The organism is Faunimonas pinastri (genome assembly GCF_900110915.1).
Classification (GTDB): Bacteria; Pseudomonadota; Alphaproteobacteria; order Rhizobiales; family Afifellaceae; genus Faunimonas; species Faunimonas pinastri.
In genome coordinates, this window is the sequence record NZ_FOFG01000013.1 from 1 (window position 1) to 53446 (window position 53446).

At 65.7% G+C, this 53446-nt stretch carries 67 protein-coding genes (1 of these 67 cut by a window edge); 18 read left to right on the plus strand and 49 right to left on the minus strand.

Annotation, left to right across the window (positions count from 1 at the left end):
* The 16 genes from BMY25_RS15385 to BMY25_RS15460 all read right to left on the minus strand — a co-directional run.
* The coding region (locus BMY25_RS15385; RefSeq protein ID WP_143061992.1) for a DUF2163 domain-containing protein at positions 1–476 on the minus strand (476 nt) is incomplete at its 3' end.
* Positions 473–1105: a DUF2460 domain-containing protein gene (locus BMY25_RS15390; protein WP_092498145.1), complete on the minus strand. Its 633-nt coding sequence runs from the start codon at positions 1103–1105 to the stop codon at positions 473–475. The genes BMY25_RS15390 and BMY25_RS15385, both read right to left, overlap by 4 nt.
* A gap of 3 nt (positions 1106–1108) precedes the next feature.
* Positions 1109–1675, minus strand: a complete 567-nt coding sequence (locus tag BMY25_RS15395; protein WP_092498147.1) for a phage tail tape measure protein — start codon at positions 1673–1675, stop codon at positions 1109–1111.
* Positions 1665–1889, minus strand: coding sequence for a rcc01693 family protein (locus BMY25_RS15400; RefSeq protein WP_346432154.1), 225 nt, complete (start codon positions 1887–1889; stop codon positions 1665–1667). The genes BMY25_RS15395 and BMY25_RS15400 overlap by 11 nt, the downstream gene beginning before the upstream one ends.
* On the minus strand, positions 1883–2251 hold the full coding sequence (locus tag BMY25_RS15405) for a gene transfer agent family protein (protein WP_092498151.1): 369 nt from the start codon (positions 2249–2251) through the stop codon (positions 1883–1885). The genes BMY25_RS15400 and BMY25_RS15405 overlap by 7 nt, the downstream gene beginning before the upstream one ends.
* Positions 2251–2664 (minus strand): phage major tail protein, TP901-1 family, encoded by a 414-nt coding sequence (locus BMY25_RS15410; protein ID WP_092498153.1) that lies wholly within the window; start codon positions 2662–2664, stop codon positions 2251–2253. The genes BMY25_RS15405 and BMY25_RS15410 overlap by 1 nt, the downstream gene beginning before the upstream one ends.
* Before the next feature lie 8 nt (positions 2665–2672).
* Positions 2673–3089 (minus strand): DUF3168 domain-containing protein, encoded by a 417-nt coding sequence (locus BMY25_RS15415; protein WP_092498155.1) that lies wholly within the window; start codon positions 3087–3089, stop codon positions 2673–2675.
* Positions 3086–3436 (minus strand): phage head closure protein, encoded by a 351-nt coding sequence (locus BMY25_RS15420; protein ID WP_177176887.1) that lies wholly within the window; start codon positions 3434–3436, stop codon positions 3086–3088. The genes BMY25_RS15415 and BMY25_RS15420 overlap by 4 nt, the downstream gene beginning before the upstream one ends.
* Positions 3430–3984: a head-tail connector protein gene (locus tag BMY25_RS15425; RefSeq protein WP_092498157.1), complete on the minus strand. Its 555-nt coding sequence runs from the start codon at positions 3982–3984 to the stop codon at positions 3430–3432. The genes BMY25_RS15420 and BMY25_RS15425 overlap by 7 nt, the downstream gene beginning before the upstream one ends.
* 108 nt (positions 3985–4092) lie before the next feature.
* Entirely contained in the window at positions 4093–5358 is a 1266-nt protein-coding gene (locus BMY25_RS15430; RefSeq protein ID WP_092498159.1) for a phage major capsid protein, read from the minus strand.
* Positions 5359–5370: 12 nt separating this feature from the next.
* Positions 5371–5922 carry an HK97 family phage prohead protease gene (locus tag BMY25_RS15435; RefSeq protein ID WP_092498161.1) on the minus strand — a complete coding sequence of 184 codons (552 nt, stop codon included), beginning with the start codon at positions 5920–5922 and terminating at the stop codon, positions 5371–5373.
* A 168-nt stretch (positions 5923–6090) separates the two neighbouring features.
* Entirely contained in the window at positions 6091–6279 is a 189-nt protein-coding gene (locus BMY25_RS15440) for a hypothetical protein (RefSeq protein WP_092498163.1), read from the minus strand.
* A 22-nt stretch (positions 6280–6301) separates the two neighbouring features.
* Positions 6302–7543 carry a phage portal protein gene (locus BMY25_RS15445; protein ID WP_092498393.1) on the minus strand — a complete coding sequence of 414 codons (1242 nt, stop codon included), beginning with the start codon at positions 7541–7543 and terminating at the stop codon, positions 6302–6304.
* A gap of 68 nt (positions 7544–7611) precedes the next feature.
* Positions 7612–8913 carry a DNA-packaging protein gene (locus BMY25_RS15450; protein ID WP_428976976.1) on the minus strand — a complete coding sequence of 434 codons (1302 nt, stop codon included), beginning with the start codon at positions 8911–8913 and terminating at the stop codon, positions 7612–7614.
* A complete protein-coding gene (locus tag BMY25_RS15455; RefSeq protein ID WP_092498167.1) occupies positions 8858–9367 on the minus strand; it encodes a hypothetical protein in 510 nt (169 codons plus the stop codon). The genes BMY25_RS15450 and BMY25_RS15455 overlap by 56 nt, the downstream gene beginning before the upstream one ends.
* 181 nt (positions 9368–9548) lie before the next feature.
* A complete protein-coding gene (locus tag BMY25_RS15460) occupies positions 9549–10052 on the minus strand; it encodes a YcgN family cysteine cluster protein (RefSeq protein WP_092498169.1) in 504 nt (167 codons plus the stop codon).
* Between the two features lie 120 nt (positions 10053–10172).
* Here BMY25_RS15460 and BMY25_RS15465 point away from each other — a divergent pair, with 120 nt between their 5' ends.
* From BMY25_RS15465 to BMY25_RS15475, 3 genes are read left to right on the plus strand one after another with little or no spacing between them, the layout of a single operon-like run.
* A complete protein-coding gene (locus tag BMY25_RS15465; RefSeq protein ID WP_092498171.1) occupies positions 10173–12314 on the plus strand; it encodes a transglycosylase domain-containing protein in 2142 nt (713 codons plus the stop codon).
* A 13-nt stretch (positions 12315–12327) separates the two neighbouring features.
* Positions 12328–12909 (plus strand): DUF1214 domain-containing protein, encoded by a 582-nt coding sequence (locus tag BMY25_RS15470; RefSeq protein ID WP_092498173.1) that lies wholly within the window; start codon positions 12328–12330, stop codon positions 12907–12909.
* Complete coding sequence (locus tag BMY25_RS15475; protein ID WP_092498175.1) at positions 12903–13718, plus strand: DUF1254 domain-containing protein; 816 nt, start codon at positions 12903–12905, stop codon at positions 13716–13718. Before BMY25_RS15470 ends, BMY25_RS15475 begins: the two co-directional genes overlap by 7 nt.
* A gap of 249 nt (positions 13719–13967) precedes the next feature.
* Here the strand turns inward: BMY25_RS15475 and BMY25_RS15480 are convergent, their stop codons facing one another.
* From BMY25_RS15480 to BMY25_RS15490, 3 genes are all read right to left on the minus strand, one after another.
* Positions 13968–14357 (minus strand): DUF1491 family protein, encoded by a 390-nt coding sequence (locus tag BMY25_RS15480; RefSeq protein ID WP_255365509.1) that lies wholly within the window; start codon positions 14355–14357, stop codon positions 13968–13970.
* Positions 14314–15006 (minus strand): peptidoglycan-binding domain-containing protein, encoded by a 693-nt coding sequence (locus tag BMY25_RS15485; protein ID WP_177176888.1) that lies wholly within the window; start codon positions 15004–15006, stop codon positions 14314–14316. Before BMY25_RS15485 ends, BMY25_RS15480 begins: the two co-directional genes overlap by 44 nt.
* 76 nt (positions 15007–15082) lie before the next feature.
* Complete coding sequence (locus tag BMY25_RS15490; RefSeq protein ID WP_177176889.1) at positions 15083–16267, minus strand: sensor histidine kinase; 1185 nt, start codon at positions 16265–16267, stop codon at positions 15083–15085.
* A 285-nt stretch (positions 16268–16552) separates the two neighbouring features.
* On the opposite strand from BMY25_RS15490, the gene BMY25_RS15495 reads away from it, so the two are divergent.
* Together BMY25_RS15495 and BMY25_RS15500 are read left to right on the plus strand one after the other, a co-directional pair.
* Complete coding sequence (locus BMY25_RS15495; protein ID WP_092498181.1) at positions 16553–16975, plus strand: DUF5330 domain-containing protein; 423 nt, start codon at positions 16553–16555, stop codon at positions 16973–16975.
* A gap of 109 nt (positions 16976–17084) precedes the next feature.
* The gene (locus BMY25_RS15500; RefSeq protein WP_092498183.1) at positions 17085–17510 is read left to right on the plus strand and encodes a SufE family protein; all 426 of its coding nucleotides are present in this window, start codon (positions 17085–17087) and stop codon (positions 17508–17510) included.
* A gap of 22 nt (positions 17511–17532) precedes the next feature.
* Here BMY25_RS15500 and BMY25_RS15505 read toward each other — a convergent pair whose 3' ends face one another.
* Both BMY25_RS15505 and BMY25_RS15510 read right to left on the minus strand, forming a co-directional pair.
* Positions 17533–18372, minus strand: a complete 840-nt coding sequence (locus BMY25_RS15505; RefSeq protein WP_092498185.1) for a DUF6456 domain-containing protein — start codon at positions 18370–18372, stop codon at positions 17533–17535.
* Positions 18372–18743: a helix-turn-helix domain-containing protein gene (locus BMY25_RS15510; protein WP_238858375.1), complete on the minus strand. Its 372-nt coding sequence runs from the start codon at positions 18741–18743 to the stop codon at positions 18372–18374. Before BMY25_RS15510 ends, BMY25_RS15505 begins: the two co-directional genes overlap by 1 nt.
* 142 nt (positions 18744–18885) lie before the next feature.
* On the opposite strand from BMY25_RS15510, the gene BMY25_RS15515 reads away from it, so the two are divergent.
* Positions 18886–19266 carry a DUF6477 family protein gene (locus BMY25_RS15515; protein ID WP_092498187.1) on the plus strand — a complete coding sequence of 127 codons (381 nt, stop codon included), beginning with the start codon at positions 18886–18888 and terminating at the stop codon, positions 19264–19266.
* A 13-nt stretch (positions 19267–19279) separates the two neighbouring features.
* Here BMY25_RS15515 and BMY25_RS15520 read toward each other — a convergent pair whose 3' ends face one another.
* Complete coding sequence (locus BMY25_RS15520; RefSeq protein ID WP_092498189.1) at positions 19280–19690, minus strand: Ros/MucR family transcriptional regulator; 411 nt, start codon at positions 19688–19690, stop codon at positions 19280–19282.
* Positions 19691–20057: 367 nt separating this feature from the next.
* Here BMY25_RS15520 and msrB point away from each other — a divergent pair, with 367 nt between their 5' ends.
* The 3 genes from msrB to BMY25_RS15535 all read left to right on the plus strand — a co-directional run bounded on the left by msrB (position 20058) and on the right by BMY25_RS15535 (position 23287).
* The gene (msrB, locus tag BMY25_RS15525) at positions 20058–20465 is read left to right on the plus strand and encodes a peptide-methionine (R)-S-oxide reductase MsrB (protein ID WP_092498191.1); all 408 of its coding nucleotides are present in this window, start codon (positions 20058–20060) and stop codon (positions 20463–20465) included.
* 22 nt (positions 20466–20487) lie between these two features.
* Positions 20488–22566 carry a S9 family peptidase gene (locus tag BMY25_RS15530; protein WP_092498193.1) on the plus strand — a complete coding sequence of 693 codons (2079 nt, stop codon included), beginning with the start codon at positions 20488–20490 and terminating at the stop codon, positions 22564–22566.
* Between the two features lie 121 nt (positions 22567–22687).
* Positions 22688–23287: a superoxide dismutase gene (locus tag BMY25_RS15535; protein ID WP_092498195.1), complete on the plus strand. Its 600-nt coding sequence runs from the start codon at positions 22688–22690 to the stop codon at positions 23285–23287.
* A gap of 70 nt (positions 23288–23357) precedes the next feature.
* Here the strand turns inward: BMY25_RS15535 and BMY25_RS15540 are convergent, their stop codons facing one another.
* A complete protein-coding gene (locus BMY25_RS15540; protein WP_143061995.1) occupies positions 23358–23693 on the minus strand; it encodes a hypothetical protein in 336 nt (111 codons plus the stop codon).
* A 280-nt stretch (positions 23694–23973) separates the two neighbouring features.
* On the opposite strand from BMY25_RS15540, the gene BMY25_RS15545 reads away from it, so the two are divergent.
* The gene (locus BMY25_RS15545; protein WP_092498199.1) at positions 23974–24618 is read left to right on the plus strand and encodes a hypothetical protein; all 645 of its coding nucleotides are present in this window, start codon (positions 23974–23976) and stop codon (positions 24616–24618) included.
* 57 nt (positions 24619–24675) lie between these two features.
* Here BMY25_RS15545 and BMY25_RS15550 read toward each other — a convergent pair whose 3' ends face one another.
* From BMY25_RS15550 to BMY25_RS15570, 5 genes are all read right to left on the minus strand, one after another.
* On the minus strand, positions 24676–25380 hold the full coding sequence (locus BMY25_RS15550) for a glutathione S-transferase N-terminal domain-containing protein (protein WP_092498201.1): 705 nt from the start codon (positions 25378–25380) through the stop codon (positions 24676–24678).
* Between the two features lie 92 nt (positions 25381–25472).
* Positions 25473–26759 (minus strand): RsmB/NOP family class I SAM-dependent RNA methyltransferase, encoded by a 1287-nt coding sequence (locus BMY25_RS15555; RefSeq protein WP_092498203.1) that lies wholly within the window; start codon positions 26757–26759, stop codon positions 25473–25475.
* A gap of 6 nt (positions 26760–26765) precedes the next feature.
* The gene (locus tag BMY25_RS15560) at positions 26766–27194 is read right to left on the minus strand and encodes an MAPEG family protein (protein ID WP_143061996.1); all 429 of its coding nucleotides are present in this window, start codon (positions 27192–27194) and stop codon (positions 26766–26768) included.
* A gap of 112 nt (positions 27195–27306) precedes the next feature.
* Entirely contained in the window at positions 27307–28032 is a 726-nt protein-coding gene (locus tag BMY25_RS15565; protein WP_092498207.1) for an RlmE family RNA methyltransferase, read from the minus strand.
* The gene (locus BMY25_RS15570) at positions 28029–28997 is read right to left on the minus strand and encodes a Ppx/GppA phosphatase family protein (protein ID WP_346432151.1); all 969 of its coding nucleotides are present in this window, start codon (positions 28995–28997) and stop codon (positions 28029–28031) included. Before BMY25_RS15570 ends, BMY25_RS15565 begins: the two co-directional genes overlap by 4 nt.
* A 600-nt stretch (positions 28998–29597) precedes the next feature.
* On the opposite strand from BMY25_RS15570, the gene BMY25_RS15575 reads away from it, so the two are divergent.
* Positions 29598–30320 carry a hypothetical protein gene (locus BMY25_RS15575; RefSeq protein ID WP_143061997.1) on the plus strand — a complete coding sequence of 241 codons (723 nt, stop codon included), beginning with the start codon at positions 29598–29600 and terminating at the stop codon, positions 30318–30320.
* A gap of 88 nt (positions 30321–30408) precedes the next feature.
* On the opposite strand, the gene BMY25_RS15580 is transcribed toward BMY25_RS15575, so the two are convergent.
* From BMY25_RS15580 to BMY25_RS15620, 9 genes are all read right to left on the minus strand, one after another.
* Positions 30409–31188, minus strand: a complete 780-nt coding sequence (locus tag BMY25_RS15580) for a succinate dehydrogenase iron-sulfur subunit (protein ID WP_092498213.1) — start codon at positions 31186–31188, stop codon at positions 30409–30411.
* A gap of 58 nt (positions 31189–31246) precedes the next feature.
* Positions 31247–33082 (minus strand): succinate dehydrogenase flavoprotein subunit, encoded by a 1836-nt coding sequence (sdhA, locus tag BMY25_RS15585; protein ID WP_092498215.1) that lies wholly within the window; start codon positions 33080–33082, stop codon positions 31247–31249.
* Positions 33083–33085: 3 nt separating this feature from the next.
* Complete coding sequence (sdhD, locus tag BMY25_RS15590) at positions 33086–33466, minus strand: succinate dehydrogenase, hydrophobic membrane anchor protein (protein ID WP_092498217.1); 381 nt, start codon at positions 33464–33466, stop codon at positions 33086–33088.
* Between the two features lie 11 nt (positions 33467–33477).
* Positions 33478–33876 (minus strand): succinate dehydrogenase, cytochrome b556 subunit, encoded by a 399-nt coding sequence (sdhC, locus tag BMY25_RS15595; RefSeq protein WP_092498219.1) that lies wholly within the window; start codon positions 33874–33876, stop codon positions 33478–33480.
* Between the two features lie 170 nt (positions 33877–34046).
* Positions 34047–34265 carry a DUF1737 domain-containing protein gene (locus tag BMY25_RS15600; RefSeq protein ID WP_092498221.1) on the minus strand — a complete coding sequence of 73 codons (219 nt, stop codon included), beginning with the start codon at positions 34263–34265 and terminating at the stop codon, positions 34047–34049.
* On the minus strand, positions 34262–35137 hold the full coding sequence (locus tag BMY25_RS15605) for an HpcH/HpaI aldolase/citrate lyase family protein (RefSeq protein WP_092498223.1): 876 nt from the start codon (positions 35135–35137) through the stop codon (positions 34262–34264). The genes BMY25_RS15600 and BMY25_RS15605 overlap by 4 nt, the downstream gene beginning before the upstream one ends.
* Before the next feature lie 148 nt (positions 35138–35285).
* Complete coding sequence (locus BMY25_RS15610) at positions 35286–35540, minus strand: hypothetical protein (RefSeq protein ID WP_092498225.1); 255 nt, start codon at positions 35538–35540, stop codon at positions 35286–35288.
* Between the two features lie 74 nt (positions 35541–35614).
* Positions 35615–35872 (minus strand): hypothetical protein, encoded by a 258-nt coding sequence (locus BMY25_RS15615; protein ID WP_092498227.1) that lies wholly within the window; start codon positions 35870–35872, stop codon positions 35615–35617.
* Positions 35873–36061: 189 nt separating this feature from the next.
* A complete protein-coding gene (locus tag BMY25_RS15620; protein WP_092498229.1) occupies positions 36062–36319 on the minus strand; it encodes a hypothetical protein in 258 nt (85 codons plus the stop codon).
* Positions 36320–36624: 305 nt separating this feature from the next.
* Between BMY25_RS15620 and BMY25_RS15625 the strand changes: the two genes are divergently transcribed.
* The 3 genes from BMY25_RS15625 to BMY25_RS15635 all read left to right on the plus strand — a co-directional run bounded on the left by BMY25_RS15625 (position 36625) and on the right by BMY25_RS15635 (position 39249).
* Positions 36625–37281, plus strand: coding sequence for a carbonic anhydrase (locus BMY25_RS15625; RefSeq protein WP_092498231.1), 657 nt, complete (start codon positions 36625–36627; stop codon positions 37279–37281).
* Positions 37282–37433: 152 nt separating this feature from the next.
* Positions 37434–38792 (plus strand): Nramp family divalent metal transporter, encoded by a 1359-nt coding sequence (locus tag BMY25_RS15630; protein ID WP_092498233.1) that lies wholly within the window; start codon positions 37434–37436, stop codon positions 38790–38792.
* A gap of 61 nt (positions 38793–38853) precedes the next feature.
* Positions 38854–39249: a VOC family protein gene (locus tag BMY25_RS15635; RefSeq protein WP_092498235.1), complete on the plus strand. Its 396-nt coding sequence runs from the start codon at positions 38854–38856 to the stop codon at positions 39247–39249.
* 155 nt (positions 39250–39404) lie between these two features.
* Here BMY25_RS15635 and BMY25_RS15640 read toward each other — a convergent pair whose 3' ends face one another.
* From BMY25_RS15640 to BMY25_RS15665, 6 genes are all read right to left on the minus strand, one after another.
* Positions 39405–40436 (minus strand): aspartate-semialdehyde dehydrogenase, encoded by a 1032-nt coding sequence (locus BMY25_RS15640; protein ID WP_092498237.1) that lies wholly within the window; start codon positions 40434–40436, stop codon positions 39405–39407.
* Positions 40437–40610: 174 nt separating this feature from the next.
* Entirely contained in the window at positions 40611–41045 is a 435-nt protein-coding gene (locus BMY25_RS15645; RefSeq protein ID WP_092498239.1) for a DUF4174 domain-containing protein, read from the minus strand.
* Positions 41046–41098: 53 nt separating this feature from the next.
* Positions 41099–42202 (minus strand): 3-isopropylmalate dehydrogenase, encoded by a 1104-nt coding sequence (leuB, locus tag BMY25_RS15650; RefSeq protein ID WP_092498241.1) that lies wholly within the window; start codon positions 42200–42202, stop codon positions 41099–41101.
* Positions 42203–42247: 45 nt separating this feature from the next.
* Entirely contained in the window at positions 42248–42637 is a 390-nt protein-coding gene (locus tag BMY25_RS15655) for a RidA family protein (RefSeq protein WP_092498243.1), read from the minus strand.
* Positions 42638–42641: 4 nt separating this feature from the next.
* Positions 42642–43247 carry a 3-isopropylmalate dehydratase small subunit gene (gene leuD / locus BMY25_RS15660; protein ID WP_092498245.1) on the minus strand — a complete coding sequence of 202 codons (606 nt, stop codon included), beginning with the start codon at positions 43245–43247 and terminating at the stop codon, positions 42642–42644.
* A gap of 42 nt (positions 43248–43289) precedes the next feature.
* A complete protein-coding gene (locus tag BMY25_RS15665) occupies positions 43290–43709 on the minus strand; it encodes a metallopeptidase family protein (RefSeq protein ID WP_092498247.1) in 420 nt (139 codons plus the stop codon).
* Between the two features lie 103 nt (positions 43710–43812).
* Here BMY25_RS15665 and BMY25_RS15670 point away from each other — a divergent pair, with 103 nt between their 5' ends.
* Entirely contained in the window at positions 43813–44088 is a 276-nt protein-coding gene (locus BMY25_RS15670) for a hypothetical protein (protein WP_092498249.1), read from the plus strand.
* Between the two features lie 84 nt (positions 44089–44172).
* Here BMY25_RS15670 and leuC read toward each other — a convergent pair whose 3' ends face one another.
* A complete protein-coding gene (gene leuC, locus BMY25_RS15675; protein ID WP_092498251.1) occupies positions 44173–45579 on the minus strand; it encodes a 3-isopropylmalate dehydratase large subunit in 1407 nt (468 codons plus the stop codon).
* Positions 45580–45980: 401 nt separating this feature from the next.
* Between leuC and BMY25_RS15680 the strand changes: the two genes are divergently transcribed.
* Positions 45981–46889: a LysR family transcriptional regulator gene (locus tag BMY25_RS15680; RefSeq protein ID WP_092498253.1), complete on the plus strand. Its 909-nt coding sequence runs from the start codon at positions 45981–45983 to the stop codon at positions 46887–46889.
* A 47-nt stretch (positions 46890–46936) separates the two neighbouring features.
* Here the strand turns inward: BMY25_RS15680 and rplS are convergent, their stop codons facing one another.
* The 5 genes from rplS to ffh form a co-directional block, all read right to left on the minus strand.
* Positions 46937–47380, minus strand: coding sequence for a 50S ribosomal protein L19 (gene rplS / locus BMY25_RS15685; protein WP_092498255.1), 444 nt, complete (start codon positions 47378–47380; stop codon positions 46937–46939).
* 148 nt (positions 47381–47528) lie between these two features.
* The gene (gene trmD, locus BMY25_RS15690; RefSeq protein WP_255365510.1) at positions 47529–48275 is read right to left on the minus strand and encodes a tRNA (guanosine(37)-N1)-methyltransferase TrmD; all 747 of its coding nucleotides are present in this window, start codon (positions 48273–48275) and stop codon (positions 47529–47531) included.
* Positions 48272–48835, minus strand: a complete 564-nt coding sequence (gene rimM / locus BMY25_RS15695) for a ribosome maturation factor RimM (RefSeq protein WP_092498257.1) — start codon at positions 48833–48835, stop codon at positions 48272–48274. The genes trmD and rimM overlap by 4 nt, the downstream gene beginning before the upstream one ends.
* A gap of 26 nt (positions 48836–48861) precedes the next feature.
* A complete protein-coding gene (gene rpsP / locus BMY25_RS15700) occupies positions 48862–49227 on the minus strand; it encodes a 30S ribosomal protein S16 (RefSeq protein WP_092498259.1) in 366 nt (121 codons plus the stop codon).
* A gap of 97 nt (positions 49228–49324) precedes the next feature.
* A complete protein-coding gene (gene ffh / locus BMY25_RS15705) occupies positions 49325–50866 on the minus strand; it encodes a signal recognition particle protein (RefSeq protein WP_092498261.1) in 1542 nt (513 codons plus the stop codon).
* Positions 50867–51242: 376 nt separating this feature from the next.
* Between ffh and BMY25_RS15710 the strand changes: the two genes are divergently transcribed.
* Both BMY25_RS15710 and dapF read left to right on the plus strand, forming a co-directional pair.
* Entirely contained in the window at positions 51243–52748 is a 1506-nt protein-coding gene (locus tag BMY25_RS15710) for a sensor histidine kinase (RefSeq protein ID WP_238858376.1), read from the plus strand.
* Between the two features lie 98 nt (positions 52749–52846).
* Positions 52847–53446, plus strand: the 5' portion of a protein-coding gene (gene dapF / locus BMY25_RS15715; RefSeq protein WP_238858377.1) for a diaminopimelate epimerase. It continues 279 nt past the right edge of the window; 600 of the gene's 879 nt are visible here — the first part of the coding sequence; its start codon is at positions 52847–52849; its stop codon lies off the right edge, out of view.

Sequence of the window (53446 nt, forward strand, 5' to 3'; positions counted from 1 at the left end):
CGCGCATCGCCCAGATTGGCGTCGCAGGAATAGGAGAAGACGCGGCCGATCTCCTGCCCCAGTTCATGCGCCATGCCGCGAAGCTCGGCGGTGAAGGCCAGCGAGCCCCGCCGGACCTCGCCGACATTGCCGGTCCGCATGATCACCGCCTGCCCCGGATCGGCCCAGTTGACGCGGCGAAGCTCGATCGCCGCATTGTCCCAGAGGCCCGCCAGCAGGTCCGCTTCCGTCAGGCTGTCGGAGGAGAGCGCGCCGTCGACCTCCAGATCGTCGACGGAGAGCCCCAGCGAACTCTTCGCCTCGGAAGCCGTGAAGCCGCTCGCCGCCGCGTACGTCACCCCCTCCACCGTGAGATCGCGGTCGTGGTCGGTGAAGCCCAGCACCACCCCATCGGTGCGCACCAGCTTCCAGCACCAGCACAGCGTCGTCGCACCGCCGTCCAGATGCGCCTGCAGGCCCAAAGGCAGCGTCTTCATAACCGGATCTCCACAATGGGAACGCTCGGAGCCTCGCCGGCGGCGAAGCTGGAGAGGTCGATGGACAGGCTGTCGGTGTCGAAGCGGACGGGCACGTCGAAAAGGAAGCCGGCCGTGATCGCGACGCCGTTCGCGGGAGCCGCATCGAAGCTGACGAGGCCGGTGGTCGTCTCGACGGACCAGCCCGCGACCTGTTCGACCCCGCCCAACGCCACGCGGACCGACCCGTCGACCGGCTTGGCGATCGCCCGCATCCAGGGCGCGAAGCTCGCGCCGTAGACCTTGGCGAGCCGGAAGCTCTTCGTCGCTCCATCGCCTGTGCCAAGCGTCTGGTCCGTCGGCTGTGGCTCCTTGTCCGGTGCACAGGACTTCCAGTCCGTCCGGTCGCGCCATCGGAAACCATAAAGCCGACCCCGCCGCTCCTCGAAAAAGGCGGACAGCGTATGCAGGTCGGCCAGCGCATGGACGCCGGTGCCCGCATTGTAGCGGCGGCGGGAATCCGCCCAGCGCGCGTTCCGCTCCTCATAGCCGGAATTCAGCGTGACGATTTCCGTCTGTCGCTCCGGCCCCCCGGTCGAGCCGAAGGCGATCGCCAGGGGGAAGCGTATCTCGTGAAAGTTCGCAGCCATGCCTCAGAGCCCCCGCTGACCGCGCTTCATCGTGCGCACCAGCATGGCCGAGAGATCGGTCTGCGAGCGGCGGAAGCTGTCGGCATCCCTGGTGGTTACGTTGAAGGTGACGTTGGATCCCGTTCCCCCGCCGGCGGTGCGAACGCCGAGGCTGCCATCGGAGCCGCGCGTCAGCGGCATGATCGCTTCCGATCCCGCCTCCCCCATCAGGCCTACGCCAGATCCCATCGGAAAAACCGTGGGCGAGGACACGACGCCGCCCGAGGCGAACTTGCTGACGACACCGCCCTTCGCGAAGGCCGTCCCGGTGATGCCGCCGAGAATGCTCGTGACCGCCGTACTGATGCCGCTGGAAATTGGCTGAAGGGCGGAGGTCAATGCCTTGGAGGAAAGCCGCTCGCCGACCGACTTGACGACGTCGTCGAGCTTCTTGCCTTCGGTGACGGACTGGCTGAACGCCTTCGTCATCGACTTGCCGAACGTATCGGCGACGCCCTGCAACCCGGAAAGCGAGTCCTGCAGCGACTTGGTGTCGACATTCACGCCGACATCGACGCTGTCATCGGCCATGGTTCGTGTCCTTTCGATCAGGGAAGCGCGCGAGAAGCTGGTTCAGTCCCGCCCGTGTGAAGGAGGTGCCCGCAGCGGCCGCATAGGGCCGGACGACGGCCTCGATCTCGCGCGGGGTCATGCTCCAGAAGTCGCTCGGGGCAAGCCGCAGCACCGCGAAGCCCAGCGTCATCAGCTCCTTCCAGGGAAGCAGCTGAGGGGGAGCTTCTAGTATGCGGCCTGCGGCGGCTGAGGGTTTGCGCCGGCCCCGCCCGCCTCCGGGTTGCCGGGATCGGAGAACGTCACGTCGATCAGATCCGCCACGATCCGGGCAAAGCCCGCCGCACCGCCGTCGACGCGCATCGCCGCGACCTCGTCATCGGAGACGGGCTCGCCGGCCCCGCGCAGGGCAGAGCCGATGATGCGGATCATGTCGCGCGCGGAAAGCCGGCCTTCGCCAAAGCGCTGCGCCAGGCCAACGAGGTCGCCGGCGCCGAAGCTCGCCTCCAGTTCAGCCAGCGCGCCCAAGGTCAGGCAGAGCGTACGGCGTTGACCGTCGAGGACGGCATCGATCTCACCGCGTTGCCGGTTCGCCATCAGGCAGCCTCGAAGGCGATCGCACCGGCGGATTCCAGCGCGAGGTCGTAGGTGACTTCGCCGTCATGCTCGCCGGCATATTCCACGCTGGTGAGCTGGAACGGACCGGATACGGTGCCGAAATCCGGGATGACGATCTGCCAGGTGCGGATCGCGCCATCGAAGAAGAGTTCGCGAACGCTCGCATCGGACGAGGCGTCCTTGAAGAGCCCCGAGCCCGATACGCTGGCGCGGCGAACGCCGGCCCCGTCGAGGAGTTCGCGCCAGCGGCCGGCGCTGTCGGAATTGGTGATATCGACCGTCTCGGCATTGAAGGTCAGCTTGCGCGAGCGGATGCCCGCGACGGTATTGAAGGTGCCGTCCTGCTCGAAATCGAGCTTCAGCAGCAGGTCCTTGCCTCTTTGCGCGCCCATGGTTGCTCCTAGGTCTGCGGTTCGGTCACGGCGCGAAAGCGCACCAGCGTGCGCCGTCCCGCCGGCTTTTCCGCCCGCGATGTTTCGGTCTTCGTGTGACGGAGATTGACGAGCCGATGCCCGTCGAGCGGGAGATCCGCCTCGTGCAACAGCTCTACCAGCCGCTCGGCGATGGCGAGGCCGGAGCTGCGGCCGGGATCGCGGGTCCACACGGCGTGCGCGAAGGCGATCTCCGCCCCCTCCTCCGTGCTCGTCGACCAGTCGCTGGCGGTCATTTCGCCCAGATGGACGTAAGGCGCCGCGGCATTGCGCGGGACCTCGTCATAGATCCGGCTGCCGCCGAGCAGCGTCACGAGGAGAGCGTCGCTGGAGAGAGCGGCATAGACGGCCTTCTGCAACGCCAGGCCTGCGAAGGTTCCGCTCATGGCGCGATCCCCCGTTCTTCCCGCGCGAGGCAGACGATGAAGCGCCCGTCCTCGGCCGGATCGGTGATCGCCTCGATCCAGAACAGGCGCTGGCCGAGCCTCAACCGGTCGCCGGCAGCAAGCCGCTGGCCGCCACGCAGCGTGATCTTGTGCGTGATGACGCTGGATGTGCCCTCCCCGACCGCCTGCTCGTCGGAGCCGGTCGGCACGACCTCCGCCCAGAGCTTCGCGACGGTCTTCCAGCTGGACGACCGACCGCCCGCGCCATCGGATACGCCGGATGCTCTTTCAAGGGTGACGCGATGACCGAGCCGCCCCGGCGCGCTTGCGCCCGCCCGGCTCAGCACAGCGCCATCCGGCGATAGGGCGCGACCAGCGGACGGTAGCCTTCCGGCGTGGAAGCCACGCTGTCGCCCAGGATGGTCGCGGAGCGATGCTCGTACCAGTGCGTCACAAGCATTCGCATGGCCTGCCGCAAGGGTTGCGGCACATCGAGCCCGGAGCGGCCGTAGCCGGCGGTGTAGTCGATCTCGAAGCCGCGGCCGTTCAGCGCGATGTCGCCGGGCAGCACGATGCCGGCACTTTCGTCCACTTCGAAGCTCGCCGGATCGAACGCGGTCGTCGTGCCGTCGAATCCGATCTGCCGGACCGCGTCGACCGAGAGCAGCGGCGGCACCGGCAAGAGGATGCCGTGGCGCGGCCAGTGCTCGAAGGCGATCCGCCATCGCTGCGAGATCAGCACGCGGCGGATCTCCGTTTCCACCGCCACGCGGGCGGCGGCGATCAGCGCGCCGACCAGGTCGTCCTCGTCATGGCCGTCGAGGCGGAGATGCGCGTTCATCTCCGGCACCAGCAGCGGCTCGGTCACGGGACCGGACAGGAGCATGCGTTTCATTGTTTCTCTCCGGAAAAGGAGCGGCCCGCCGAAGGGGATCGGCGGGCCGCGTTCAGCACGGTTCACCCCCGGTGGACGAAGGGCGACCGGAGGGAGGAGCGGGAGGGGTCAGACCGTGCCGAAGCGGATGAGCTTGATCGCGTCGAAGTCGAGCACGCCGCCGCCCACGCGCTTGGTCGTGTAGAAAAGGACGTAGGGCTTCTGGCTGTAGGGATCGCGGAGCACCCGCACGCCCAGCCGGTCGACGATCAGGTAGCCGCGGCTGAAGTCGCCGAACGCCACCGACGAACTTCCGGCAGCGAGGTCCGGCATGTCCTCCGCTTCCACGATCGGGAAGTTCATCAGCGTGGCGCGGGCATCGGCGGTGGAGGGCGGCGACCAGAGATAGTTGCCGTCGGCGTCCTTGAGCTTGCGGATCTCCGCCTGCACCTTGCGGTTCATCACCCAATTGGCATTCTGGCGATAACCGGCCTTCAGCGCGTAGATCGCGTCGACCAGCACGTCGGAAGCATTCGACGCGGCGAACTCGCCGGCCGCTCCGGTGGAGATCGTGCCGAGCGAACCCCAGGCCCAGGCGCTTTCGTCCACGGTCGGATAGCTCAGGAAGCCCTTCGGCTTCTTGTTGCCGTCACCGCTGACGAACGCCGCGCCTTCCTGCTCGGCGAAGGCGACATCCACCTCGCTCGCCAGCCACTGGTCGAGATCCACGGCGGAATCGTCGAGCAGCGTCTGGGTCGCCGCCGGCATGGCGTAGAGCTCCATCACCGGGAATTCGAGATCCACCAGCGTCGGAGTGTCGGTCTGCGGGCGGCTTTCCGTCTCGCCGACCCAGCCGACCACCGTGCCGGAGGTGGCGAAGGGCTTGCGGTAAAGATTGGTGGAAACCTGCCGGACCTGCGCGATGGAGCGGATCGGCGAGATCGCGGCCAGCCGGCTGTCGATCTCGCTCGCCGTTTCCACCGGCACGAGATAGCCGCCGTCGGCATCGGCGCTGGCCGACATCGCCTTGGCTTCCAGCCGCTTCAGGCCGGCCATGTCGCCATGGCGGACATAGGCCTCGAAGGCCGCCTTGTGCTCGGACACGTCGACGGCGGAGCGGCCGGCACCGCCCAAGGCGGGGCGGCGGTTCTTCAGGACGAGGCGATCCAGCGTTTCCTTCTGCCGGTCGAGCGCCAGGCTGATGCGGGCGACCTTCTCCTCGGTAACCACATCGGTGCCGCCGATGCGGCGCTCGATCTGGCCGAGGCGCTCGTCGTTGGAATCCTTGAAGCTCTCGAAGGCCGACATGAACTCGTCGAAAGCGTTCACGACATCCAGAGAGGTCGGCGGCTCGGCGGCCTTGGTTTCGGGAGCGATGCTGTTGGCAAGGTTCATTCGTGTCTCCGTTCAGGATTGCATCAGGCGGGCGGCACGGCGGATCGTTGCCGCGAGCCGGGCTGATTGGGGGAACACCGCCTTGACGGCGGAGATGCGGGCCGAGGGCTGCATGGGGAACGTCACGACGGAGATCTCCCAGAGATCGACCTCCAGCAGGCGGCGAACACCGGACTTGGCGTCGGCGCGACTGCGGATCGTGCGGAAGCCGATGGAGAGCCCGTCCAGCGCGCCGGCCCGCATCAGCGACAGCACCTCGCGCGCCTTGGCGGCTTCCACGGTGAGGCGTCCGCGCACGAAGAGGCCACGGGCATCCTCGCGGATCTCGTCCCAGACACCGATCGGCTCGTTCGGATCGTGCTGAAACAGCATGCGGACGCCGGAAGCACCGCGCGCCGACAGCGACTTGGTGAACGCGCCGGGCATCACGACGTCGCGGCCGAGGTCCTCCTCGCCGAAGAGGCTGGCATAGCCGGAGAAGGTGCCATCCTGCTCCACGGCAGTGAGGTCGATCGGCGCGAACTTCACCTCGCGCGCGGATATCTTTCGGGCGCGCCGGGTCATCGGACGATCCGGAAGCGCGGCGGGCGGATTTCGGCCGGCGGTTGCCGCGACATCACGATCCAGGCGAGCCGCAGCGAAAATTCGGCAAAGACGGATGAATGATCGACCGGCTTGCGCCGGAGCGACCTGAAAAACCGCATCATTTGGGATTCCCGGTGTTGGGAGTGGTCAGGAATGGTCCCGGAAGACCTGGTTCAGCCGGGTGATCTCGTTGACGAAATGATCGAACCGGCGATTGGCGGCGGCGAGCTCCTTCAGCGCCCAGACCAGCAGGCCGGACGAACTCGTGGCCCACAGAAAGAGCGCGAGATGGGCAAGGTCTCCCCGGTCGATGAAAGTCTGCGTCACGTCGGGCATGTCAGCCCCTCCCGAGGGTTCCTCAATCCTGCCCGGCCCGGCCGTAGCCCACGGCCTCTCGCTTCTCGTCGCGGCTGAGGAATTCGACCGCCTGCACCCGCGCCCACAACGCGTCCCGCTCGGAGGAGAGCGCCGGGATCTGGTCGGCGTCGTACCAGAGGCGGAGCCCGTCGCCGTAGGCGGGTCCGAGCCAGCCGCCGAGCGCCTGCGACGCACGGCCGACCAGCGGCAGCACCGTCTGGCGCCAGAAGGCGACGTTCGCTTCCTTGTAGTTGGAGTAGGTGTTGTCGCCGGGAATGCCGAGCAGCATGGGCGGGATGCCGAAGGCCAGCGCGATTTCCCGCGCCGCGCCGTTCTTGGCCTCCATGAAGTCCATTTCCTGGGGGCTCAGGCTCATCGCCCGCCATTCCAGCCCGCCTTCCAGGAGCAGCGGACGGCCCGCATTGGCCGCGCCCTGGAAATTGGCTTCCAGCTCGTCGCGCAGACGTTCGAACTGTTCTTCCGAAAGGTTCGCCCCGTCCCGCCCCTCATAGACCAGCGCACCGGACGGGCGCGCCGCGTTGTCCAGGAGCGCCTTGTTCCAGAAGCTTGCCGCGTTGTGGGTATCCAGGCTCGTCTGCGCGGCTTCCAGCGGAGGAAAGCCGTAATGATCGTCGAGCGGATGAAACTGCATCACATGCAGGATCGGCGGGATCGCCCCGTCACCGTCCTGCTCGAAGCGGACGCTCTGGCCGTTGGCGCGGTATTCGAAGGCTGCCGGCCAGCCCTCCCCGTCCGGCACGATGGTCATCCGGTCCGGCCGCAGCGCGTGCAGCTCGCGAACGTCGTCGCCCAGCGTCACCGCTTCGATATAGGCGTTGCCGGAAACGAGCAGGAAGCCGTAGACCGCCTCCAGGAAGTCGTTGCCGGACTGGCGGGTGTTGGGGCGCGAGAGCAGCGAGAGCAGCGGATGTTCGGTGATCTCCCGCCGCCCCTCGTAGAGCAGCCACGGAACAGATGCCGCCGCTTCCGAAATCATCCGCACGGCGCGATGCACCACGGGATTTCGCATGTAGCCAGCGCGGGCGAGCGCCGCGTAGTCGCGCGGCGTCCAGAGCGCCCGGCCCGTGCTGTAGACGGCGATGGCCGGCCCGGCGCGGGAAGCTTTCGCCTCCGTTTGCGGTGACTGCCGCTCCTTTGCTGCCGTCTGCGGCGGTTGCCGCCCAAGCGGCGAAAGGCCGGACGCGCTTGAGCGCGCCGGCCGCGAGGTCAACCAGCGGAGCATGATGTCTCCCATCTCCAGAAACAGAAAAGGCGGCCCGCGGCCGCCGTGTCGAACGTGTCGAAGCAGGTTCAGAGCCGTCGCAAGCGGACCTCCGCCTCGCGGCCGAGCATCAGCGACGTGGTCGCCCAGACCAGCGCGTCGAGCCGGTCCGGCGAGCGGCCAGAGGAGAGACCGCCCAACGAAAAATCACACATCTCGTCCTCCAGCGCGGGGAAAGCGCCGACATGGCGCATCCTGCCCTGTTCGTAGAGCGCGGCGACCGGTTCGGCCCGAAGCCACTTGCCCCTGGTCGCCCGAACCTTGGTGACAGACACGCTCTCGTCGGCCTGGCGGATCAGCGCCTCCACCATGTCGCCGCCCTGGTTCACCTCGGCGACGATGCGATCCGCATCCAGCCGGTGGCAGAGATCCACGGCGCGCCGAGCCCAGCCGGCGGGCGACAAGCCCTGCATGCTGGCATCGGCGAGCACGTAGCCGGTTCCGTCGGCCGCGATCCCGACCGCCACGATCCCGCAGGCGTCCGCCCGTTCCCCCGAGGTGGCGGGCGGATCGACGCCGACCACCACGCGAACGAGATCCGGCGCGCTCTTCACCCGCAGCGCCTCCAGCCGGTCGCGTTGCCAGAGCGCATCCGGCCGGTCGTTGATGATTTCGCCCGCAAGTTCCTGCCGGCCAAGCCGCGTGCCGCCATAGCGCTCGGTAACGGCCGTCAGGAAGGCCGCCGCCAGATGCTCGCGGTTGGCGTCCGTGCCGGCCCGGGAGATCACCGTCGCGGGGTCCTCGATCAGCCGCTTCAGAAGCGGGATGGGCCGCGGCGTCGAGGTCACGACCTGCCGGGGCCGGTCGCCCAGCCGCAAGCCGAACTGCAGCATGTCCCAGGTTTCCTCCGCATAGCGCCATTTCGCCAGCTCGTCGCACCAGGCCGCGCCGAATTGCGGGCCGCGCAGGCTTTCCGGATCTTCCGAGGAGAAGGCCTGCGCGATGGAGCCGTTCGGCCATTCCAGGCGGCGGCGCGACGTGCTCCATTGCGGTCGCTCCCCCGGCGGATGGATGGCCAGGAGGCCGGAGATCCCGTCCACCATCACCTCACGGACGTCGCCCAGCGTCTCGCCCACCAGCGCGATACGACCGACGGGCGCGGCGGAGAACGGCGGCAGGCCGAGCGCCATGCCGCGGATCCATTCCGCCCCGGCCCGCGTCTTGCCGGCGCCGCGCCCGCCGAGCAGCATCCATGTCGTCCAGTCGCCGTCCGGCGGCAGCTGGTCGGACCGGGCCCAGAGAGACCAGCGAAAGAGCCAGTCCTCGATCTCGCCGTCAGTCTTTCCCGCCAGCAGCTCCTGCCAACCGGGCCGCGCCACGAAGGCGCGCAAGTCGACGCTTGAGTTCGTCGCGCATCCAGGCTCGTTCTCCGGCGTCGTTGTCTCCATGCTCAGGCTGCTGTCCCTTTGTCTTCCGGGACGCGCCGGCGCCCTCGCGCGTGGCGGTTTCGAGCTTGCTCATCTGCGCCATGGCCTTGGCGATTTCCGCGACATGCCGCGCGTCGCCTTCGTCGAAACCGACATCGGCCTTCTCCTCCAGTTGTGAAAGCTGAGCTTCCAGCGAACGATAAAGACGCTCGTGGATGTCCTGCGGCGTGGCGGCCGCTTCCGGCGGAACCACGGCCGCCGTCCCGGTCGGCTGCCGCCGCCATTCTTCCCGGGCGCGGCGGTAGCGGAATTGCCCTGCGCTGATGCCGAAGGTGCGGCAAAGTCCGGCGATCGTGCCCTCGCGCGCCTCATAGGCACGGCGAAGCGCCGCCCAGTCGATTGCCTGTGCAGATGCCATGAACGCCAAAAGCGGCCCGTGCCAGAAGCCGGTCCGCTCACCATCCAGAATGTCGGGGAAGCATGTGTCGCCAGACGCAACCGTCTGACCATGACCGAAACCTACAAAACCAGCGTACGCCGGTCAAGGACTTTCTTCCTATCGCTTCAAGAAAAAAGTCCCAGAACTGGATCTCCCCTGCTTAGTCCTTGAGGGTACTCAGTTTTTCCTTCAGATCGGCCAGGCGGGGCCGTGCTTCCGTTTCTTCCGGCCAGGTCACGATCCGCTCTTCCAGCTCTTCGGCGGGGACAAGATCCTCGCTTATCGTGCGCCCGCGCACAGACATGCCGGCCGCGTGCACCGTATCGGCCTCTCCGGAAACCAGCGGGTGCCACCAATAAAGGTCCCGGCCTTCCGCCACGAGGCGGTAGCCGCAGGTGGGCGGCAGCCATGTCAGGCTGCGGACGGTTTCCGGGTTCAGCGGCACGCAGTCGGGAATGGCCTCCAGCCGGTTGTGGTAATCGGAACAGCGGCAGCTCTGGCCATCGAGCAGTCGGCAGGCGACATCCGTCCAGGCGATCTCCCCGGTTTCCCAGTCTTCCAGCTTGTTGAGGCAGCAGCGGCCGCAGCCGTCGCAGAGCGATTCCCACTCGGCGGGCGACATATCCTCAAGAGTCTTGGTTCGCCAGAAGCCTTGTTCAGTCATCTTTCAAACCTGCCATGCCAGTCTGTCGCATCCGTACATTGCTTGCGTTCGACCTATTTATAGTCAAATTCAGGGCCGTGGGCTCGGCCGGCGTCTCCCACCGGCTCCCGGAGTGTCAAGATGCGCGATCTTTTCAGAAGCCGTGGGAAACGACGCTGGTTTCGCGCACTCGAGTTCGACGCCTGGCTGGACTCCACCCTTTATGAAGGAGGCCAGTCGCTCGGCCGCAACTACGAGCGACTGGTTATTTTCATGCGCCGCTTCCGCGTGCACGGATTTTCTCGCGCGCTGGCCGAAATCGCGTCGGAATCGGCAACCCTCGGCGTCGCCGGCCTCCTGGTGCTGCTCGCCTTCGCGCTGCCCGCCTTCGACGCGGTCAAGAAGGACTGGCGCAGTCAGGGCGAGTACGCCGTCACCTTTCTCGACCGCTACGGCAATGTGATCGGTCGCCGCGGCGTGCTGCAGGACAGCACCGTCCAGCTCGCCGATATCCCGGATAATTTCATCAAGGCGCTGCTGTCCACCGAGGACCGGCGCTTCTTCGACCATTTCGGCATCGACATCATCGGCACGCTCCGCGCCATCAGCGAGGATGCGCGCGCGGGCGGCGTGGTGCAGGGCGGCTCCTCGCTGACGCAGCAGCTGGCCAAGAACGTCTTCCTCTCCAACGAACGAACGCTGGAGAGGAAGATCAAGGAAGCCTATCTGGCGCTCTGGCTGGAGGCCAACCTTTCCAAGCGCGAGATCCTGACGCTCTACCTGAACCGGGCCTACATGGGCGGCGGCACCTTCGGCGTCGCGGCAGCGGCCGACTTCTATTTCGGCAAGAAGGTGCAGGACCTGAGCCTTGCCGAATGCGCGATGCTGGCCGGCCTCTTCAAGGCACCGACGAAATACGCCCCGCATATCAACCTGCCGGCCGCCCGCGCGCGCGCCAACGACGTGCTCAGCAACATGGTCCAGGCCGGCTTCATGACGGAAGGACAGGTCATCGGCGCCCGTCTCAACCCTGCGACCCCCGTCCAGCGCACCGAAAGCTCGTCGCCGGACTATTTCCTCGATTGGGCGTTCGACGAGGTGAAGAAGAACGTCACCGGCACGCAGAAGGTGTTGATCGCCCGCACCACCATCGACATGCGCTTGCAGAAGGCGGCGGAAGCGGCGATCGAATCCTCCTTGCGCGAAAAGGGCGAAGCCTACGACGTGAAGCAGGCGGCCATGGTTTCCATGGAGCCGGACGGCAGCGTGCGCGCCATGGTGGGCGGTCGGGACTACGGCGAATCCACCTTCAATCGCGCCGTGAACGCGCTTCGCCAGCCCGGCTCCTCGTTCAAGCCCTATGTCTACGCCACCGCGCTGGAGCAGGGCATGACGCCGGCGACCCCGATCGTCGACGCGCCCATCACCATCGGCAACTGGTCGCCCCAGAATTTCGAACACACCTACATGGGGCACATCAACCTGAAGACCGGCCTCACCCACTCCATCAACACGGTCGCCGTGCGGCTTTCCACCATGACCGGCCGGCAGCCCATCGCCGACCTCGCGAAGAGGATGGGCGTCGCCACGCCGATCCGCGTCACGCGCTCGCTGCCGCTGGGCACCTCGGAGGTTTCCGTCCTCGATCAGGCGACCGGCTATTCCGTCTTCGCCAATGGCGGCTTCCGCATCACGCCCCACGCCCTGATCGATGTCCGCACGCCGGATGGAAAGATCGTCTGGAATGCCGGCAAGGACCTGCCGGCGCCGGTCCGGGTGCTGAAGCCCTCCACCGTGCTCGGCATGGTGGATATGATGCACAATGTCGTGGAAAACGGCACCGCGCGGCGCGCCCACCTGCCCGGCATCAATGCCGCCGGCAAGACCGGCACGGCGCAGGATTATCGCGACGCCTGGTTCTGCGGCTATACCGGCAATTACGTGACCACCGTCTGGTTCGGCAACGACAACTACAAGAAGATGAACCGGATGACCGGCGGCACGCTTCCGGCGGAGACCTGGCAGAAATACATGCGCGTCGCCCATGCCTATGTGGAGATCAAGCCGCTGCCCGGCCTTGCACCGCCATCGGATGCCCGCGAGGACGCGGCAACCGCCAATGCCTCCATGCCGGCGTTGAACGGCGGCGAACAGATCGGCGTCGCGCGCCTGCCCGCACCGCTGGTCGGAACCCTCGGCCAGATGGAGCAGCAGTTCCGTCGTGCCGCCAGGACCCCTCCCCCCCTGAGGGAAGCGGCTCTCCAGCTTCCGACCGCAGACTAGGCCGTTCGTTCTCGTGCGTCTGCGTATCCTGATCCCCTGTATCGCCGCCCTCCTCCTGTCCCTGTTCCTGGGGCTGGGGTCGGCGTGGCTGACCGTCCGCTCGCCGACGCCGATCGATGCCATCAGCATCGGCCCCTGGCAGGCCTGGCCGCGTTCCGGCACCGACGAAGCCGATCCTTATTCCGAGGCGCGCGCCGCCCGCACCGGCGAGGTGCCGCTCGGCCCCGGCGAGGGCCTGTCGCTTCTGGCGCGCACCGACAGTTCCGGCCAGCCGATCGACGGCGCCTGCACCTACCGTGTGCATGGCACCACCCCGCCGGCGCGGCTGTGGACGATGACGGTGGAGAACGAGAACGGCAGTCCGGCCGACGGCTCGTCCGACCTCGTCCACTCCATCGGCAGCGACGCGATCCTGCGCGCGTCCGACGGGTCGTTCAGCATCGCGCTTTCCTCCGCGCCGCAATCCGGCAACTGGCTCTCGACCAGCGGCACCGGACGGATCCGCCTCGTCTTCCGGCTCTACGATACCACCGCCCGCGTGGTGACCGCGCTGACGACCCTTGTCATGCCCGATGTCGAGCGCGTCCATTGCTGAGCCTTGCACAGAACTGGCGCAGCGCCAGCAATCGATCCCGCCGGCTGGAAGCCGCAGCGCGCCGCCTCCCCCGCCCGAGCCTTGCCTCGCGGGTCACCGCTCGCATCGCGGTCTTCACGGTCGCGGTGCTGCTTCTCTCCGGCATCATCCATCTCGCGACGATCTTCCTGATCCCGCCTTATTCACCCGCGGGGGTCTGGGCGCGGCTTGCGGTCTATGCCAAGGCGGGCGGCTTTGCCGAAGTGCCGGAAGCCAAGAACTGGCTGGAGCCGGTTCCGGGGCTGGATCCCCTCTTCGTCTACGGCTCCTGCCGGGTCTCGCTGGCCGCCAGCCCGGTGCATCTCTCGTTCAGGAGCAGCGACCGGTTCTGGTCGGTGGCCTTGCTCCGCAAGAGCGGCAGCGTCTTCTACAGCGTCAACGATCGGACCGCCGTCGGCGGTCAGCTCGACATGACGATCGCCGATCCCGTGCAGAGCGAGCAGATGCGCGCCGCGGCGCCCGACGACCGCAACCGTCTCATCCTGGTACAAAGCCCCGATGAAGACGTGATCGCCCTGCTCCGGCTCTACGCGCCGACGGACGCCGCCCGCACGCAAGCCCGCGATATCCTGAAGACCGCCACCTGCCATCCGATCGAGGTCCCGCCCGCCGCCCGGCCGCAGACCGGCGGCCAGGCAGACGGAACGACGCCTCCCGGTTCGGCACCGGGCACGGACAGCGACAATCCTCTTGGCGCGCCGCAGATGCGCATCCCGACCGCGCGGCCACTTATGCCCGGAAAGCCCGTCAGGCCGCCGGGCCGGGGCTAAGCTGGTTTTCCGGGGCGCCGTTGCGGATACCGTTTCGCGGGTCCGGAGCACGCCAGCCCGGGTGATATTCGACCCGTATGCCGGGGAAGATGATGACTTCGGCGCGGATTTCCCGCGTATCCCGGCTGCGTGGGCGGGGCACCTGAGGCCTGAACGACAAAATCTGAGCCATGACCGGTCCTCCTTGATCGGGCCCGATACTGCACGGCCTAGTTGTCACCGGGGATAGTTAAGCGATTGTAAACGCCGCTAGGCCATCGGGTCCGGGATGACTTCGATGAAGGGTCGCCCTTCGTTGTCGTCGATATCGACCTGCCAGAGATCGCTGTCGAAGCGCGTCTCCGAATCCATTCGATCCGCCACGGCCAGCGCATCGGCGCCCGCCAGCACCGGCATGAAACGGCGCTCGCCGTCATCGTCGAGCATCGCCTGTGGTGCGGGCGCATAGAGGTCGATGGACCGGTCCGGACGGTAGACCGCGACGAAAATCGCCCCGCTTTCCGACGCGCCTTTCCGCGCGATGGTCGCGAAGGCGCCCGCTTGCTGGGCACGGCGGATCAACGCCGCGATCCAGAAATCCGTTCTGAGGCGCAGCTTAGTTCTCGCTGATGGCGTGAGACGTACGGAGGGCGGCCACAAGCCGGTCGTCGATCTCGCCGGTGGCCGGCAGATGCCGGTCCTTCTGGAAGCGGGCGATCGCTTCCCGCGTCTGCGGACCCATCATGCCGTCGGCCGTAAGAGGTCCGTAGGAGGTGTGCGACAGCGCCTGCTGGACGGTGCGGATCAGCGCCGTGTCCGCCGTCGGGGTCGCGGCCGAGGGTTCGGCCCGCGCGCGCGGCAGCGATCCGGTCGCGGCTGGAGCCGGGGCTGTCTGCGCGGTGGTCGGACTTGCCGGCGCGGGAGCGACGGAAGCGATCTGGCCGCGCGCGTTTTGGATCGCCACCAGGAGATCCGGCGTTGCGACGCCCGTCACCACGAAGCCTGACTTCTTCTGGAAGTCGCCTATCGCGGCGCGCGTGGCCGGGCCGTAAAGGCCGTCGGTCGGGCCGGTATAGGCACCGGATTTGGCAAGAGCCCGCTGGACCAGTTCCACCATGGCATCCGGCTGGGCCGGTGCGGTCGTGGCGGGTGCGCTCGTCCTGGCTGGCGCGGACGCAACAGAGGCGGCATGCCCGCCCCCGAACAAAGGCGCGGACCGGCGTCCGCCCTGCATCCACACTGCATTCGTGACGATCGCCAGCGTGATCAGCGACAGGCTGCCCACGGCGGCGGCGCGCCGGGTGGCCATGCGTGCGAGGACGATCAGGGCGACACGCTTGCCGAGCCCTGCTGCCTGCTTCTTCGATGCGTTCTTTCTGGACGACCTAGACGAGGGGGAGCCGGATACTGACGACCAACCCCTTGTCTGCGCCGTTCTTGAGAACGATGCTGCCACCACATTCCTCCACGAGATCATTCACGATGGACAGGCCGAGGCCCGTCCCCGGTTCGTCCGTCGCCCCCCGGTAATAGGGCACCAACACGGTAGCACAGTCTTCGTTGCTGAGCCCCGGACCTTCATCGACCACTTGTACCAGCACTGTGCCTTTCATGCGACGCACGAGGACGTTGACCGTGCTGTCGCGGCCGCCGAACTTGATCGCATTGCCCACGAGATTGAGAAGAATCTGCCGGCAGACCCGCTCGTCGCAGCCGGCATCCACCTGTTCCTCCGCCTGCTGGACGAGGCGGACATTCCGGCTTGCGGCCTCATGCGCCAGCAGGCGAAAGGCGAAATCGACCTGTTCGTTGACATTGCAGCGACCCTGCTCGTCCCGGTCCCCGGGAGCGTTGCCGGGAGCTTCCTCTTCTCGCTCCGGCGTGGCGGGCGCGGCATCGTCCGCGGAACTCTGGGCGATGTCCGAAGCGCCGGTATCAAGACGAGCGGCAATCGCGGGAAGGGAGGTCACCGCCTCGATCCGCAGCGTCACCGCAGGATCCTGGATGGAGCGGATCTCGAGGTCGGGCGGAACGACATCCGGCGCAACCTGATGGGTAAATGACGAGAAGCTTCGATCCACGCCTTTGCTTTCCTCCTGCGATGCGGCGGTTTTCAGGCTTTCGGCGCCGGAGGATGCGGCGCGCACCGGGGCTTGCCCCACATGCAGCAGCAGGGTCGGCAAGGCGGCCAGAAGCAGCGCCATCGCGGTCATGGCGAGGCGCACCGGAACGGGACCGTGCGTGATGGCCATCGAGGCCAACGCCCAGGCGACCAGCAGGGCCGGCACGGCCATGGCGACCAGCCACCCCGCGCTCGCCTGCCCTGCCTTGCGCACGGACGGGAGAAGATAAAAGCAGCCGATCAGGCAGGCGCCAGCGGCCGGCGCCTCGAAGGAAGCGGAGGCGATCAGGCTGAGCGGCAGCGCCAGCAGCGCGGCAAGGCCCGACAGGCGCAGGGCGCGCGCGAGATCGGGCCGGGTTTCGCCGGTAAGGCCATCCGTCAGCCAGGTCACACCCGACGCGTAGGAGCCCTGGAAGGCGGTCCGCTCAAAGCGGCTTTGCAGAGGCATGTCGGCGTTCATCCGACGGTCCCTTGAAGCTCGTTCGTTCGAGCAACAGGAATGCATTCACCTCTTTAATGAACCCTGAAGTAACTCTGGCATGTTGCCGAAATACATCACACCAGAAGGAGAACCCGCCGCCATGGTTAAGAAACGGTATATCCAGAACATGCTTAATTTTTGGAAAGGATAACAGAGACCAACCGGGGTCTATCGATTCGAATTCTTTCGACTTACCGGTTCTTATCGAAACACGGGCTAATATTGATTGTTGTTCATCGTGGATTGGCAACGATGTTTTTTATCGCGCGCTCACTCTTCTGGCTCGGGCTGATCGTCATGATTCTCCCCGCCTCTCCCGACGGCGCCATTCCGGCGCCACGGGTCAGCCTGCTTCGTTCCGCCTTTGCTGCCCGTGACCTGCTGGCGGACGTCACCGATGTGTGCTCCCGCGAGCCGCAGGCTTGCGCGACCAGCCGTGAGACGCTTGTGCTTTTCGGCCGCAAGCTCGGCACCGCCGCTAGCATCGTTTCGGCCGGGCTGAGTACTGCGTCGGACACAGTGGCCGGACATGACGAGGAAACCGCGACCGCCGATGCCGTCGCGGCGAATGCCGCCGGGACGGGTGCTCAGTCCCAGGGCGAACCGGCCTTGCTGGGCACCCTCACCCCCTCGGATCTTGCGCCACGCTGGACGGCATCCGCTCATCGGAGCTGATCGGCACCGGACCGGACGAAAAATTTCCGGCGGCGCGACGATCGCCGGCGCAGCCCTTGGCGGCCCGCGCCCGCGTGCCTATTCTCCGCCCAAACGGACGGACACCATCATGAGCATCGAATCCCTGATCGACGATTTTTCGCTTCTGGACGATTGGGAGGATCGCTACCGCTACGTCATCGAACTCGGCAAGGCACTGCCGCCTTTGCCGGAGGAAGACCGGACCGAGCGCAACAAGGTGCGCGGCTGCGCCAGCCAGGTCTGGCTGGTGCCGGACAGCGAAGCGGACGGCACCCTGCGTTTTCGCGGCGACAGCGACGCCCACATCGTGCGCGGGCTGGTCGCGATCCTTCTCGATCTTTATTCCAACCGTTCCCCGCGCGAGATCCTCGACCTCGATGCGGAGAAGATCTTCGGCGAACTCGGCCTGCGCGAACACCTGACATCGCAGCGCGCCAACGGGCTTTCCTCCATGGTGGAGCGCATCCGCCACGATGCACGCCGGGCGTTTGAAAAGGAGCGCGCGCAGGCCTGAGGCACCTCGGCCGCTCACCCCGTCAGATCAGCGGCCGGTAATCGTCCGTTCCCCAATGCCGCGTCCGACTGTGGCTTCGCCCCTCCGCAAGGGAAGAAAGGCCGTAGTGCCGGGCGAGCGCGTCCAGCGCCATGCGGAGCACGACCTTGGCGGAACGCGCCGGCATCTCGCCATCCTTCTCCACCGCTTCCAGTCCTTTCAGGAAGCAGCAGACATCGACGGCGATATCGACGAAGCCCGGATCGATGGCGTCGAGTGCCCGTTGAAATCGGATGCGGGCCGCCAGCGCCGCGTCCGTCAGGTCTCCGACGCCACCCGCATCGCCGGATCGTCGGCTGGCCTTCGGCGTCGGCGACCAGCTCGCCGTCACGCTCGGCCGCATCTGGCCCCGCTCGAAGTCGGAACGCAACCGCTCCCCCGCCTGCACCGCCGCGGGGGACAGAAACGGCGATCCGTCGCGGTCCTTGCGCCGGGCGAGCGTCGCAACCGGGCTTTCGTCCCGGTCGACCGTCACGGTCGTGAACCGGTCGTCGACCAGTATCCGCTCCCGGCCGAGCGTCACGTGCTGGCTGAGGTAAGCGGAAGCGCCACCCTCGCCCCCCTCCCCGTTGCCGCCCTTTGCGTTGCGCCTCAGCCAACTGATCGCCGAAGCGTCCGCGTTCACCACACCATCAGCGCTCTTTCGTAACAACCCGCGCGACACCAGCCCGTCGACCAGCAAAGCCGGCAATTCCTGCCGGGGCATACCATCGACCATCAGCCGGTAGGCTCCCCCCGCAGTCCGGTGCAGCGATGCCTCTCCTTTTCCGCAAAGAAGCCCGAGCAGGCGGCCGATCGCCGCTTCCACGCTGCGGTCCGCCATCAGCCTGCACTCCCGAGAAAGGTGTCCTGCCAGGTGACGAGCGCCGCCTCCAGACAGTTCAGGATGCGGTCGACCTTGGGATCGTCGCGGCGATCCTCGACGACCGCGCAACCATGCGAGACGGTTGTCCGGTCGCGCCGGAAGAGCTTGCCCACCTCCGTCGGCGAGAGCCCCAGCCCGACATGCGCCAGATACATCGCGCACTGGCGGGCAAAGGCGATTTCAGCACGGCCCCGCGTGCCACCCCGCAAGTCGGAGAGGCTCACCCCAAGCGCCGTTCCGACGAGGCCTTCGATCGCCCGACAGGCGCTCATCGCATCGGCCTTCAGCCGCTCCGGACGGCGCACTTCTCCAGAAATAACCCGCTCCACAACTCGCTCCCAGGTTTAGGAATATGTTCCTAGTTACAACCGAAAGCTGCGAGAGGGGATAAGTTCCGGCAGGACCAGGGGAGCTTCGGCGAAGATATCCCCAACCGCCCGAACGACGCGAGGATCGCTGCATCGAGACCACATGCAGCAGGACACGATGTTTGAAGCGGAAGCTGGGAATGCGCTCGCGAAAGCCGAGCAACGCCTGAAAGAAGAAGCGAAGCGGACCGTGGAGCGCGCCCTCCAGGCGGGGGCGCAGGCCTATGATCGCACCCGCGACCTGCCGGGGCTCATCCGCGCCGAGGCGACGGCTGAGATGCTGGGCAGCGAAGAGGGGGTGGCCGAAATCCTGGCTCGACTGGAGCGGGCGCTCCGCTCGGAAAGGCGCAAGGCACGGGCGGCGCATTGGACATATGACCTGAACCGCCATATCGCGCTGAGGCAGGCCTATCTCGCCGAACAGGAAACGCTGGAGCGGATAAGAAAAAGGCGTCGGCCTTTCAGCCGACGCCTGGAACAGTGATCGTTTGGCTGGATCAGCCGATGCGCTTCTGACCGAGTCCCATATCCTTCGCGAGTTTGGAGCGGGCCTTGGCATAGTTCGGCGCGACCATCGGGTAGTCGGCGGGCAGGCCCCACTTCTCGCGGTACTCTTCCGGCGTGAGATTGTAGTGGGTGCGCAGGTGCCGCTTCAGCGACTTGAACTTCTTGCCATCCTCCAGGCAGATGATGAAATCGGAATTGACCGACTTCTTCACCGGCACGGCGGGACGCTGCGGCTCCGGCTCGGGCTCGAAGGTTCCGCCAGCAGTACGCTGCAGGGCGGCATGGACGTCGTTGATCAGATTGGACAAGTCCGCTGAAGCGATGCTGTTGTTGCTAACATACGCCGACACAATCTCAGCGGTGAGCTCGATCAAATTATCCTGCTCCAAGTTGTCCACCATATTATTCCTCTTTCTAATGCGCGGTGCAGCGCAAATTCATGATCGCCGCGCGGGCGATGATTCATTTAGTGGGAAGGACAGTATTCTGCCAGTGTTTTTTCTGCGACAAACCTGCGAATAAAAAAGGTTTCACGAATTAGTCGCAGGTCGGCAAGACGTTTAGCCAATCAGGAAAGATCTCGCAACATAGACGAGCCTGACCGTGCCCCCGTTTTCCCCGGTTCACAAAATTATGATGCCGGCTGACGTTCATGTTTCCCGCTCCGAGCGAAAAGCTTCCGGGCCGGTTGAATGTCACCGCTTGCGTACGCTGCCCTCCAACCTACTTCTCCGTTGAGGCAAAACACGCAAAAAGGTCGAGAAAAAGATGACGGACAAAATCCAGAAGAGTGAGGCCCAGTGGCAAGAGCAGCTCACGCCTGAGCAGTATCAGGTCACGCGCGGCCACGGCACGGAGCGGCCCTTTACTCATCCGTACAATTCGGTGAAGGGCGAAGGCGTCTTTCATTGCGTCTGCTGCGGCGCCCCGCTCTTCGATGCCGATACCAAATACGAATCGGGCAGCGGCTGGCCGAGTTTCTTCAAGCCGATCTCGCCGGATGCGGTGGACGAGCACACCGACCGCTCGTTGCTGATGACGCGCACCGAGGTGCGCTGCGCCAAGTGCGACGCCCATCTGGGCCATGTCTTCCCGGACGGCCCCGCGCCCACGGGCCTTCGCTATTGCATGAACGGGGTTGCCCTGGATTTCGAGCCGGGTCAGGAACAGGGCTGAGCGAACCAGCCGGGAGTTGAGGATGAAGCCGCCGATCGCCGCGAAGCGGCCGCTGACCGTGACCCGTCACGGGCTTGAGCGGACGGACGATTATGCCTGGCTGCGGGCCGACAACTGGCAGGAGGTGATGCGCAATCCTGCCGTCCTCGCTCCCGATATTCGCGCCTATCTTGAGGCCGAGAACGCATACTTCGCCGCCGGGACGGCGGACGAGGCCGACCTCCGGGAAAAGCTCTTCCGCGAGATGCGCGGCCGCATCAAGGAAGACGATTCCAGCGTTCCTTCCCCCGATGGGCCGTATACCTACGCTGTCCGCACGATCGAAGGCGGGCAGCATCCGCTCTACGCCCGCGCGCCACGCGACGGCGGGGCTGAGGAAATCATGCTCGACGGCAATGCGCTGGCCGAGGGCAAGGCGTACTTCAAGATCGGCGGCGCCGCGCATTCCCCGGATCACCGGCTGCTCGCCTGGTCCTATGACGATGCGGGTTCCGAATTCCACACCATCTCCATCCGCGACCTCGCCAGCGGCACCGATTCGGCGGAGTTGATCCCGGATACCACGGGCGCCGCGGTCTGGACCGAGGACTGCGCGCACGTCTTCTATACGCGCCTTGACGAAAACCACCGGTCGTCCAGAACCTTCCGCCACCGCCTCGGCACGCCGGGAAGCGAGGACGTGCTGGTCTATGACGAGCCCGACCAGGGCTTCTTCACCGGCGTCGGCGAAACCCAGTCCAAGCGGTTCGTCGTCATCGATTCGCACGACCATGAAACGTCCGAGATCCGGCTGATCCCGGCCGATGCGCCCGGTGCCGAGCCGATCCTCGTGGCCGTGCGCGAAACCGGCGTGGAATACGAGATCGATGAGGCGCATGGCACGCTCTACATCCTGACCAATGCCGGTGGCGCCAAGGACTTCAAGATCGTCACGGCCCCGGCGGAGCGTCCGGGTCGCGAGAACTGGACAGACCTCGTGCCGCACGAGCCCGGCCGGCTGATCCTTTCCCACTCCGTCACCGCCCGCCATCTCGTCCGGCTGGAGCGGTTCGAGGGTCTTCCCCGCATCGTGATCCGCCGCCTCGCGGACGGCGCGGAACATGTGATCGCCTTCGACGAGGAAGCCTATTCGCTGAGCCTTCAGGGCGGCTACGAGTTCGACACGGACAGTCTCCGCTTCGCTTATTCCTCCATGACGACGCCCTCGCGGGTCTACGATTACGACATGGAGACGCGGGAGCGGGTGCTTCGCAAGGAGCAGGAAGTCCCTTCCGGCCACGATCCGGAAGCCTATGAGACGCGCCGCGTCATGGCGCCCGCCCCCGATGGCGAACTGGTGCCGGTCTCGCTGCTCTACCGCAAGGACACTCCGCTGGACGGCACCGCGCCGTGCCTGCTCTACGGCTACGGCTCCTACGGCATCACCATCCCCGCATCGTTCAGCGTGACCCGGCTCTCGCTCGTGGATCGCGGCTTCGTCTACGCCATCGCCCATATTCGCGGCGGCAAGGACAAGGGTTATTCCTGGTACGAGGACGGCAAGCGGGAGAAGAAGCCCAACACCTTCACCGATTTCATCGCAGCCGGCGAGCATCTCGTGGGCGAAGGCTTCACCTCGCGCGGCCGCATCGTCGCGGAAGGCGGCTCCGCCGGCGGCATGCTGATGGGCGCGGTCGCCAACATGGCGCCGGACCTCTTTTCCGGCATCATCGCGGTCGTGCCCTTCGTCGACGTGCTGAACACGATGCTGGACGACACGCTGCCGCTGACCCCGCCGGAATGGCCGGAATGGGGCAACCCTATCGCGCGCGAGAAGGACTACAGGACGATCCTCGCCTACTCTCCCTATGACAATGTCAGCGCGCAGGACTATCCCGCGATGCTGGTCATGGCTGGCCTCACCGATCCCCGCGTGACCTACTGGGAGCCGGCGAAGTGGGTGGCCCGCCTCCGTGCCACCAGAACCGATGACAAACTGCTCCTGTTGCGCACCAACATGGATGCCGGCCACGCCGGAGCCGCCGGTCGTTTCGATGCCCTGAAGGAAACGGCGATCGAGCTCGCCTTCGCCCTTCGCGTCAGCGGACGGACACAGGCCTGACCCGATTAACGGAAGCAATCGCCCATTCGGCGGTTGCTCCCTGCCGATGCTTCGCTAGATAGGGAAAGGAACCGGCGCGCAGGCGCGCTGTTCCCCATGGGATCCAATCAGGAGCTATCAGATGGCCTTTTCCTTGCCGGAACTCCCCTATGCCTACGATGCGCTCAATCCGCACATGTCCGCGGAGACGCTCGAATTCCATCACGACAAGCATCACAAGGCGTATCTCGACGCCATGACGCCGATGATCGAAGGCACTGAATATGCCTCGATGCCCATCGAAGAGATCGTAAAGAAGAGCTACTCGGACAATCCCAAACTCTTCAACCAGGCGGGGCAGTACTACAACCACCTGCACTTCTGGAACTGGATGAAGCCGAATGGCGGCGGCCGCAGCCTGCCGGGCCAGCTTGAGCAGCAGATCAATTCCGATCTCGGCTCCTTCGACGAATTCCGCACAAAGTTCATCGATGCCGGCAAGACGCAGTTCGGCTCCGGCTGGGCGTGGCTCGCACTGAAGGACGGCAAGCTCGTCGTCATGAACTCGCCGAACGGCGAAAACCCGCTGGTCCATGGCGGCGTGCCGCTGCTCGGCGTCGACGTGTGGGAGCATTCCTACTACATCGACTACCGCAATCTCCGGCCGAAGTACCTGGAGACCTGGTTCGATAATCTCATCAACTGGGATTACGTCGCCGAGCTCTACGAGAAGGCCCGCTAAGCGGCCCTCGTCGTTTCTCCGAAAGCGAAGCCCCGGCAGGACCGGGGCTTTTCTTTGCGCTATGGCTGGCTCAGCGTGCGCCGCCGACCAGCTTGCAACTCATCAGGCCCGGCAGTTCCGCCACGCTCTGCGTCTCGTTAAGCCAGCGCCGGCAATCGAATTCGTTGGTGAAGCACGCCTTCTCGTAGACCGGTTCGAGCCGCTCGTTGAAGAACGTTTCCCGCCGGCCGGAGAATTCGCCGCGCCAGACCGGCCGCCCCTGCGCCTGTGTCATGATGGATTTACAATCCGGCGCGGCGGGCAGCGGGTAATTGTTGGCCGCTTCGGCGAACTGGGTAAGTGCCCCAAGCGCCAGTCCCGCCGCCAACACCCGCGCCGCCAGTAATCGAATCATCGTTCGTGACATCTTGTCTTTCCCTGATGCGTCCGCTTCCCACCAACGGACGGAAACGGACCGGCCGGGGTTTGGTTCTGATCGAAGGCGGTGGAGCGGGTTTAATCGCGCTCATCCCGGTCAAGGGCCCGAGATCGCGAGAAACCTGGCGCGGTCGACAGCCCTCCCCGAGGTCACAAAGCCTATCGGTTAAAGGTAAGGCCGCCAATCTGTCTCCTTGACAACCTCACGGTAAAACCTGAAACGCAGCGTCAGAATAGCGCATCTTCGCGTATGCAGTCGTGAGTGAATCATGTCCCGCCAAACCTTGCCGATGCTGGCCATGGATGTCGCCGTGGGGCTTCTGCTGCTCGTCGTCGCCGCCGCCCCGTTCCTCCTCTGGAGCGACGTCTCCAATTTTCGCGAGAACGGACCGGCCGAGGGACCGCAGAGCATCTTCCTGCTCTGCGCCACCGTGTTCTTCCTGTTCACGCTGGCGCGCTCGCACCGACTGACACGGCTTGAGATCGCCGGCATCTCGCTGTTCTGCTTCAACCTTTTTATTCGGGAAACCGACATCCGGCACACCTGGGCCGAGCCGATCCTGGGCAGCCACTTCACCAAGCAGGCCTTTGTCGTGCTGGCGGTGGCCTGGCTCGTCGTGGTCGGGTTTTCCCTGCTCCGCTTCAAGCAGACCGCCACCGATCTCCTGCGCTGGCTGATCTCGCCCGCCGGCATCCTGATGATCGCGGGCCTGCTTCTTTATCTGTCCGGCGACCGTGCGGAAAAGCACGGCTTCTTCCCCGATGCGGACCGTAGCGAATCGCTGGAGGAATCGCTGGAGCTCTACGGCTCATTCGTCATCTTCCTGTCCGGCTATGTCTGGTTCCGTCTTTCGGCCCCCGCCGCCAGGACCGCGGCCGTCACCGGCGATCTTCGAACCGCCGGGCAACACTGACAAAAAGGGGCGGCCATTGGCCGCCCCTTTTCGCTTGGCTCAACCGGTTTCCGGCGCTCACCGCGCCCGCTGGTTGAAGAGCATCTTCTGCGCGTCCTTGTCCTCGGCGAGGTTCATCGTCTCGGGGGCTTTCAGCTCGAACGCCTTCTGCACGGCCGGACGCGCCATCAGCCCGTCCATCCAGCGCTTCACGTTGGGGAATTCGACGAGGTCCATGCCCTGCCGTTCCCAGCCTCGCGCCCAGCCGAGGCTCGCCATGTCCGCGATGGAATAGTCGCCGCAGATGAACTCACGGCCTTCCAGGCGCTTGTTCAGGACGCCGTAAAGGCGGTGCGTCTCGTCCCGGTAACGCTTGATCGCGTAGGGCAGCTTTTCCGGCGCATAGATCGCGAAGTGGTGATTCTGGCCGAGCATCGGGCCGAAACCGCCCATCTGCCACATCACCCATTCCTCCACCTCGACGCGCTTGCGCTCCTCGGTCGGGTAGAACTTGCCGAACTTGCGGCCCAAATAGAGCAGGATCGCACCGGACTCGAAGACGGAGATCGGCTGTCCGCCCGGCCCTTCGGGATCGACGATCGCCGGCATCTTGTTGTTCGGCGAGATCTCCAGGAACTCCGGCTTGAACTGGTCGCCCTTGCCGATGTTCACGAACTTCACGTCGTAGGGGACGCCCGCTTCCTCCAGGAACATGCTGATCTTGAAGCCATTGGGGGTCGGCCAGAAATAAAGCTCGATAGGCTTGGTCTGCGTGGCGCTCATGATGCCTCCGGAAGGTGCTCAGGTTCGCCTTGCAAACTAGGGCGTCAGCCGAACCTGAGCAACCAGTCGAGACCGTCAGGAGTAATCGTGCCTCACACCTTCCGGCGAAGCAGCGCCAGGAAGAACCCGTCCGTCCCGCTGCGATGCGGCGACAGAAGCAGGTTTCCGCCCGGAAAGGCGGGAGCAGCAACCCCGGGCAGCGCCTTGGCCCAGGCTTCCGCCATGGAGGCCGGCTCGAAATCGGGATGGGCCATCAGGAACGCCTCGACCCGCTCGCCGTCCTCGGCGGCAAACAAGGAGCAGGTGGCATAGGCAAGCAGGCCGCCCGGGCGCACGAAGCGGGACGCATCGCGCAGCACCGTATCCTGCTCTTCCAGCCGGCGGGCGAGGGAGTCGGCCGTCAGCTTCCATTTCGCGTCCGGCCGCCGTCGCCACGTGCCGGAGCCGCTGCAGGGAGCATCGACGAGGACGCGGTCCATCCGCTCGACAATATCCTCCAGCGCATCGGGAGCGGGCGAACGGACCTGGACGTTGCGTACGTCGGCCCGCTTCAGCCGGTCGTAAATCGGAGCCAGGCGGCTCCGGTCGGAATCATAGGCGAAGATCTGGCCGCGATTTCCCATCGCGGCCGCCAGAGCCAGGGTCTTGCCGCCGGCCCCGGCGCAGAAATCCAGCACCTGCTCGCCCGGTTCGGCGCCCACCAGGAGCGCGCAGAGCTGGCTGCCTTCGTCCTGGATCTCGATCCGTCCGCGCTGGAAGGCCTCTTCCACCTGCACGTTGGGATGGCGACGTCCCGCCTCGGCCGGCGGAATGCGCAGCCCCACCGGCGAAAGCGGGGTCGGTTCCACGCCCAGCCGCGCCAGTTGCGAAACGGCCTTGGCGCGCCCGCCCTTGAGTGTGTTCACCCGGATATCGAGCGGCGGCCTTCCGCCGAGCGCGGCGGCCTCCTCCACCCAGCTGTCGCCGAAAACGTCGCGGAGATTGGCGACGCACCATTCCGGCACATCGGCCCGGACATGATCCGGCGCCTCGGCCAGAGTGTCCTCGCCGAGCCTGAGGATCGTCTCCTCCGAAATCGCAGCCGGGCCATGCCGGTCCTCGGCGAAGGCCGCGTTCAGCGCGGCCGGCTCCTCGCCCCATTCCAGCACGGCGGCGCCTACGGCCAGGCCCCAGGAGCTTTCCACACCCATGCGCCAGCCGAGCGACAGCTTGCGACGGAGCGCGTCATAGACGAGGTTGCCGATCGCCGCGCGGTCGCCCGCCCCGGCGAAGCGGTGCGACAGGCCCCAGTCGCGCAATGCTTCCGACACCGGGCGGTGGCGCGCTTGGATATCGTCGAGAATTTCGATCGCGGCGGCGATCCGTCCGGGCAGGCGCATGTCGTTCTAGATTCCGTAAGCGGCGAGACGCAGCACGATCACGATCCACATCGCGATCAGGCAGAGCAGACCCACGAAGTAGGCCCCGAAGCGCGGGCGCAGGTCGTTGCTGGTCAGGTGGACGCCCGCATGAACGAGGCGTGTCAGCACATAGATCCAGGCCAGCGCCTGCATGACGATGTTGGTCGCGTTGATATGCCAGGCGATGAGGCACAGCACATAAAAGAGGACCGGCGTCTCGAACTGGTTGGAGAAGTTGTTGGACGCCTGCCGCGCGCGGTCGGGCCAGGCATCGCCGGAAAGGCGGGCGCGGTCGAGCGGCACCTCGCCCCGGCCATAAGCGGCAAAGCGGAGACGGCCCATGACGAAGCAGACCACGAAGGTGATCAGGATCTGCGCCAGCATGGGCCAGGCAAGAGCGGTGGTCGCGTGCACGGGAAGCTCCTCGGGTCAGGATGCCGGCTGACGGACCGGGAGGAACGTCATTGCCACGGCCCCGCCGCGGCGGCAAGAGAGCAGAGTTGCCGCGCCAAGGGCGCGGCCTCCCTTATTCCTCGTCGTCCCTCTGCACCGGGGTCCGTCGGCCGCGAAAATCCATCGCCAGCAGATAGAGCTCGGAGCTGTCGGGCCGGCTCGCCGGCGGCTTGACGTGGTGGACGCGGGCAAAGTCGCGCTTGAGATCGGCGAGCAGGGCATTCTCCGCCCCACCCCGAAACACCTTGCACAGGAAGTGGCCACCCGGCACCAGTACGGAGCGGGCGAACTCGACCGCCACTTCGCAAAGCCCGATGATCCGCAGGTGATCCGTCGCCTTGTGCCCGGTTGTGGGTGCCGCCATGTCGGAAAGCACGATGTTGGCGCGATGACCGCCCAGCGCCGCATCCAGCGCGGCCGGCGAGTCCTCGTCGAGGAAGTCCTTTTCCAGCACGGTCACGCCGGCCAGCGGATCCACGCCGAGATAATCGATGCCGACGACACGGATGTCCGCATCGGTGGAACCGACCTTCTTGGCCGCCACCTGCAGCCAGCCGCCGGGGGCCGCGCCGAGATCCACGACCCGCATCCCCTTCTTCAGCAGGTGGTAGCGCTCGTCGATCTCCATGAGCTTGTAGGCCGCGCGCGAGCGATAGCCCTCCTGCTTGGAGCGGGCGACATAGGGATCGTTCAGCTGGCGCGCGAGCCAGCGCTGCGACGAAACCTTCAGTTTGCGCGCCTTCTTGACGCGCTCGTGCATGCCGCGATGGCCCGAGCCACCGCCGGGGGACGGGCTCATGCTCGCGTCCGCACGGTTCGTGAATTGCTGGGCTGGCTGCGGTGACGCAGATGCCCGTCGGAGCGCATGAGTTGCAGCAGGATCCCTTCCCTCAGGCCACGGTCGGCGACGCGCAGGCGCGGGCACGCCCACTCCCGGCGAATCGCCTCGAAGATCGCGCAGCCGGCCAGCACCAGATCGGCGCGTTCCCGCCCGATGCAAGGGTTGGCGACGCGCGCCGGATAATCCATGGACCTGATCTTCCTCATCATCAAATCGATATCGTCCTGCTCCATCCAGAGCCCGTCGACATAGCGACGGTCGTAGCGCCCCAGTCCGAGATGGACGCCTGCCAGCGTCGTAACCGTTCCCGAGGTGCCGAGAAAGTGGAACGAGCGGTGTTTCAGCGCTTCCTTGAGCGCGTCGCGCGCATTGAAGCGAACGAACTCGGCCCGCACGTCGGCGACCATCGCCTCGAAAACCTCGTCCGTGACGTCGACACCGCCATGCCGCTCAGCCAGGGTCACCACGCCCACGGGAAGCGAGACCCAGGCCCGCATCAGCCCGTTCCGCTTGCGCGAGCGCTTGCGGTCCAGCCAGACGATCTCGGAGGAGCCGCCGCCGATATCGAACAGCACCGCGCCGTCGGACTTCGGATCGAGAAGCGAGAAGCAACCGGCGACCGCCAGCGAGGCCTCGGTGCGCCGGTCGATGATCTCGAAATTGAGCCCGAGTTCGTGGCGGACGCGATCCATGAAAGCCGCGCCGTTCAGCGCTCGACGGCACGCTTCCGTGGCGATCAGGCGCGTTCCCGCGAGCCGCCTCTCCGCCAGCTTCTGCCGGCAGATGCGCAACGCGCCGAAGGCCCGCTCCATGGCGTCGTGGTTCAGGAGCCCGCTCTGCGCGACGCCCTCTCCCAGCCGTACGATCCGCGAAAACGAATCGACGATATGGAAACTCTCCCCCCGCGGCTCCGCGATCAGCAACCGGCAGTTATTGGTGCCGAGATCGATCGCTGCGTAGAATGGCCCGCGCTCATGCGCGCGGGAGCGGCTGCGTCCGGCCCTGTGCCGTTCAGTCGCGTGATCCCGTTTCGATGCCTCGGCACCGGGGGTCGCGGGAACGGTTTTAGGCGGGTCCGAAGATTTCGACGCCGGTGTGAATTGCTCTTTTCGCGCCTCTGTCGAACTTCCATCCGCCGAACCGAGCACAGACGCAGGACAGATGTCGTCCGCGACCTTGCTCATCTTGATCTCACTTCACCGGGTGCTCGTCACACCCGCTCAGTTCATGTTGGTGGCAGGATAGCAGCAGCCAAGGTCATTTGGGAAGTGAGCCTTGCGACATAAAGCGCAGCAATTCATCCCGCGCGATATTCAGGCATTCCGGACACCTCTGGCGCAGGTGTGATCGACGCGGCGGCCCGAGACTCTTTTCCTCATGCTGCAGCGCACTATCATGAGGATTCGGGCCGACGCGCCTGACCCATCATCCGGCGCCCTTCGCGCGCCGTGCCCCTCGGGGTTTCACCGAAGCCATGCCCCGCTTTGCCGGGGTTGCCAAGAGAAGACCGATCGAGTTTGCGCATGAGCTTCCGCCCATTGCTTCGCAGCAGCCTGACCTGGCCAGCCCTCGCCACCCTTCTCGTAACGGCTGGCTGCGTCCCCAATCCGGTCAGCCCGGTCGAGGATGCGAGGACACAGCTGATCGGCCTGCGCCAGAACGACATCCGGATGTGCGCGGGCTTCCCGACCAAGGTCTTCACCGAAGGCGACGTCGATATCTGGAGCTACGAGAAGTCGCAGCCCTCGTCCGCCGGCGTCAGCGTGCCCGTGCTGCCGAACCTCGTGGGCGCTTCGGTAAGCCTGAACGGCGGGGGCGATTGTCGCCTTCAGGTGCGCTTCGACAAGGGACGCGTGACGCGGATCGCCTATGCGGGCGACAGCAACGCCGTCTCCGGCCGCAATGCCGTCTGCACGCCGCTGATCGCCGGCTGCGTCCGCTTTGCTCGCGGCGATCTCGGCCAGGCGGCGAAAACCGCGCCCATCCACCACGCCCCGCCGCCGGAAATGCCGGTGCCGCCTGCCCCTGCTCCCATTACGAAAACGCCGGAGAAGCCGTCCGCCGCGCCGGCCGAGGCGAAGCCGCAAACCTCGGCGGCCGCGCCCGCGCCTGCCGCTGCCGCACCGACGCAGTCCGACACGGCGGGCGACAAGGCCCCCCCTTCAGCCGCAAGTGCCCCGGCTTCTGCGGCCAGCGAACAGGCCACGCCCGCCAAGATCCCGGCGCAGACCGCGCAGACGCCATAGAGCGCTCTCGTTCACTGGACCCGCGCCCCAAACGAAAAGGCTCCCCTGCCATCGCAGAGGAGCCCTTCATGTGCAGGAACCGTGAGCGTCAGAGGCGCCGTTCGACCATCATCTTCTTGATCTCGGCGATCGCCTTGGCGGGGTTCAGTCCCTTGGGGCAGGTCTGCGCGCAGTTCATGATGGTGTGGCAACGGTAAAGCCGGAACGGATCGTCGAGATCGTTCAGCCGCTCGCCCGTCGCCTCGTCGCGGCTGTCGATCAGCCAGCGATAGGCCTGCAGCAGTGCCGCGGGGCCGAGATACTTGTCGCCGTTCCACCAGTAGCTCGGGCAGGACGTGGTGCAGCAGGCGCAGAGGATGCACTCGTAGAGGCCGTCGAGTTTCTCGCGATCGGCACGCGACTGCAGCCATTCCTTCTGCGGCGTCGGCGAAACCGTATGCAGCCACGGCTCGATGAAGGCATGCTGGGCATAGAAGCCGGTGAGGTCCGGCACCAGGTCCTTGACGACGGGCATGTGCGGCAGCGGGTAGATCTTCACCGCGCCCTTCACCTCGTCGTAGCCCTTGGTGCAGGCCAGCGTATTCATGCCATCGATGTTCATCGCGCAGGAGCCGCAGATGCCTTCGCGGCAGGAGCGGCGGAGCGTCAGCGTCGCGTCGACCTTGTTCTTGATCCACAAGAGCGCATCGAGAACCATCGGCCCGCAATCCTCGGTGTCGACGTAGAACGTGTCCATCCGAGGATTGCCGCCCGCTTCCGGATCCCAGCGATAGATCCGGAATTCCCGGAGCGCGGACGCGCTGTCGGGCTTCGGCCAGACCTTGCCTTCGGTAATTCTGGAGTTCTTGGGAAGGGTCAGTTGAACCATCTGTTTCGTCCCTAGGTCCCGGCGGCGGCACGGGACCGGAAGTGATCGGGCAGTATCCTCAGTAAACGCGCTTGCGGGGCTCGATGTACTGGATGTCGTTCGACATCGTATAGGTATGCACTGGACGGTAATCGATCGAGACCGACTGGTTTTCCACGTCGGCGAAAGCCAGTGTGTGCTTCATCCAGTTCTGGTCGTCGCGATCCGGGAAATCCTCGCGGGCGTGCGCCCCACGGCTTTCCTTCCGGTTGGCGGCCGATTCCATCGTGACGACCGCCTGCGAGATCAGGTTCTGGTACTCCAGCGTCTCAATGAGGTCGGAGTTCCAGATGAGCCCGCGGTCGGAAACCTGGATGTCGTCGGAGCCGCGCCACACATCGTGGATCAGGCCCTGGCCCTCCTCCAGCACTTCACCGGTGCGGAACACCGCGCAATTGTTCTGCATCACGCGCTGCATGTTGCCGCGCAACTCCGCCGTACGGGTGGAACCCTTGGCGTAGCGGGCGCGGTCGAGGCGGGAAATCGCCATCTCGTCGGCCGACTTCGGCAGATCGGGGTGACGCTCGCCCGGCTCCACCGTCTCGGCGCAGCGCCGGCCGGCGGCGCGGCCGAAGACCACGAGGTCGACCAGCGAATTGGAACCGAGGCGATTGGCGCCGTGCACGGACACGCAGGCCGCCTCGCCGACAGCCATCAGGCCGGGCACCACCGAGTCCGGATCGCCGTCGAGCTTGGTCACGACCTCGCCGTGGAAGTTCGTCGGGATGCCGCCCATGTTGTAGTGCACGGTGGGCAGGATCGGGATCGGCTCGCGCGTGACGTCCACGCCGGCGAAGATCTTCGCCGTTTCCGAGATACCGGGAAGGCGCTCGTGCAGGACGGCGGGATCCAGATGCTCCAGGTGGAGGTGGATGTGATCCTTGCCCTTGCCGACGCCACGGCCCTCGCGGATCTCCATGGTGGAGGCGCGGGAGACGACATCGCGCGACGCGAGATCCTTGGCCGAGGGGGCGTAACGCTCCATGAAGCGCTCACCCTCGGAATTGGTGAGATAACCGCCCTCGCCGCGCGCGCCTTCGGTGATCAGGCAGCCCGACCCGTAGATGCCGGTCGGGTGGAACTGGACGAACTCCATGTCCTGCAGCGGCAGGCCGGCGCGCAGCACCATGGCGTTGCCGTCACCGGTGCAGGTATGCGCGGAGGTGCAGGAGAAGTAGGCGCGGCCATACCCGCCGGTCGCCAGGATGGTCTTGTGGGCGCGGAAACGGTGGATCGAGCCGTCATCCATGGAAATCGCGATCACGCCACGGCAGGCGCCATCTTCCATGATCAGGTCGATCGCGAAATATTCCACGAAGAAGGTCGCGGAATGCTTCAGCGACTGGCCGTACATGGTGTGCAGCATCGCGTGGCCGGTGCGGTCGGCCGCCGCGCAGGTGCGCTGCGCCGTGCCCTGGCCGAAATGCGTGGTCATGCCGCCGAAGGGACGCTGGTAGATGCGTCCTTCCTCCGTGCGGGAGAACGGCACGCCCCAATGCTCCAGTTCGTAGACCACTTCCGGCGCGTTGCGCACGAGGTACTCGATCGCATCCTGGTCGCCCAGCCAGTCCGACCCCTTGACGGTGTCGTACATGTGCCAGCGCCAGTCGTCCTCGCTCATGTTGCCGAGCGAGGCGGCGATGCCGCCCTGCGCCGCGACCGTGTGGGAGCGCGTCGGGAACACCTTGGTGATGCAGGCGGTCTTCAGTCCCGATTCGCTGGCGCCCAGCGTGGCGCGAAGGCCGGCGCCGCCGGCGCCGACCACGACGACGTCATACGTATGGTCGATGATTTCGTAGGCGCGACCGCCTGCTGCCGGCGACGCTGCCGCCCCGTTGCTTGCCTGTGCGGCCATGGCTCAGCCTCCGAACGCAATCTTGAGAATAGCGAAAATGCACACGATCCCGATCGCCGCCGCGTAGAGGTTGTTCAGCGCGATGGCGATGATCTTGGACAGATCGCCATGGATGTAGTCTTCGAGGACGACCTGCATGCCGAGGCGCATATGGTTCGCGACGGAGAGCATGAGGGCGAGAATGATCAGCGCCGGCAGGGGCGAAGCCAGCGTGGCGCGCACTTCGACGTAGGGCTTGCCGGTGAGGCTCACGATCAGCACGATAAAGGCGATCACCAGGAACACGTTGGCGATCGCGGTGAAGCGCTGCACCATGAAGTGGGCGGTGCCCTGTCCGGCCGTGCCGCGGCCGCGCACCTGGCCGAGAGATGTCCGCATCGTCATATCAGACCTCCTCAACGAACCAGGATGCCGACGATCCACACGATGATCGTCAGGGAAATGGAGCCGATCAGCGTAGCCCAGGCGAGGGCGTTGCGACTGGCGCGATCAAAGCCGGCGCCCGTGTCCCAATACAGGTGGCGGATGCCGCCGAGCATGTGGTGCAGCAGGATCCAGGTGTAGACGAACAGGAAGAGCACGCCGATCCAGGAAGAGAAGAACCAGCTGGCATAGAAGAACGCGTCCGGCCCCGCCGCGATAGCCAGCAGCCACCAGGCAAGGATCAGCGTGCCGAAATAAAGTCCGCAGCCGGTGATTCGATGAACGATGGACATCACCATCGTCATCAGCGGTCGGAAAACGGAAAGATGAGGCGAGAGCGGCCTTGCGGCCCTTATGTCTGCCTGCGCCATGCCTGGGGACTCCTGCCGGCGGGTCAATGATCACCCCGTCCATAGCAGCGAACCTGACATGATTTCAAACAGGTTCGCAGCCGCAGGGCAGAGTTTCCGCCCCGCGACATTTTCGCTTCACCTGCAATGCGATGGCAGCGGCGGCAGATCCGGCGCTTCGAGCCGGGTCCTCAGACCTTGCCGAGCTTGAAATCTTCCGAAAGCATCTCTTCCGTCCACTCGCCCTCGACTTCCTTCACCACGGCCTGACCGCAGCTTAGCCGGGCATTGGCCATGTCGTAGCCGAGACTGGGCGAGCCATGGAGGGTCCAGCCCTTGTTAAGGGCCTCCGTTACCCGCTTGCAGAACGAGGCGTCGTCCGGCCCGGTGATAAAACGATATGCTTTCAACGCCTGTCCTTTCGCTCGCACGCCTGCGCCATGTCGAGGATGCGCTGCGCCGCTCCGAGATGAAGACGTTCGATCATCCGACCGTCCATCGCAAGCACCCCCTTCCCCTTATTTTCCGGCAAAGTGAAGGCGGCGGCGACCGCCCCGGCCCAGGCAACCTCCTGCGGCGCCGGCCGGAACACGGCGTTGGCCACGGCGATCTGCCCGGGATGGATCAGGCTCTTGCCGTCCATTCCGAGAGATCGGGCCTGCAGACATTCGCTCCTGAGCAACGCCTCGTCGCGAAAATCGTTGAGCACGCCGTCGATCACGTCGAGCCTCTGCGTCCGCGCGGCCGCTACGATCTGCATGAACCACGGGACGTAGGCGGCGCGGCCCGGTTCCAGCGGCACGCGTGTCTCCAGAGCAAGGTCGTTGGTGCCGATGACGAGGCAACGGAGACGAACGCCCGCCATGCAGCAGCCGGCGATCGCGCCGGCTGCAAGAAGAGCTTCCGGCGTCTCGATCATCGCCCACAGCGCGATTTCCGCTCCCGCGCTTCCACCGTCGATTCGTTCCTGCACATGCTGGAGGTCGGCGGCGGAGCGAACTTTCGGCACGAGCACGGCGTCCGGGCGGGCCGCCAGGACGGCCTCCGCTTCTCCGGGGTCGGACATCCCGGCAGAGCCGACGCGAATCACGAACTCCCTGCCGGGGAAGCTGTCACGAGAGAGCGCGGCCAGCGTTTCGCGGGCGGCGGCTTTCGCCTCGGGCGCGACCGCGTCCTCCAGGTCGAGAACGACGGTGTCGCAGTCGAGCCCCCTCGCCTTCTCGATGGCGCGAGGCTTGTCGGCGGGAACGTAGAGGACGGAGCGTCGGGGACGAATGGGCATCGTCTCCCGTAACGCGGCCGCGGGGGAGCGCACAAAGAAAAACCGCGAGTCGCTGGAGGGCGGCTCGCGGTTTCATGTCCGGCCTGAGGAGGCACGGCCGGACGTCGCCGGGCGAGGGGGGAGCCCGGCGGGGGTCTGTGGCCGAGCCTTAGTGGGTCTCGGTCTGGCCGTGGACGAAGTAGGGAGCGCCGTAGGAATTGGCGGTCTCCTGCTGGCCGGCATACTGGTTCACGACGCGCTTCTGGCCGTTCTGGTCCATGAACAGAAGGAAGCCCTTGGAGACGTGCGACGACGCCGGGTAGGTGCCGGAGGTGTCGGCCTGGATGGCCGGGATGCCGGCAGCGTTGGCGACGCCAGCGGAGAGAAGCCCAAGGGCGGCGGCGGCGAAAATGATCTTACGCATGATGAACGTCCTGAAGAAGGAAGCGGCGGCCCAAAAAGCGGACCTGCCGAAAGGAGGCTGAGATCGCGGTCCGCTTAGCGGGTCTCGGTCTGGCCATGGACGAAGTACGGAGCGCCGTAGGAGTTGGCGGTCTCGTGCTGGCCCGCATACTGGTTCACGACGCGCTTCTGGCCGTTCTGGTCGGTGAAGAGCAGGAAGCCCTTGGAGACCTGGCCGGCGACGGCCGGATACGTGCCCTCGTTCTGCTGCTGCAGGGAGGGAATGCCGGCGGCGTTGGCGGCGCCAGCGGAGAGAAGGCCAAGAGCGGCGGCGGCGAAAATGATCTTGCGCATAATAGTACCCCGATAGTCAGTTCTTAGAAGGCACCCGATCCGTAACCGGAAGGAGGTTCGTTATTGCCTTCTGATGATGTCCATATAATTCGCATCCGATTAATTACTAGACACAAAATGGTGACGTAATGTTCACCCGATGCGTTCCAACCGGAAGAGACTCGCCCTGCCGGTTGGGAAGTTCGATCCTCAGTGGGTCTCGGTCTGGCCGTGAACGAAGTACGGAGCGCCATAGGAGTTGGCGGTCTCGGACTGGCCGGCATACTGGTTGACCACACGCTTCTGGCCGTTCTGGTCGGTGAAGAGCAGGAAGCCCTTGGAAACCTGGCCGGCGACGGCCGGGTACGTGCCGGCATTCTGCTGTTCCAGCGAAAGAGCGCCGGCAGCGTTGGCGGCGCCGGCAGTCAGAAGGCCAAACGCGGCCGTGGCGAAAAGAAGCTTACGCATGTTGAATTCTCCATCCTCAATCGATAGCGAACCGCATCGGTACTCAACTCAAATGCGGTTCCTATCCGTAACCGATGATCTCTATGTAATCGGCCCCGCGAACTTTGCCACCCCCATTTTCGAAACGGTGCGTTTCCGAAATGGCATGGCTCGGCAGAGGTGACGGAGTGCGGCAGGCGGGGGCGGCGGCAGGCGGGGGCGGCGGCAGCGCCCCTGCCCCGTCGGGAAGGACGAAGCTGCGGTAAAACGCGCCTTGGCAAACCTGCCCACTTGCCTCCCGCCGCGCGCGGCAGCATGAGACAGGCATGAGCGCCTTTCCCCAGTTCCTGATCGACGGCTACCACCACTTCGCGGCCAACCGTTACGAGACCGAGCAGACCCGCTATCGCAAGCTGGCTGAAGCCGGGCAGAAGCCTTCGACCCTTCTCATCGGCTGCTGCGATTCGCGAGCGGCGCCCGAGACCATCTTCGATGTCGGGCCCGGCGAACTCTTCGTCATCCGCAACGTGGCCAATCTCGTGCCGCCTTACGAGCCCGACGCCCAGTATCACTCCACCAGTTCGGCGCTGGAATTCGGCGTCCGCGCACTGGAAGTGCAGCATATCGTCGTCATGGGCCACGGTCGTTGCGGCGGCATCGGCGCCGCTCTGGACAGCAATCCGCAGCCGCTTTCCCCCGGCGATTTCATCGGCAACTGGATGCGGTTGCTGAAGCCTTCGGCGGAAAGCATCGCGGGCAACGAATTGATGACTCCGGCTGAGAGGCAGACCGCGCTGGAGCGGATTTCCATTCGCTTCTCGCTTCGCAATCTCCTCACCTTCCCTTTTATCGAGGAAGCGGTCAGCGCCGGCCGCCTCACCCTGCACGGGGCCTGGTTCGACATCGCCCTGGGCGAACTCTGGATCATGAACGACGAGACGGGCGACTTCATCCGCCCCGTCCCGGACGTTACGCCGGAATAATCCTCGCCCCCTGGGCTTCCACGAACACCCTCCCCCGTCCCGTTGCGATCATGTCGCAGCGGGTTTTCGGCTGCGCGCTCGCCGACCGCAGTTGACAGCCATACGCGGCGACTTAGATTGCGAATAATTCTCATTCGCAGATCCCGAGGCAGATGCGTCATTTTCCGGAAGAAACGGCTGCCGACGGACAACCCGCCTGGCGCGAAGAGGAAGGTGCGCCGACACTGGACGAAGCCCATTCCAGCATTCCGACAAAGCGGACGGGCGGCTTCTTCCGGCGTCTGATTTCCTTCCTTGGCCCCGGCTATCTCGTGGCCGTCGGCTACATGGACCCCGGAAACTGGGCGACATCGCTCTCCGGCGGCTCGCATTACGGCTACGCGCTGCTTTTCGTGATCATGCTGTCCAGCGTCATGGCGATGATCCTGCAGGCGCTCTGCACGCGATTGGGCATCGCCACCGGGCGCGATCTGGCGCAGGCCTGCCGCGACGCCTATCCCCGGCCCGTCGCCATCGGCCTCTGGATCCTGGCGGAGCTGGCGATCTGCGCCACCGATCTTGCCGAAGTGATCGGCACGGCGATCGGTCTGCAGTTGCTCTTCGGCATTCCGCTGTCGCTGGGCGTGGTGATCACCATGCTGGACGTGCTGCTCGTCCTCTACATGCAGTCGCGAAGCTTTCGTGCCACAGAGATCCTGGTCGTGGCGCTCCTGATGGTGATCGCGATCTGCTTCGTGGCGCAGATCGTGCTGGCGCGGCCGGACTGGGCTGCCGTGTTCGGCGGCCTCGTGCCTCACTCGGAGGCGGTGCGCGATCCCGCGATGCTCTACCTCGCGATGGGCATCATCGGCGCGACCGTCATGCCGCACAATCTCTATCTCCACACCGGCATCGTCCAGACCCGCGCGGTCGGCCGCTCGCCGGAGGAGAGACGCGAGGCGGTGCGCTTCACCACGATCGACTCCACCGTCGCCCTGAGCTTCGCGTTTCTCGTCAATGCCGCTATCCTGGTGCTCGCCGGCGCAGCCTTCAACCGGCCGGGGCAAACCCCGGTGGACGATCTCGGCCAGGCCTATGCATTGCTGGCGCCGCTGCTCGGCTCCACGCTGGCGCCGAGCCTCTTTGCCGTCGCCCTTCTCTGCTGCGGCCTGAATTCGGCGATCACCGCCACCATGGCGGGCCAGATCGTCATGGAAGGCTTCGTCCACATGCGGCTGCAGCCGTGGCTTCGTCGACTGATCACCCGCGGCCTCGCGGTGATCCCCGCGGTGATCGTGACGATCCTCTATGGCGAGCACGGCACGTCGCAGCTCCTGATCCTGAGCCAGGTCGTGCTCAGCCTGCAGCTTCCCTTTGCCGTGATCCCGCTGGTCATGTTCACCGCCGACCGCCGCAAGATGGGGGAACTCCGCGCGCCCGTCTGGATGACGACGCTGGCCAGCGTCATCGCCGTCATAATCGTCGGCCTCAATCTCAAGCTGGTGATCGACCTGGCACGCGGGATCGGCTGACCTTCCCTCCGCGTCCCCTGGCTTCTATGTCTCCCCGCATCGACATCGATCTGGAAACAAGATGGCCAAGGCAATCCACAGCATGGTGCGCGTCCTCGACGAGGCGCGCTCCCTCGATTTCTACCAGCGGGCATTCGAGCTTGAGATCGCCGCCCGGCTGGACTTCGACACCTTCACGCTGATCTACCTCAGCAATGCCGAAAGCGGGTTCGAGCTGGAACTGACGGTCAACAAGGGCACGAGCGAGCCGTACGACCTCGGCAACGGCTACGGCCACATGGCCTTTTCGGTGGACGACATCGAGGCCGAACACAGCCGCTTTTCCGGCCTGGGTTTCGAGCCGACGCCGATCCGCCCGCTGGCAAAGGACGGCAAGGAACTCGCACGCTTCTTCTTCGTCAGCGATCCCGACGGCTACAAGATCGAAGTGATCCAGCGCGGCGGTCGATATCTCTGATCGACGAAGTCGTATCTCTGACGTCCGACCGGCGAAGCCGTGTCCCGACCGGCGAAGCCGTGTCCCGACCGACGAAGTCGTGTCGCAGACCGACGAAGCTCCCGCGTCGCTCAACAAAAAAGCCCCGGTCGATGCCGGGGCTTTTGATGTTCGGATCAGGCCGCCTTCTTGGCCTGGATGAGATGGCGGTTCACCAGGAGTTCCGCGATCTGCACCGCGTTCAGCGCCGCTCCCTTGCGGAGATTGTCGGAGACGACCCAGATGTTCAGGCCGTTATCGAGCGTCGAATCCTCGCGGATGCGGGAGATGTAGGTCGCGTCCTCTCCGGCGATTTCCTGCGGCGTGACGTAGCCGCCGTCCTCGTGCTTGTCGATGACGAGGCAGCCCGGCGCCTCGCGCAGGATCTCGCGGGCCTCGTCTGCGGTGATCGGCTCCTCGAACTCGATGTTCACGGCTTCCGAATGGCCGATGAAGACCGGCACGCGGACGGCCGTCGCGGTCAGCTTGATCTTGGGATCCAGGATCTTCTTGGTCTCCGCCACCATCTTCCACTCTTCCTTCGTGGAGCCGTCTTCCATGAAGACGTCGATGTGCGGGATGACGTTGAAGGCGATCCGCTTGGTGAACTTCTTGCTCTCCACCGGGTCGGCCACGAAGACCGCGCGCGTCTGGTTGAAGAGCTCGTCCATGCCGTCCTTGCCGGCGCCCGATACCGACTGATAGGTCGCCACGACGACGCGCTTGATCTTGGCGCGGTCATGCAGCGGCTTCAGCGCGACGACGAGCTGCGCGGTGGAGCAGTTCGGGTTGGCGATGATGTTACGCTTGCGGAAGCCTTCCACCGCGTCGGCATTCACTTCCGGCACGATCAGCGGGACGTCCATGTCGTAGCGCCAGGCGGAGGAATTATCGATGACGACGCAGCCCTGCGCGCCGATCTTCGGGGCCCATTCCTTGGCGACCGAGCCGCCGGCCGACATCAGCGCGATATCCGTGCCGGTGAAATCGTAGTTTTCCAGCGCCTGGACCTTGAGGATCTTGTCGCCAAAGGAAACTTCCGTGCCCTGGCTGCGGCGCGAGGCCAGCGCCACGACTTCGTCGGCCGGAAAACCGCGCTCGTCCAGCACTTCCAGGATCTCGCGCCCGACATTTCCGGTCGCGCCGATGACAGCAATCTTGAAACCCATGTCCTGTCCCTCCTGCCCTCTCCCGGCAAATTCGCGATAGCCGTCACTCCCCACCCCGGGGAGAGCGGGGCGGAGGGGTCAGATCGTCGTTTTGGTCTTTACTGGGATCATGGCGCGGCTGGTTCTAATCCTCCCGGCAGCCATGTCAATCATCCAGCGGCACGCGAAAGCCGATCAGCCGGATTTCCGGGCCGCCTCGGCGCGGCGCATCGGCATGGCGTCGATCAGGCCGAAGACCTCGTTCATCGCCACCGGTTCGCTCCAGCGGCCCTTCTCGCCGCCATCCTTGCCGATCAGCACGATCTGAAAACCCGGTTCGGCCGGAGCGGTGCGGAACGAAGCCACGGCCCCCTTCGGTGCGGAGCCATAAAGCAGCTCGGGCTCGGCAGCACCGACCTGCGCGATCACGACCATGTCGCGGTCCGCGAGCTCGGCGTGGGCGGAGGCAATCCGCCGCTTCTCCTCGGCGAGCCGGGAATCGTCCGCAGCCCCCGCGTGGATCAGGAGAACGCGGTTGTTCCAGCGCAGAGAAACCAAGGGCGCGGCACCGGCGGCGGCAATACCCAAACCCAGTGTGGCGGCGGCAGCAATGGTGACGGAGCGAAGCATGGCCCCGAGATGGCGCTGCCGCCGGCTCTTTTCAACAGGCGAAGGCCCCGCGATCAGCCCCGGAACTTGGCCAGGATCGCCGCACCCATTTCGCGCGTGCCGACCTCGCGCGCGCCCTCCGACATGATGTCCTTGGTGCGCAGGCCGTCGTTCAGCGTATCGGAGATCGCCTTCTCCAGCCGGTCGGCGAGCTCGACCATGCCGAACGAATAGCGCAGGCACATGGCGAGCGACGCGATCATGGCGATCGGGTTGGCGATGCCCTGGCCGGCGATATCCGGCGCCGAACCGTGCACGGGCTCGTACATGGCCTTGCGCTTGCCCGAACGCTCGTCCGGCGCGCCGAGGGATGCCGACGGCAGCATGCCGAGCGAACCCGTCAGCATCGCCGCGATATCGGAGAGGAGATCGCCGAACAGGTTATCGGTGACGATGACGTCGAACTGCTTGGGCCAGCGGACGAGCTGCATGCCGCCGGAATCGGCCAGCATGTGATCGAGCTTCACGTCGGAATATTCCTCACGGCCGACGCGGGTCATGACCTCGTTCCAGAGGACGCCCGACTTCATGACGTTGCGCTTTTCCATCGACGTCACCTTGTTGCCGCGCGTGCGGGCAAGCTCGAAGGCGACGCGACCGATGCGCTCGATCTCGTAGGTCTCGTAGACCTGCGTATCGACGCCGCGCTTCTGGCCGTTGCCGAGGTCGGTGATCTCCTTGGGCTCGCCGAAATAGACGCCGCCGGTCAGTTCGCGGACGATCAGGATATCGAGGCCTTCCACCACCTCATGCTTCAGCGAAGACGCGGCCGCGAGCGCCGGATAGCAGATCGCCGGGCGGAGGTTGGCGAACAGGGCCAGATCCTTGCGCAGGCGCAGCAGGCCCGCCTCGGGGCGCACCTCGTAGGGCACGCCGTCCCACTTCGGGCCGCCGACCGCGCCGAACAGCACCGCGTCGGACTCGGTGGCGAGCTTCATGTGCTCTTCGGAAATCGCCTTGCCGTGCGCGTCGTAGGCGCTACCGCCGACAAGCCCCTCCTCCGTCTCGAAGGAGGCGAGGCCCTCCTCGTTCATGAAGGACACGATGGCCTTGACCTCCTCCATGGTCTCGACGCCGATGCCGTCGCCGGGCAGGAGAAGCAGCTTGTGGGTGGTCATTTCAGTGCCTTCGATAGGTGATGATGTGCCGCGAGGTTGGCGGGATTAGCGGGACGGCCGGTAGGCCGTCGCCTCGATCTCGAATTTCATGTCGGGGCGCACGAGTTCGGCCACGATCATGGTCGCCGCCGGTCGGATGTCGCCGAAGAAGGTGCCGAGCACCTTGAAGGCCGGCCCGACATGCTCGTTATGCGTCACGATGTAGTTCACGCGCACGACATCGGAGAGCGAGAACCCACCCTCATCAAGGCTCTTCGCAACCGTGTTCACGGCGTTGCGGACCTGATCCTCGATCGCGTCGGGCATGGTCATCGTGGAATAATCGTAGCCGGTCGTGCCGGCCACGAAGCAGAAGTCGCCGAGCACGACGGCGCGGGAATAGCCGGCCTCCTTTTCGAAGGGAGAACCGGAGGAGATCAGGCGGCGCTCGCTCATCGGTTCAGATCCACGGCCGGTCGTTCTGGAGCTTGCCTTCGAAGGAAGCGATCTCGTCCTGCTTCTGCATGGTGAGGCCGATGCCGTCGAGCCCGTTCAGCATGCAATGCTTCTTGAAGGGATCGATCTCGAAGTGGATGACGCCGCCATCCGGCCCGCGGATCTCCTGGGCTTCCAGGTCCACGCTGATCGTGGCGTTGGCGCCCCGCGAGGCGTCGTCCAGCAGCTTCTCCAGGTTCTCCGGCGAGACCACGATCGGCAGCAGGCCGTTCTGGAAGGAGTTGTTGTAGAAGATGTCGGCGAAGCTGGTGGAGATGATGCAGCTGATGCCGAAATCCTTCAGCGCCCACGGGGCATGCTCGCGCGACGAACCGCAGCCGAAATTATCGCCAGCAACAAGAATTTCCGCATTGCGGTACGCCGGCTTGTTCAGGACGAAGTCGGGGTTCTCCGTGCCGTCCTCGTTGTAGCGCATCTCCGAAAACAGGGCGACGCCGAGACCGGTGCGCTTGATGGTCTTCAGGTACTGCTTGGGAATGATCATGTCCGTGTCGATATTGACGATGGGCATGGGCGCGGCGACCGCGGTCAGCTTGGTAAACTTGTCCATTGATGTCTCCCTCGGTGCTCGTTGGGAAATTCGTTTGCCGGACTAATCCGATCCGGCCTCGATGTCTTCCATGTCGTCGTCGGACAGGCCGAAATGGTGGCCGATCTCGTGGATCAGGACGTGGGTGATGATCGCGCCCAGCGTCTCCTCGTGCTCCGCCCAATAGTCCAGGATGGGCCGGCGATAGAGCCAGATGCTGTTCGGCATGGCGCCGGTGGGCGCGATGGCCGAGGCATGGGCGAGGCCGACGCCCTGGAAGAGGCCGAGAAGGTCGAACTCGCTCTCCGCCCCCAGGCTGTCCAGCACGTCCTCCTCCGGGAATTCGGAGATGGTGATCGTGACTTCGCCGGCCAGGTCCCGGAACTCGCGCGGCAGCTCCGCATAGGCGCGCAACGCCATGGCTTCGAAGTCGTCGAGCCCCGGCGCCTGCCGCTTCACCCAGAAATTCGCCTCGTCGCTCATGTCCGCCCGTTCCCGTCCGTCGCTGCGGCGGCTTCCGTCCGTTCAGGAACGGGAGCGCCCTGTCGTGTGTTCTCTGGCCGGGACCGCATTCAGGAGATCTCTCATGAGTTCTGCAGAAAAGATCACCGACCACAAGAAGATCAGGAAGTGGGCGGAAGACCGGGGCGGCCGCCCCTCCGTCGCCAAGGGCACGGAGAAGGGTGGCGAAGGCGCCGGCGTTCTTCGCTTCGACTTCGGCCCGAAGGAGGACAGCCTGGAAGAAATCGACTGGGATGCCTTCTTCGAGACCTTCGAGGAAAAGAAGCTTGCCTTGCTCGCCCAGGAAAAGACCGCCGACGGCAAGGAAAGCCGCTTCTTCAAGTTCGTCGAGCGCGACTGACCCCACGTCGTGAAGGCCCTTCCGGGGCCTTCACCGAATTCCGACCCTCGTGCCTGACCGTCCGGCCCGACTAGCTGGCTCCGCTTAGCGCCATTCCCGGATGTCGACGAAGTGGCCGGCAATCGCCGCGGCCGCCGCCATGGCGGGCGAGACGAGATGCGTGCGGCCCTTGAAGCCCTGGCGTCCCTCGAAATTGCGGTTCGAGGTGGAGGCGCAGCGCTCTTCCGGGGCCAGCTTGTCGGCATTCATCGCCAGGCACATGGAGCAGCCCGGCTCGCGCCAGTCGAAGCCGGCGGCCTTGAAGATCTTGTCCAGACCCTCGGCCTCGGCCTGCTCCTTCACCACGCCCGAACCCGGCACGATCATCGCGCTCAGATTGGCGTTGACGCTGCGGCCCTCGACCACCTTGGCGACTTCGCGCAGATCCTCGATCCGGCCGTTGGTGCAGGAGCCGATGAAGATCCGGTCGAGCTTGACGTCGGTCATCCTGGTGCCGGGCGTCAGGCCCATGTACTTCAGCGCGCGCCACTTGGAGATGCGCTTGTTCTCGTCCGGGATCTGGTCGGGATCGGGAACCACGCCGCTGATGGAAACCACGTCCTCGGGCGAGGAGCCCCAGGTCACGATCGGCGGCAGGTCGGCCGCGTCGAGGCGGATCTCGCTGTCGAAGAACGCGCCCTCGTCGGTCGGCAACGTGCGCCAGTAATCCAGCGCCATGTCCCAGGCCCTGCCCTGCGGCGCGCGCGGACGGCCGTAGATGTACTCGAAAGTCGTGTCGTCGGGCGCGATCATGCCGGCGCGGGCGCCGCCCTCGATCGTCATGTTGCAGACCGTCATGCGGCCTTCCATGGACAGGCCACGGATCGCCTCGCCGGCGAACTCGATGACGTGGCCCGTACCGCCGGCGGTGCCGATCTGGCCGATGATGGCGAGGATGATGTCCTTGGCGGTCACGCCGGCCGGCAGCTTGCCGTCGACGTTCACGCGCATGTTCTTGGCCTTCTTCTGGATCAGCGTCTGCGTGGCGAGCACGTGCTCCACCTCCGACGTGCCGATGCCATGGGCGAGAGCGCCAAAGGCGCCATGCGTGGACGTGTGGCTGTCGCCGCAGACGATGGTCATGCCGGGCAGGGTGAAGCCCTGCTCGGGGCCGACGATGTGGACGATGCCCTGGCGACGATCGAGCTCGGAATAATACTCGACGCCGAAATCGGCCGCGTTCTGCGCCAGCGTCTCGATCTGCAGCGCGGATTCAGGATCCTCGATGCCGAAGCGACGATCGGTAGTCGGCACATTGTGGTCGACCACGGCCAGCGTCTTGCTTGGCGCATGGACCTTGCGGCCGTTCAGCCGCAGGCCCTCGAAGGCCTGAGGGCTCGTCACCTCATGGACGAGGTGGCGGTCGATGTAGAGCAGGCACGTGCCGTCGGGCTGCTGTTCAACCAGATGGTCGTTCCAGATCTTGTCGTACAGAGTCTTGGGTGCACTCATGGTGAGTCCCTGAATGGAATCGTCGCGTTCGAAGAGGATGAATGATGGCGCAAAGCGCCGGACGTCAGCGACGAAGGAGCGAGCCGTCGGCAGCGTTCAGCTTGGCAAAGAAGCGCGCGGGCAGGCGCGCATGGTCGTCGATGGACGCAAACGCCATCGTCGTATGCGCGGCAAGCGCCGGTCGGATTCGGTATCCGCCGTTATGTGCCTTGCGAAGGTCTGCCATGCGCGGGATATAGCAGAGGCTTGGAACGGTTACAATCAAAGAGAGCGGCCCGCCAGCGGCAGACGGGCGCACCGGCGCGGCGGAAAATCCCGCCGCCGTACGGCGATCTTCGCCGCTCTCCGGCTCCCCATTCCGGCCGACTTGTCGCCCCCGCACCGGAATCGTATGACGTGACATGACCCTCGAGCAACTCCGGATCTTCGTGGCAGTCGCCGAGCGGCAGCACGTGACGCGTGCGGCCGAAGCGCTCAACCTGACGCAGTCCGCCGTCAGCGCCGCCATTTCCGCCCTGGAGAACCGGCATGCCGTCTCGCTCTTCGACCGGGTGGGCCGCCGGATCGAGCTTACCGAGGCGGGCCGCCTGTTCCTCGGCGAGGCCAAGGCCCTGCTCGCCCGCGCCGCCGATGCGGAAACCGTGCTGGCGGATCTTGCCGGACTGAAAACCGGGTCGCTGGCCATCAGCGCCAGCCAGACCATCGCGAGTTACTGGTTGCCGGTGCATCTGGCCGCCTTCCGCCGCCGCCATCCCGAGGTGAGCCTCCATGTGCGGATCGGCAATACCGCGCAGGTCGCCCACTCGCTGATCGAGGGCGAAACCCAGCTGGGTTTCGTGGAAGGTCAGGTGGACGAGCCGGCGCTGACGGGCACAACCGTCGGGACGGATCGGCTGGTGCTGATCGTCGCCCCGGATCACCCCTGGGCCGGGCGCGGCCGCGTGGAGCCGGCGGACATCGCGGCGAGCGACTGGGTGCTGCGCGAACAAGGCTCGGGGACGCGCTCGGAATTCGAGGCGGATCTCGCCCGGGCCGGGGTGGACCTGAAGGCCTTGCGCATCGCGATGGAGTTGCCCTCCAATGAGGCGGTGCGAGCGGCGGTCGAGGCCGGGCTCGGCGCCAGTGCCATTTCCGGCATCGTGGTGGAATCCGGCATCAGGGCCGGATCGCTCGCGCCGGTCGCTTTCCCGCTATCGTCCCGGAGCTTCCGCGTGCTGCATCACAGGCAGCGGAAGGTGAGCCGGGCGGCGGAAGCCTTCCTCGCCTGCATCGACGCCGCAGACGGTCGGGACACCGAATCACGGACATGAAAAAGGGCGGCCGGGCCGCCCTTCGCATTCAAGCCTGAGGCTGCCGACTACTCGGCAGCAGCAGGAGCCGGGGCAGCCGCGTTCTGCGCCTTCGTGGCGGCACGGGCCGCGTCGTTGAGGCGACGGGCGCGGACGCTGGTCTTCTCGACGATACGGGCGGACTTGCCGGTCAGGCCACGCAGATAATAAAGCTTGGCGCGACGCACCTTGCCGCGACGCACCACTTCGACCTTCTCGACGGCCGGCGAATACATCGGGAACACGCGCTCAACGCCTTCGCCATACGAAATCTTGCGGACGGTGAAGCTCTCCTGGATGCCGCCACCCTTGCGGGCGATCACGACACCTTCATAGGCCTGCAGACGCGTACGGGCGCCTTCCGTGACGCGAACGTGGACGCGAACCGTGTCGCCGGCTTCGAATTCCGGAATCTCGCGCTTGGCGGCGATGCCGGCCATCTCGGCCTGCTCGATCTCTTGGATCAGGTTCATTTCTCAATACCTCGTGACATTCGCGCCCGCTTGGCTTCGGGCCGAGGCGCGGCCTAACTCAATCGACAGATGGTCGGAAGTTGGTGGGCATATACTCTTCATCCGGTGTTTTGTCGATGGTCGCGGCTGAAAAAATGAAGACTTGGCATCACTTCCCGCCGGGACGTTTCGACTCCGCTCCCGTGAGAAGATCGGCCCCCGTGAGAAGATCGGGCCCCCCGAGAAGATCTGGACGGCGATCGCGCGTAAGCCGTTCCGCCTCGCTCCGCCGCCAGGCGGCGATCTTCGCATGGTGACCGGAACCGAGCGTGGCGGGAATCGGCCGCCCCTCCCATTCCGCCGGCCGGGTATAATGCGGATATTCCAGGAGCCCGCCCTCGAAGCTTTCGTCCTCGCCCGATTCGAACTTGCCCATGACGCCGGGCAGGAGCCGCACGCAGGCATCCATCAGCACCATGGCCGCGAGTTCGCCACCAGACAGGATGTAGTCGCCGATCGAGACTTCGCGGAGGCCCCTGCCCTCGATCACCCGCTCGTCCACGCCCTCGAAGCGACCGCAGACGATCATCGCGCCCGGTCCTTCCGCCAGCGCCCGGACATCCGCCTGCTTCAGCGGCCGCCCGCGCGGGCTCATCAGCAGGCGGGGACGCTCGTCGTCCGACACCGTCGCCGCGTCGATCGCCGCCGCCAGCACGTCGGCGCGCAGCACCATGCCGGCGCCGCCGCCGGCGGGCGTGTCGTCCACCGCCCGGTGAACGCCGATGCCGTGGTCACGGATATTCCGCGCCTCAAACGACCAGGTGCCCCGCTCCAGCGCCTTGCCGGAAAGGCTTTGCCCGAGGGGCCCCGGGAACATCTCCGGATAAAGCGTGAGGACGGTCGCGCTCCAGCTCACGATTCGGCCTCGTCGGCAGGTTTCCCTTCCCCACCCTCGCTATCCTCGTCGCGCTCGGAAATCTCCGGCGGCGGCACGACGACGACACGACCGGCGGCGATGTCGATCACCGGCACGGCCGCTTGCGTGAAGGGCACCAGCAGCGTCTGTCCCTGCGGCGGCGCCACTTCCACCATTTCACCGGCGCCGTGATCGTGGAAGGCGACGATCGTCCCGAACGGCTCGCCGCTTTCCAGCATGGCGGCCAGGCCGATCAGGTCGGCATGGTAGAACTCGTCCTCGTCCGGCTCCGGCAAGGCCTCGCGGGACACGAAAATCCGGGTGCCGTTCAGCGCCTCGGCCGCGTTGCGGTCGTCCAGGCCGCGGAACTTCACGACCAGTACGTCCTTTGCCGGGCGCAGGCGCTCCACGACGAAAAGCCGCCCGTCCCTTGAGACGAGCGGCTTGTAGTCGCGAAGTGCGAGCGGATCGGCGGTGAAGCTCTTGACCCGGACCTCGCCCCGCACGCCATGCGGCGCGCCGATCTGGGCGAGGAGGATCTTGTCGGCTTCGTCAGCCAAGCCCGACGCTCTCGAAGCGGCCAAGCTTACTCGGCTTCGGCCGGAGCGTTGGCGGCTTCCTCGTGCTGGCGGCGAGCCTCGGCGCGTTCCTTGGCCTTGGTGCCCGGCTCGGCCTTGTTCGGGTTGGAACGGGTCGAACGGGTGAGCACGCCGGCGGCATCCAGGAAGCGCAGGACGCGGTCGGTCGGCTGGGCGCCGTGGGCGAGCCAATGCTTGGCGCGCTCGACGTCGAGCGTCACGCGCTGCTCGTTGTCGTCGGCCAGCAGCGGGTTGAACGTGCCGATCTTCTCGATGAAGCGGCCGTCACGCGGAGCGCGCTCGTCGGCGATCACGATGCGGTAGAACGGACGCTTCTTGGCACCGCCACGCGCGAGCCGGATCTTCACTGCCATTTCAGTCTTCCTTCCTTGATCATTTCGGCCGGATGCTCCGGCGCAAACACTCAATTCCAAGCGGCGAGGCCGCCGTCTCATCCAAGCGGCGAGGCCGCTATTTCTTCTTCGGCCCCTTGCCGAAACCGGGCATTCCGGGGAAACCACCGCCGAGGCCGCCAAGCCCCCTGGGCAGGCCCGGAGGCAGGCCACCGCCGCCAAGACCGCCGAGGCCACCGAGCCCGCCGGGAAGCCCGCCGCCCATGTTGCCGAGGCCGCCGCCCTTGGCCATTTCCTCAAGCATCGCGGGATCGGGCTGCGGCATGCCGCCACCGCCGAAGAGGCCGGCGAGGCCGCCCTTGGTCTTGCCGATCTTCTTCATCATGTCCGACATCTGCCGGTGCATCTTCAGAAGCTTGTTCACATCCTGAACGTCGAGGCCGCAGCCGGAAGCCACGCGCTTCTTGCGGCTCGCGTTCATCAGAGCGGGCTTGCGCCGCTCCTCCCGCGTCATGGAGGAGATGATGGCGAGCTGGCGCTTGACGATGCGGTCGTCGATGCCGGCCGCGTCGAGCTGCTTCTTCACCTTGCCGATGCCGGGCATCATGCCGAGAATGCCGGACATGCCGCCGATCTTCTGCATCTGCTTCAGCTGGCCGGCGAGGTCTTCGAGGTCGAACTCGCCCTTCTTCAGCTTGGCTGCGGCGGCCTTGGCCTGCTCGGCATCGATGTTCTCGGCCGCGCGCTCGACGAGCGAGACGATGTCGCCCATGCCGAGGATGCGGTCGGCGATACGGCCGGGGTGGAAATCCTCCAGCGCATCCATCTTCTCGCCGGTACCGATCAGCTTGATCGGCTTGCCGGTGACGGTGCGCATGGAAAGCGCCGCGCCGCCACGACCGTCGCCGTCGACGCGGGTCAGCACGATACCGGAAACGCCGACACGCTCGTCGAAGGAGCGGGCGACGTTGACCGCGTCCTGGCCGGTGAGAGAATCGGCCACCAGCAGGATCTCGTGCGGACGGGTGGCCGCCTTGATCTCCTGCATCTCGATCATCAGCGGTTCGTCGATATGCGTTCGGCCGGCGGTGTCGAGCATGACGACGTCGTAGCCGCCGAGGCGCGCGGCGGTCATCGCGCGATTGGCGATCTCGACCGGCCCCTGCCCCGCCACGATCGGCAGCGTGGCGACGCCCACCTGCTCGCCGAGGATGCGAAGCTGCTCCTGCGCCGCGGGCCTTCGCGTATCCAGCGAGGCCATCAGCACTTTCTTCTTCTGCCGCTCCGTCAGCCGCTTGGCGAGCTTGGCGGTCGTCGTCGTCTTGCCGGAGCCCTGCAGGCCCACCATCATCAGCGGAACGGGCGCTGCCGCCTGCAGGCTGACGGGAACCGTCTCCTCGCCCAGCATCTCCACGAGCTGGTCGTGGACGATCTTGACGACCATCTGGCCCGGCTTGACGGCCCGGATGACCTCCGCACCGACGGCGCGGTTACGCACCTTGTCGGTAAAGGAGCGAACAACGTCCAGCGCCACGTCGGCTTCCAGCAGCGCGCGGCGGATCTCGCGCATGGCGTCGTTGACGTCGGCTTCCGAAAGCGCGCCGCGGCCGGTGATCTTGTCGAATATGCCGCCAAGGCGGTCGGAAAGGGACTCGAACAAGCAAACCTCAATGCGTTATCGCTCCCGCGGGCGAACATCGCTGGCGGGAGTTGACCTCCGGGCGCTCTTTATACCTTCGCGGGGCCCGGTCGGCTGGTCGATGAAGACCGTTTCGGAATTTCGGGTTCGCCTACCGGTAAATCAAGTCGCTGTCAAGAACAGGCCGGGTCATCGGCCTCCGTCCGTTCCTTCCAGATCCTTTGTGCCCGGATATTTGCATCGCGAAAATATGCTCAACTTGCTTAAACATGAGTCTTGACCCTGCCGTCGTTGTGCCCAATTCACAACAGGTACCCGCAGCGGCGACATGGAAGCCGCCACGGGGTCGGCCACAGGGACGGCGTGTAACCGTGCGTATCGACAGGAGAATGAGCCGTTGAACGATCTGCAGCCGGATTTCCAGGCGCTTTTCGATGCCTCTCCCAACGCATACGTTCTTCTAGACCCTGACTTCCACATCGTCGACGCCAACGAGGCCTACCTGACGACGGTGGAACGCCCCCTGCCGGAGCTTGCCGGGCAAAGCATATTCGAGGCCTTTCCGAGCTCGGGTGCCAGCCTGGAGATGCTGAAAGCCTCACTGGAACGCGTCAGGACGACCCGCGCGCGCGACACGCTGGCCCTGATCAAATACGACATTCCCGTCTCCGGACCGGATGGCGAGGCATGGGAGGAGCGTTTCTGGAGCGCCACGCATACGCCCCTGCTCGACGAGCGCGGCGAAGTCGTCTTCATCCTTCAGCACACTGTCGACGTGACGGACCTGCAGCGCCTCCGCCAGGCCGCAGACGACGCGGGGATCAGTCTGGCGCCCGAACAGATCGAGGAAGGCGTGTTGGAACGCGCCCGCCATGTGCAGGAAACCAACAAGACGCTGGACGGCGAGCGACGGCGGCTGATGCACCTCTTCCAGCAGGCGCCCGGCTTCATGTGCGTCCTGCGGGGGCCGGACCACGTCTACGAACTGCTGAACAACGCCTATCTCGAAGCGGTCGGACACAGGGATCTGCTCGGCAAAACGGTCCGCAAGGCGCTGCCGGAAGTGGCGTCCCAGGGAATTATCGACCTTCTCGACCGGGTCTATCGGACCGGCGAGGCGTTCCTTGCCGACGCCCTGCCGCTGGAACTGGCCCGGACCGCAGGCATGCCGCCGGAGCTGCGCTATCTCGATTTCGTCTATCAGCCCATCGTGGAGGATGACGGCTCCATCTCCGGGATCTTCGTTCAGGGCCACGATGTCACCGAGCGCAAGCGCACCGAGCAGCAGCGCGAACTTCTCGTTGCCGAACTGAACCATCGCGTGAAGAACACCCTCGCGATCGTTCAGTCCGTCGCCGTGCAGACCGTGCGCACCGCTCCCGCCCCCGAAACATTCAGGCGCGCTTTCCAGGCCCGGATCATCGCTCTCTCCAACACCCACGACACGTTGACCCGCGGCCATTGGGAGAGCGCCGATTTCCGAGAGCTCCTGGAGCAGGAGCTGAAGCCCTATGGCTCCGACCGCGTGCGCCTGACGGGTCCGCGCGTGCGGTTGCCTCCCAATTCCACCTTCACCGTCGGCATGGCGATCCACGAGCTTGCGGTGAATGCCTCCAAATATGGCGCCCTCTCGCTGGCCGACGGAATGGTGACGGTGGAGTGGCAGCCCCGCCTCGGCCTGAAGGGCGAATCCTGGGTGGATGTCACATGGCGCGAGCGCGGCGGGCCGCCGGTGGCGGAGCCGGCCCGGAAGGGATTCGGCTCCCGGCTGATCGAGAGCGGCATCGCCGGCCAACTCGGCGGCAAGGCCTCCATCGCCTTCGACCCCGAGGGCATCACCTGCGTCTTTGCCGTTCCGCTGACGGTGGCCACCCCCGAGCGGACCGACAGTTCCGCCGCCTGAAGGCTGGACGCCGGGCCCCGGAGACGGCATAGCCCTTCTGGAAACGGTCGCGGCGAAGGTCCATATCCTTCACCGAGGCTGCAGCACGGAATACGGCGATGACCGGCATGATCCCCTTTCGCAAGATGAACGGCCTCGGCAACGACTTTGCCGTGGTGGATGCGCGACAGGCGCCCGTGCGTCCGGCGCCGGAGATCATCGCCCGCCTCGCCGACCGCGCGAACGGCATCGGCTTCGATCAGTTCATCACCCTTGAATCCACCCGCTCCGGCGCGGACGTGTTCATGCGCATCGACAATGCCGATGGCGGCGAGGTCGCGGCCTGCGGCAACGCCACGCGCTGCGTCGGCTGGCTCGTCATGCAGGAAAGCGGCGAGCGGACCGCGCTGATCGAGACGCGCGCGGGGCTCCTCGGCGCGCGACAGGGCGAAGACACCTTCACCATCTCGGTCGACATGGGCGAACCGAAGTTAGACTGGCGCGACATTCCGCTGGCCGAAGCCTTCGCCGATACGCGCGCCATCGAATTGCAGGTCGGCCCCATCGACGCGCCCGTGCTCCATTCGCCCTCCGTGGTGAATGTGGGCAATCCCCACGCGATCTTCTGGGTGGACGATATCTGGGCGCATGATCTGGAGCGCTTCGGCCCGCTCCTGGAAAACCACCCGATCTTCCCCGAGCGGGCCAATATCTCGCTC

Bases quoted from the DNA above. Each gene is read 5' to 3' on its own strand.
- BMY25_RS15390 (WP_092498145.1), bottom strand. From the start codon at position 1,105: ATGGCTGCGAACTTTCACGAGATACGCTTCCCCCTGGCGATCGCCTTC.
- BMY25_RS15395 (WP_092498147.1), bottom strand. From the start codon at position 1,675: ATGGCCGATGACAGCGTCGATGTCGGCGTGAATGTCGACACCAAGTCG.
- BMY25_RS15405 (WP_092498151.1), bottom strand. From the start codon at position 2,251: ATGGCGAACCGGCAACGCGGTGAGATCGATGCCGTCCTCGACGGTCAA.
- BMY25_RS15410 (WP_092498153.1), bottom strand. From the start codon at position 2,664: ATGGGCGCGCAAAGAGGCAAGGACCTGCTGCTGAAGCTCGATTTCGAG.
- BMY25_RS15415 (WP_092498155.1), bottom strand. From the start codon at position 3,089: ATGAGCGGAACCTTCGCAGGCCTGGCGTTGCAGAAGGCCGTCTATGCC.
- BMY25_RS15425 (WP_092498157.1), bottom strand. From the start codon at position 3,984: ATGAAACGCATGCTCCTGTCCGGTCCCGTGACCGAGCCGCTGCTGGTG.
- BMY25_RS15430 (WP_092498159.1), bottom strand. From the start codon at position 5,358: ATGAACCTTGCCAACAGCATCGCTCCCGAAACCAAGGCCGCCGAGCCG.
- BMY25_RS15435 (WP_092498161.1), bottom strand. From the start codon at position 5,922: ATGACCCGGCGCGCCCGAAAGATATCCGCGCGCGAGGTGAAGTTCGCG.
- BMY25_RS15440 (WP_092498163.1), bottom strand. From the start codon at position 6,279: ATGCCCGACGTGACGCAGACTTTCATCGACCGGGGAGACCTTGCCCAT.
- BMY25_RS15445 (WP_092498393.1), bottom strand. From the start codon at position 7,543: ATGCTCCGCTGGTTGACCTCGCGGCCGGCGCGCTCAAGCGCGTCCGGC.
- BMY25_RS15455 (WP_092498167.1), bottom strand. From the start codon at position 9,367: ATGGCATCTGCACAGGCAATCGACTGGGCGGCGCTTCGCCGTGCCTAT.
- BMY25_RS15460 (WP_092498169.1), bottom strand. From the start codon at position 10,052: ATGACTGAACAAGGCTTCTGGCGAACCAAGACTCTTGAGGATATGTCG.
- BMY25_RS15465 (WP_092498171.1), top strand. From the start codon at position 10,173: ATGCGCGATCTTTTCAGAAGCCGTGGGAAACGACGCTGGTTTCGCGCA.
- BMY25_RS15485 (WP_177176888.1), bottom strand. From the start codon at position 15,006: ATGGCCACCCGGCGCGCCGCCGCCGTGGGCAGCCTGTCGCTGATCACG.
- BMY25_RS15490 (WP_177176889.1), bottom strand. From the start codon at position 16,267: ATGCCTCTGCAAAGCCGCTTTGAGCGGACCGCCTTCCAGGGCTCCTAC.
- BMY25_RS15495 (WP_092498181.1), top strand. From the start codon at position 16,553: ATGTTTTTTATCGCGCGCTCACTCTTCTGGCTCGGGCTGATCGTCATG.
- BMY25_RS15500 (WP_092498183.1), top strand. From the start codon at position 17,085: ATGAGCATCGAATCCCTGATCGACGATTTTTCGCTTCTGGACGATTGG.
- BMY25_RS15505 (WP_092498185.1), bottom strand. From the start codon at position 18,372: ATGGCGGACCGCAGCGTGGAAGCGGCGATCGGCCGCCTGCTCGGGCTT.
- BMY25_RS15515 (WP_092498187.1), top strand. From the start codon at position 18,886: ATGCAGCAGGACACGATGTTTGAAGCGGAAGCTGGGAATGCGCTCGCG.
- BMY25_RS15520 (WP_092498189.1), bottom strand. From the start codon at position 19,690: ATGGTGGACAACTTGGAGCAGGATAATTTGATCGAGCTCACCGCTGAG.
- msrB (WP_092498191.1), top strand. From the start codon at position 20,058: ATGACGGACAAAATCCAGAAGAGTGAGGCCCAGTGGCAAGAGCAGCTC.
- BMY25_RS15530 (WP_092498193.1), top strand. From the start codon at position 20,488: ATGAAGCCGCCGATCGCCGCGAAGCGGCCGCTGACCGTGACCCGTCAC.
- BMY25_RS15535 (WP_092498195.1), top strand. From the start codon at position 22,688: ATGGCCTTTTCCTTGCCGGAACTCCCCTATGCCTACGATGCGCTCAAT.
- BMY25_RS15540 (WP_143061995.1), bottom strand. From the start codon at position 23,693: ATGTCACGAACGATGATTCGATTACTGGCGGCGCGGGTGTTGGCGGCG.
- BMY25_RS15545 (WP_092498199.1), top strand. From the start codon at position 23,974: ATGTCCCGCCAAACCTTGCCGATGCTGGCCATGGATGTCGCCGTGGGG.
- BMY25_RS15550 (WP_092498201.1), bottom strand. From the start codon at position 25,380: ATGAGCGCCACGCAGACCAAGCCTATCGAGCTTTATTTCTGGCCGACC.
- BMY25_RS15555 (WP_092498203.1), bottom strand. From the start codon at position 26,759: ATGCGCCTGCCCGGACGGATCGCCGCCGCGATCGAAATTCTCGACGAT.
- BMY25_RS15565 (WP_092498207.1), bottom strand. From the start codon at position 28,032: ATGAGCCCGTCCCCCGGCGGTGGCTCGGGCCATCGCGGCATGCACGAG.
- BMY25_RS15575 (WP_143061997.1), top strand. From the start codon at position 29,598: ATGAGCTTCCGCCCATTGCTTCGCAGCAGCCTGACCTGGCCAGCCCTC.
- BMY25_RS15580 (WP_092498213.1), bottom strand. From the start codon at position 31,188: ATGGTTCAACTGACCCTTCCCAAGAACTCCAGAATTACCGAAGGCAAG.
- sdhA (WP_092498215.1), bottom strand. From the start codon at position 33,082: ATGGCCGCACAGGCAAGCAACGGGGCGGCAGCGTCGCCGGCAGCAGGC.
- sdhD (WP_092498217.1), bottom strand. From the start codon at position 33,466: ATGACGATGCGGACATCTCTCGGCCAGGTGCGCGGCCGCGGCACGGCC.
- sdhC (WP_092498219.1), bottom strand. From the start codon at position 33,876: ATGGCGCAGGCAGACATAAGGGCCGCAAGGCCGCTCTCGCCTCATCTT.
- BMY25_RS15605 (WP_092498223.1), bottom strand. From the start codon at position 35,137: ATGCCCATTCGTCCCCGACGCTCCGTCCTCTACGTTCCCGCCGACAAG.
- BMY25_RS15610 (WP_092498225.1), bottom strand. From the start codon at position 35,540: ATGCGTAAGATCATTTTCGCCGCCGCCGCCCTTGGGCTTCTCTCCGCT.
- BMY25_RS15615 (WP_092498227.1), bottom strand. From the start codon at position 35,872: ATGCGCAAGATCATTTTCGCCGCCGCCGCTCTTGGCCTTCTCTCCGCT.
- BMY25_RS15620 (WP_092498229.1), bottom strand. From the start codon at position 36,319: ATGCGTAAGCTTCTTTTCGCCACGGCCGCGTTTGGCCTTCTGACTGCC.
- BMY25_RS15625 (WP_092498231.1), top strand. From the start codon at position 36,625: ATGAGCGCCTTTCCCCAGTTCCTGATCGACGGCTACCACCACTTCGCG.
- BMY25_RS15630 (WP_092498233.1), top strand. From the start codon at position 37,434: ATGCGTCATTTTCCGGAAGAAACGGCTGCCGACGGACAACCCGCCTGG.
- BMY25_RS15635 (WP_092498235.1), top strand. From the start codon at position 38,854: ATGGCCAAGGCAATCCACAGCATGGTGCGCGTCCTCGACGAGGCGCGC.
- BMY25_RS15640 (WP_092498237.1), bottom strand. From the start codon at position 40,436: ATGGGTTTCAAGATTGCTGTCATCGGCGCGACCGGAAATGTCGGGCGC.
- BMY25_RS15645 (WP_092498239.1), bottom strand. From the start codon at position 41,045: ATGCTTCGCTCCGTCACCATTGCTGCCGCCGCCACACTGGGTTTGGGT.
- leuB (WP_092498241.1), bottom strand. From the start codon at position 42,202: ATGACCACCCACAAGCTGCTTCTCCTGCCCGGCGACGGCATCGGCGTC.
- BMY25_RS15655 (WP_092498243.1), bottom strand. From the start codon at position 42,637: ATGAGCGAGCGCCGCCTGATCTCCTCCGGTTCTCCCTTCGAAAAGGAG.
- leuD (WP_092498245.1), bottom strand. From the start codon at position 43,247: ATGGACAAGTTTACCAAGCTGACCGCGGTCGCCGCGCCCATGCCCATC.
- BMY25_RS15665 (WP_092498247.1), bottom strand. From the start codon at position 43,709: ATGAGCGACGAGGCGAATTTCTGGGTGAAGCGGCAGGCGCCGGGGCTC.
- BMY25_RS15670 (WP_092498249.1), top strand. From the start codon at position 43,813: ATGAGTTCTGCAGAAAAGATCACCGACCACAAGAAGATCAGGAAGTGG.
- leuC (WP_092498251.1), bottom strand. From the start codon at position 45,579: ATGAGTGCACCCAAGACTCTGTACGACAAGATCTGGAACGACCATCTG.
- BMY25_RS15680 (WP_092498253.1), top strand. From the start codon at position 45,981: ATGACCCTCGAGCAACTCCGGATCTTCGTGGCAGTCGCCGAGCGGCAG.
- rplS (WP_092498255.1), bottom strand. From the start codon at position 47,380: ATGAACCTGATCCAAGAGATCGAGCAGGCCGAGATGGCCGGCATCGCC.
- rpsP (WP_092498259.1), bottom strand. From the start codon at position 49,227: ATGGCAGTGAAGATCCGGCTCGCGCGTGGCGGTGCCAAGAAGCGTCCG.